Annotated in this window: 49 protein-coding genes and 1 tRNA gene (2 of these 50 only partly in view); 20 read left to right on the top strand and 30 right to left on the bottom strand. The window is 66.7% G+C overall.

Annotated features, from left to right (window positions below; all coding sequences use genetic code 11):
* The 3 genes from CFE50_RS10235 to treA all read left to right on the top strand — a co-directional run.
* Positions 1-2,840, top strand: partial view of an AAA family ATPase gene (locus CFE50_RS10235; RefSeq protein WP_286733226.1) — the 3' portion only. It extends 586 nt beyond the left edge of the window; the window shows 2,840 of its 3,426 coding nt (coding positions 587-3,426); its start codon lies beyond the left edge, outside the window; its stop codon occupies positions 2,838-2,840.
* Between the two features lie 125 nt (positions 2,841-2,965).
* A complete protein-coding gene (locus tag CFE50_RS10230) occupies positions 2,966-4,879 on the top strand; it encodes a PAS domain-containing hybrid sensor histidine kinase/response regulator family protein (RefSeq protein WP_241809663.1) in 1,914 nt (637 codons plus the stop codon).
* Positions 4,880-4,978: 99 nt separating this feature from the next.
* Complete coding sequence (treA, locus tag CFE50_RS10225; RefSeq protein ID WP_283818384.1) at positions 4,979-6,622, top strand: alpha,alpha-trehalase TreA; 1,644 nt, start codon at positions 4,979-4,981, stop codon at positions 6,620-6,622.
* Positions 6,623-6,958: 336 nt separating this feature from the next.
* Here treA and CFE50_RS10220 read toward each other — a convergent pair whose 3' ends face one another.
* From CFE50_RS10220 to CFE50_RS10180, 9 genes are all read right to left on the bottom strand, one after another.
* Complete coding sequence (locus CFE50_RS10220) at positions 6,959-7,111, bottom strand: hypothetical protein (RefSeq protein ID WP_007162537.1); 153 nt, start codon at positions 7,109-7,111, stop codon at positions 6,959-6,961.
* A 65-nt stretch (positions 7,112-7,176) separates the two neighbouring features.
* On the bottom strand, positions 7,177-8,988 hold the full coding sequence (locus CFE50_RS10215; RefSeq protein WP_286733220.1) for an ABC transporter ATP-binding protein: 1,812 nt from the start codon (positions 8,986-8,988) through the stop codon (positions 7,177-7,179).
* A gap of 483 nt (positions 8,989-9,471) precedes the next feature.
* The gene (locus CFE50_RS10210) at positions 9,472-10,887 is read right to left on the bottom strand and encodes a GGDEF domain-containing protein (RefSeq protein ID WP_286733218.1); all 1,416 of its coding nucleotides are present in this window, start codon (positions 10,885-10,887) and stop codon (positions 9,472-9,474) included.
* Between the two features lie 120 nt (positions 10,888-11,007).
* Positions 11,008-13,647, bottom strand: a complete 2,640-nt coding sequence (locus tag CFE50_RS10205) for an MGH1-like glycoside hydrolase domain-containing protein (RefSeq protein ID WP_286733217.1) — start codon at positions 13,645-13,647, stop codon at positions 11,008-11,010.
* Between the two features lie 269 nt (positions 13,648-13,916).
* Positions 13,917-15,554 (bottom strand): malate dehydrogenase (quinone), encoded by a 1,638-nt coding sequence (gene mqo, locus CFE50_RS10200; protein ID WP_286733214.1) that lies wholly within the window; start codon positions 15,552-15,554, stop codon positions 13,917-13,919.
* A gap of 480 nt (positions 15,555-16,034) precedes the next feature.
* Positions 16,035-16,946 (bottom strand): 23S rRNA (adenine(1618)-N(6))-methyltransferase RlmF, encoded by a 912-nt coding sequence (rlmF, locus tag CFE50_RS10195; RefSeq protein ID WP_286733213.1) that lies wholly within the window; start codon positions 16,944-16,946, stop codon positions 16,035-16,037.
* 68 nt (positions 16,947-17,014) lie between these two features.
* The gene (locus CFE50_RS10190) at positions 17,015-17,986 is read right to left on the bottom strand and encodes an aldo/keto reductase (protein ID WP_027597250.1); all 972 of its coding nucleotides are present in this window, start codon (positions 17,984-17,986) and stop codon (positions 17,015-17,017) included.
* A 59-nt stretch (positions 17,987-18,045) separates the two neighbouring features.
* A complete protein-coding gene (locus CFE50_RS10185; RefSeq protein ID WP_044342936.1) occupies positions 18,046-18,750 on the bottom strand; it encodes a pseudouridine synthase in 705 nt (234 codons plus the stop codon).
* Positions 18,750-18,965, bottom strand: coding sequence for a cysteine-rich CWC family protein (locus CFE50_RS10180; protein WP_286733211.1), 216 nt, complete (start codon positions 18,963-18,965; stop codon positions 18,750-18,752). The genes CFE50_RS10185 and CFE50_RS10180 overlap by 1 nt, the downstream gene beginning before the upstream one ends.
* Before the next feature lie 143 nt (positions 18,966-19,108).
* Here CFE50_RS10180 and CFE50_RS10175 point away from each other — a divergent pair, with 143 nt between their 5' ends.
* The 4 genes from CFE50_RS10175 (at position 19,109) to ung (ending at position 21,879) form a co-directional block, all read left to right on the top strand.
* Positions 19,109-20,230, top strand: coding sequence for a glycerophosphodiester phosphodiesterase (locus CFE50_RS10175; protein ID WP_278439220.1), 1,122 nt, complete (start codon positions 19,109-19,111; stop codon positions 20,228-20,230).
* Between the two features lie 52 nt (positions 20,231-20,282).
* Positions 20,283-20,735, top strand: a complete 453-nt coding sequence (locus tag CFE50_RS10170) for an NUDIX hydrolase (RefSeq protein WP_286733207.1) — start codon at positions 20,283-20,285, stop codon at positions 20,733-20,735.
* A gap of 84 nt (positions 20,736-20,819) precedes the next feature.
* Positions 20,820-21,119, top strand: a complete 300-nt coding sequence (locus CFE50_RS10165; protein WP_007163043.1) for a hypothetical protein — start codon at positions 20,820-20,822, stop codon at positions 21,117-21,119.
* Between the two features lie 64 nt (positions 21,120-21,183).
* Complete coding sequence (gene ung / locus CFE50_RS10160) at positions 21,184-21,879, top strand: uracil-DNA glycosylase (RefSeq protein ID WP_153011147.1); 696 nt, start codon at positions 21,184-21,186, stop codon at positions 21,877-21,879.
* 30 nt (positions 21,880-21,909) lie between these two features.
* Here the strand turns inward: ung and CFE50_RS10155 are convergent, their stop codons facing one another.
* The 4 genes from CFE50_RS10155 to plsB form a co-directional block, all read right to left on the bottom strand.
* Positions 21,910-22,854, bottom strand: a complete 945-nt coding sequence (locus tag CFE50_RS10155) for a DMT family transporter (protein ID WP_286733203.1) — start codon at positions 22,852-22,854, stop codon at positions 21,910-21,912.
* A gap of 103 nt (positions 22,855-22,957) precedes the next feature.
* Positions 22,958-23,683 carry a helix-turn-helix transcriptional regulator gene (locus CFE50_RS10150; protein ID WP_286733201.1) on the bottom strand — a complete coding sequence of 242 codons (726 nt, stop codon included), beginning with the start codon at positions 23,681-23,683 and terminating at the stop codon, positions 22,958-22,960.
* A gap of 70 nt (positions 23,684-23,753) precedes the next feature.
* Positions 23,754-24,236 (bottom strand): YbaY family lipoprotein, encoded by a 483-nt coding sequence (locus tag CFE50_RS10145; RefSeq protein ID WP_286733199.1) that lies wholly within the window; start codon positions 24,234-24,236, stop codon positions 23,754-23,756.
* Positions 24,237-24,284: 48 nt separating this feature from the next.
* Positions 24,285-26,795 (bottom strand): glycerol-3-phosphate 1-O-acyltransferase PlsB, encoded by a 2,511-nt coding sequence (plsB, locus tag CFE50_RS10140; RefSeq protein WP_286733197.1) that lies wholly within the window; start codon positions 26,793-26,795, stop codon positions 24,285-24,287.
* Between the two features lie 371 nt (positions 26,796-27,166).
* On the opposite strand from plsB, the gene CFE50_RS10135 reads away from it, so the two are divergent.
* Entirely contained in the window at positions 27,167-27,379 is a 213-nt protein-coding gene (locus CFE50_RS10135; protein WP_007163037.1) for a cold-shock protein, read from the top strand.
* Positions 27,380-27,561: 182 nt separating this feature from the next.
* Here CFE50_RS10135 and CFE50_RS10130 read toward each other — a convergent pair whose 3' ends face one another.
* The 3 genes from CFE50_RS10130 to dapE are packed head-to-tail and all read right to left on the bottom strand — an operon-like array spanning position 27,562 to position 29,902.
* Complete coding sequence (locus tag CFE50_RS10130) at positions 27,562-27,945, bottom strand: hypothetical protein (RefSeq protein WP_007163036.1); 384 nt, start codon at positions 27,943-27,945, stop codon at positions 27,562-27,564.
* A gap of 5 nt (positions 27,946-27,950) precedes the next feature.
* A complete protein-coding gene (locus CFE50_RS10125) occupies positions 27,951-28,763 on the bottom strand; it encodes a putative RNA methyltransferase (RefSeq protein WP_286733191.1) in 813 nt (270 codons plus the stop codon).
* The gene (gene dapE, locus CFE50_RS10120; RefSeq protein WP_286733188.1) at positions 28,760-29,902 is read right to left on the bottom strand and encodes a succinyl-diaminopimelate desuccinylase; all 1,143 of its coding nucleotides are present in this window, start codon (positions 29,900-29,902) and stop codon (positions 28,760-28,762) included. Before dapE ends, CFE50_RS10125 begins: the two co-directional genes overlap by 4 nt.
* An 84-nt stretch (positions 29,903-29,986) precedes the next feature.
* Between dapE and tcdA the strand changes: the two genes are divergently transcribed.
* The gene (gene tcdA / locus CFE50_RS10115) at positions 29,987-30,772 is read left to right on the top strand and encodes a tRNA cyclic N6-threonylcarbamoyladenosine(37) synthase TcdA (protein WP_007163033.1); all 786 of its coding nucleotides are present in this window, start codon (positions 29,987-29,989) and stop codon (positions 30,770-30,772) included.
* A gap of 266 nt (positions 30,773-31,038) precedes the next feature.
* Here tcdA and mltF read toward each other — a convergent pair whose 3' ends face one another.
* Entirely contained in the window at positions 31,039-32,523 is a 1,485-nt protein-coding gene (gene mltF / locus CFE50_RS10110; protein WP_027597238.1) for a membrane-bound lytic murein transglycosylase MltF, read from the bottom strand.
* A gap of 316 nt (positions 32,524-32,839) precedes the next feature.
* On the opposite strand from mltF, the gene purL reads away from it, so the two are divergent.
* On the top strand, positions 32,840-36,739 hold the full coding sequence (gene purL / locus CFE50_RS10105; RefSeq protein ID WP_145249699.1) for a phosphoribosylformylglycinamidine synthase: 3,900 nt from the start codon (positions 32,840-32,842) through the stop codon (positions 36,737-36,739).
* 105 nt (positions 36,740-36,844) lie between these two features.
* Positions 36,845-37,159: a YqfO family protein gene (locus CFE50_RS10100; RefSeq protein ID WP_286733182.1), complete on the top strand. Its 315-nt coding sequence runs from the start codon at positions 36,845-36,847 to the stop codon at positions 37,157-37,159.
* Positions 37,160-37,162: 3 nt separating this feature from the next.
* On the opposite strand, the gene CFE50_RS10095 is transcribed toward CFE50_RS10100, so the two are convergent.
* The 5 genes from CFE50_RS10095 to CFE50_RS10075 form a co-directional block, all read right to left on the bottom strand.
* Positions 37,163-37,459, bottom strand: coding sequence for a winged helix-turn-helix domain-containing protein (locus CFE50_RS10095; protein WP_286733181.1), 297 nt, complete (start codon positions 37,457-37,459; stop codon positions 37,163-37,165).
* 52 nt (positions 37,460-37,511) lie between these two features.
* Positions 37,512-40,343 carry a valine--tRNA ligase gene (locus CFE50_RS10090; RefSeq protein WP_286733180.1) on the bottom strand — a complete coding sequence of 944 codons (2,832 nt, stop codon included), beginning with the start codon at positions 40,341-40,343 and terminating at the stop codon, positions 37,512-37,514.
* Positions 40,344-40,430: 87 nt separating this feature from the next.
* Positions 40,431-40,793: a hypothetical protein gene (locus CFE50_RS10085; protein WP_042136331.1), complete on the bottom strand. Its 363-nt coding sequence runs from the start codon at positions 40,791-40,793 to the stop codon at positions 40,431-40,433.
* A 4-nt stretch (positions 40,794-40,797) separates the two neighbouring features.
* Positions 40,798-41,226: a DNA polymerase III subunit chi gene (locus CFE50_RS10080; RefSeq protein ID WP_027597232.1), complete on the bottom strand. Its 429-nt coding sequence runs from the start codon at positions 41,224-41,226 to the stop codon at positions 40,798-40,800.
* A gap of 244 nt (positions 41,227-41,470) precedes the next feature.
* Positions 41,471-42,970: a leucyl aminopeptidase gene (locus CFE50_RS10075; protein ID WP_286733173.1), complete on the bottom strand. Its 1,500-nt coding sequence runs from the start codon at positions 42,968-42,970 to the stop codon at positions 41,471-41,473.
* Positions 42,971-43,141: 171 nt separating this feature from the next.
* On the opposite strand from CFE50_RS10075, the gene lptF reads away from it, so the two are divergent.
* Together lptF and lptG are read left to right on the top strand one after the other, a co-directional pair.
* On the top strand, positions 43,142-44,254 hold the full coding sequence (gene lptF / locus CFE50_RS10070; RefSeq protein WP_286733171.1) for an LPS export ABC transporter permease LptF: 1,113 nt from the start codon (positions 43,142-43,144) through the stop codon (positions 44,252-44,254).
* Positions 44,251-45,312, top strand: a complete 1,062-nt coding sequence (gene lptG / locus CFE50_RS10065; protein WP_286733170.1) for an LPS export ABC transporter permease LptG — start codon at positions 44,251-44,253, stop codon at positions 45,310-45,312. Before lptF ends, lptG begins: the two co-directional genes overlap by 4 nt.
* A gap of 19 nt (positions 45,313-45,331) precedes the next feature.
* Here the strand turns inward: lptG and CFE50_RS10060 are convergent, their stop codons facing one another.
* From CFE50_RS10060 to CFE50_RS10050, 3 genes are read right to left on the bottom strand one after another with little or no spacing between them, the layout of a single operon-like run.
* A complete protein-coding gene (locus CFE50_RS10060; RefSeq protein WP_286733168.1) occupies positions 45,332-45,652 on the bottom strand; it encodes a hypothetical protein in 321 nt (106 codons plus the stop codon).
* 57 nt (positions 45,653-45,709) lie between these two features.
* Entirely contained in the window at positions 45,710-46,219 is a 510-nt protein-coding gene (locus tag CFE50_RS10055; protein ID WP_286733165.1) for a hypothetical protein, read from the bottom strand.
* Positions 46,220-46,254: 35 nt separating this feature from the next.
* The gene (locus CFE50_RS10050; protein ID WP_186375268.1) at positions 46,255-46,425 is read right to left on the bottom strand and encodes a hypothetical protein; all 171 of its coding nucleotides are present in this window, start codon (positions 46,423-46,425) and stop codon (positions 46,255-46,257) included.
* A gap of 285 nt (positions 46,426-46,710) precedes the next feature.
* On the opposite strand from CFE50_RS10050, the gene CFE50_RS10045 reads away from it, so the two are divergent.
* Entirely contained in the window at positions 46,711-47,214 is a 504-nt protein-coding gene (locus CFE50_RS10045) for a hypothetical protein (RefSeq protein ID WP_286733163.1), read from the top strand.
* Positions 47,215-47,388: 174 nt separating this feature from the next.
* Here the strand turns inward: CFE50_RS10045 and CFE50_RS10040 are convergent.
* A tRNA-Leu gene (locus CFE50_RS10040) sits at positions 47,389-47,473 on the bottom strand.
* 106 nt (positions 47,474-47,579) lie between these two features.
* Here CFE50_RS10040 and queA point away from each other — a divergent pair.
* The 6 genes from queA (at position 47,580) to CFE50_RS10010 (ending at position 53,680) form a co-directional block, all read left to right on the top strand.
* A complete protein-coding gene (gene queA, locus CFE50_RS10035) occupies positions 47,580-48,623 on the top strand; it encodes a tRNA preQ1(34) S-adenosylmethionine ribosyltransferase-isomerase QueA (RefSeq protein ID WP_241809302.1) in 1,044 nt (347 codons plus the stop codon).
* Between the two features lie 10 nt (positions 48,624-48,633).
* Positions 48,634-49,752 (top strand): tRNA guanosine(34) transglycosylase Tgt, encoded by a 1,119-nt coding sequence (gene tgt / locus CFE50_RS10030; RefSeq protein ID WP_286733362.1) that lies wholly within the window; start codon positions 48,634-48,636, stop codon positions 49,750-49,752.
* Between the two features lie 147 nt (positions 49,753-49,899).
* Entirely contained in the window at positions 49,900-50,244 is a 345-nt protein-coding gene (gene yajC, locus CFE50_RS10025; protein WP_007162951.1) for a preprotein translocase subunit YajC, read from the top strand.
* A gap of 64 nt (positions 50,245-50,308) precedes the next feature.
* Positions 50,309-52,177: a protein translocase subunit SecD gene (gene secD / locus CFE50_RS10020; RefSeq protein ID WP_286733159.1), complete on the top strand. Its 1,869-nt coding sequence runs from the start codon at positions 50,309-50,311 to the stop codon at positions 52,175-52,177.
* Between the two features lie 10 nt (positions 52,178-52,187).
* The gene (secF, locus tag CFE50_RS10015; protein ID WP_027597224.1) at positions 52,188-53,093 is read left to right on the top strand and encodes a protein translocase subunit SecF; all 906 of its coding nucleotides are present in this window, start codon (positions 52,188-52,190) and stop codon (positions 53,091-53,093) included.
* Positions 53,094-53,152: 59 nt separating this feature from the next.
* The gene (locus tag CFE50_RS10010; protein ID WP_007162948.1) at positions 53,153-53,680 is read left to right on the top strand and encodes a glycine zipper 2TM domain-containing protein; all 528 of its coding nucleotides are present in this window, start codon (positions 53,153-53,155) and stop codon (positions 53,678-53,680) included.
* A 153-nt stretch (positions 53,681-53,833) separates the two neighbouring features.
* Here CFE50_RS10010 and CFE50_RS10005 read toward each other — a convergent pair whose 3' ends face one another.
* The 4 genes from CFE50_RS10005 to CFE50_RS09990 form a co-directional block, all read right to left on the bottom strand.
* Positions 53,834-54,874: an acyltransferase family protein gene (locus tag CFE50_RS10005; RefSeq protein WP_286733153.1), complete on the bottom strand. Its 1,041-nt coding sequence runs from the start codon at positions 54,872-54,874 to the stop codon at positions 53,834-53,836.
* Between the two features lie 286 nt (positions 54,875-55,160).
* The gene (locus CFE50_RS10000) at positions 55,161-55,706 is read right to left on the bottom strand and encodes an HI_1492 family protein (protein WP_286733151.1); all 546 of its coding nucleotides are present in this window, start codon (positions 55,704-55,706) and stop codon (positions 55,161-55,163) included.
* Positions 55,707-55,826: 120 nt separating this feature from the next.
* Positions 55,827-55,964: a hypothetical protein gene (locus CFE50_RS09995; protein WP_286733149.1), complete on the bottom strand. Its 138-nt coding sequence runs from the start codon at positions 55,962-55,964 to the stop codon at positions 55,827-55,829.
* 64 nt (positions 55,965-56,028) lie between these two features.
* On the bottom strand, positions 56,029-56,723 hold the 3' portion of the coding sequence (locus tag CFE50_RS09990; protein ID WP_286733147.1) for an MATE family efflux transporter. The gene runs 658 nt beyond the window's last position; the window shows 695 of its 1,353 coding nt (coding positions 659-1,353); the start codon falls outside the window, past its right edge; its stop codon occupies positions 56,029-56,031.

The following is a 56,723-nucleotide window of genomic DNA, read 5'->3' as shown; positions in this document are numbered from 1 at the left end:
AGGGCGTGCTGGAGGGCCTGCGCCAACGCGTCGCCGGGGTCGAGGTGCTGGATGACGAACGCCGCCAGGCGCTGGCTGCTGAAGGCACCAGTCTGGCGCAGCGCGAAGAACGCCTGGGCGCGGACCTCAAGACCTGGCAGACCCAGCGCCAGTGGCTGAGCGCCCTGGAGCAGGCGGCGGCGGACGAGCAGCAGGCCGCCACCCGGCTGGCCGCGGCGCAGCAGGCCTGGGACGCCGCCGAGCCGCAGCGCCAACGGCTGGCCGCGGCCGAGCCGGCGGCGCGGCTGCTGCCCATCGAACAGGCCTGGCGTGAGGCCGCGGCGCGTGAACAGCGCAGCCGGGACGAACTGGCCCAGCTCGACCAGCGGATCCAGACCTTGGCCAGCCGCCGCGACGCCGCCCTGGCCCAGGCCCTGGGCGCCAGTGGCGAACAGCTGCGCCAGGCCGAGGCGGAGCAGGCGCAGGCGCAGGCTGAACAACAGCGCCTGGAGCAGAGCCTGGCCGAGCGCACCCGCCATGCCGAACTTGGCGAACGCCTGGGCGACTGGCGCAGCCAGCTGGCCCTGCGCGACGAAAGGGCCGAGGCCCTGGCGCGTCTGACGCGTCGCCAGGAAGAACAGACTCGCCAGCTGCAGCTGCTGGCCGAGGAGCGCGAGGCCCAGCAGGAGGCGCTGACCCGCGCGCAGGCGCTGGCCGCCCAGGCTCAGACGGCGGAGCAGGCCCAGAACGAACGCTGGCAGGCGGCGCTGGACGGCCGCGACGAAAAGGCCTGGCGCGCCCTCTGGCAGGCGGCGCTGGGACGGGTCAACGAGGTGGACCAGCTGGACCAACTGGTCGAGCGGCGGCGCCAGCTGCAGACCCAGCTGGAGCGCCTGGCGCGCAGCCAGGGTGAACGCCAGCGCCAGCATGGCGAGCATCAGGTGCGCCTGGAGGCCCTGCGTGGACGCTATCGCGAAGTCGCCCAGCAGGTGCGCGAGCGCGAGAAGCTGCTCGAACAGGAAAGGGTCATCCGCAGTCTGGAAGCCCAGCGCGCCGAGTTGCAGCCCGACGAACCCTGTCCGCTGTGCGGCTCCCGCGAACACCCCGCGGTGGCCGACTATGCCGCCCTGGATGTCTCCGCCACCCAGACCGCCCTGCAGGACGCCAAGGCCGAACTGGAGCGCCTGACCCAGGAAGGCAAGGATCTCAGCGAAGCCCTGGCCGCACTCAAGGCGCAACTCGATCAGGCCAACGAGCAGCAAGCCGAGGCCGGTCAGCAACTGGACCAGCTGGGCGAACTTTGGCGCCAGCGCTGCACGGCCCTGGGCGCCGATCCCGAGGCCCCCGGCGCCATTGCCGAATTGCGCCGCCGCCAGGATCAGGAACTGGCGCGCATCCAGCAGGTGCTCGCCACCCTCGATAGCCTGCGTCAGCAGGGCGAGGAGGGGCGCAACGAAGCCCAGCGCCTGGCGCGCCAGCAGGCCGATGCCGAACAGCGCTTGGCGCTGGCCGAGGCCGCCTTGGAGCGGGCGCGTCAGGCGCTGGCCGAAGGTGCCGAAGAACTGCGTCAGGCCCAGGCACAACAGGCCAGGGCCGAGCGGCAGCTAGGCGAGGAGCTGGCCGACTGGGGCCACGAGGTCCCCGGTCGTGCCGATGAATGGCTGGCCCAGCGCGACCAGGAGTGGCGGCTCTGGCAGGCCGACAGCCAGCGCGCGCAGGCGTTACAGCAGCTGCACAAGGACATCGCCCAGCGCCTGGCCACCCTGGCCCCGCTGGTCGCGAGCTGGCGCCAGCGCGCCGGCGAGGTCGCTCCCGCCCCGGTAGCACCGGAGGCCGCCACGACCATGCTGGCCGAGGCGACCGCGACCTGGGAAGACTGCCGCGAGCAGGGTGCGGCGCTGCAGGGCAGCCACCAGGCGCTGCACGAGCGGCTGGCGGGGGAGGTGCAGCTGGCCCGTGAAGCCGCCGAGCGCTGGCAGACGGCTCTAGCCGCCAGTGCCTTCGCCGACGCTGACGCCTGGCGCGCCGCACAGCTGGACGACGACGAGCAGGGCGCCCTGACCGCGGAGCGCACCCGCCTCGAGACTGCCCTGACCGAAGCCCGCGCCCTGGCAGGGGCCGCGCGGGAGCGGCACGCCGCCCTGGCTGCCGAGCCGCTCACCGAGCGCAGCGCCGCCGAGCTGGATGCCGAACTGGCCGCCGCCGGCGCCGAATTGCGCGCCCTGGGTCAGCGCCAGGGCGAGGTCAATGCCGCCCTGCGCGAAGACGAACGGCGGCGGGACGGCCTGCAGGCGCTGCTCGGCGAGATCGCCGCCCAGGAGCGCGATCACGATCTCTGGCAGCATCTCAACGGCCTGATCGGCTCGGCGGATGGCGCCAAGTTCCGCAAGTTCGCCCAGGGCCTGACCCTGGACCACCTGGTGCACCTGGCCAATGGTCAGCTGATGCGCCTGCACGGTCGCTATCGACTCTTCCGGCGCCAGGCCGCCGAACTGGAATTGCAGATCCTCGACACCTGGCAGGCCGATGCCCTGCGCGACATCCGCACCCTCTCCGGCGGCGAGAGCTTCCTGGTGAGTCTGGCCCTGGCGCTGGCCCTGTCGGATCTGGTCAGCCAGCGCACCGGCATCGATTCGCTGTTTCTCGACGAAGGCTTCGGCACCCTGGATGGCGAGACCCTGGAGGTCGCCCTGGATGCCCTCGACCAGCTCAATGCCAGTGGCAAGACCATCGGCATCATCAGCCACGTGGAGGCGCTCAAGGAGCGCATCCCGGTGCAGCTCAAGGTGCGCAAGGGCGTCGGCCTGGGCCACAGCGGCCTGGAGCGGCGCTATGCGGTGGAGAAAAACACGACCGAGTGAGTAATTTTTCCGGTGCAGTGGTCGAAGGCCAGCGCGAAGCGAAACGTCGAAACTGTTAAGGTAGACGGGTTCGCTGTGCCTGCTGGCGTTATGACATCTCCTTTTCCTATCGGCCACTACCTACCATGTCCCAGTTCCTTGCCGTCGGCCTGTTCGAATACGATCCTAGCCGCGTCAGATGGCGCGCGGATGCCGCCTGTGCGGCCATGCTGGAACGGGACGCCGAGGCACTGGCCCGGGGGCTCGCGCCCGCCGAGTTGCTGAGCGATCTGCAGAGTCGCAGCACGCCACCCGAGGGCTTGCTGCCCGCCCCAGGACAGGTCTGGGAGGCCTGGCGCCAGGGCGCCGATGGCCAGCTGCGCTGCCTGCAGTTCCAGCGGCGCGAGGCCGGCGGCGTACTGCTGGACGTCACCGCGCAGCGTCGCCACGAAGCAGAACTCTGGCAGGGCGAGGCCTTCAAGCGCAGCGTCATGGTCTGCAGCGTCGACTGCATCAAGCTGATCGATCTGGAAGGCCGCCTGGAGTACATGAATCCGGGCGGCCTCATGGTCATGGAGATCGACGACTTCATTCCCTTCCAGGGCCGCCTCTGGGCCGAGCTCTGGCCCGAGGAGCAGCGCCACGAGGTGACCGCCGCCATCGAGGCGGCGCGGCAGGGCGGCATCGGCCGCTTCACCGGCCTGGCGCCTACCGCCAAGGGCACCCGGCGCTGGTGGGACGTGGTGGTCACGCCGATCCTCGGCGATGACGGTAGCCCGCTGAAATTCCTCTCCATTTCCCGCGACGTCAGCGAAACCGTGCGCGCCCGCGAGGCGCTGGACGAACTCAATCGCAACCTCGAAGAGCGCATCGAAGCGCGCAGCCAGGAGCTGGTGGCCCTGGAAGAAGAGTTGCGCCAGGCGCAGAAGATGGAAGCCATCGGCCAACTCACCGGCGGCATCGCCCACGACTTCAACAACCTGCTGACCGGTATCGTCGGCTCCCTCGACCTGATGCGCCGCCGGGTGCAACAGGGGCGTATCCAGGAGCTGGAACGCTACCTGGACACCGCCACCCGTTCGGCGGAGAACGCCGCGGCCCTGACCCAGCGCCTGCTGGCCTTCGCCCGCCGCCAGGTGCTCGAACCCCGCCCGGTGGATGCCGGCCAGCTGGTGCAGGGCATGCACGAATTGCTGCGCCACAGCCTGGGCAAGAAGATCCGCAAGGACGTCCAGCTCGACAGCGACCTCTGGCTGCTGCACTGCGATCCGCACCAGCTGGAGAACGCCATCCTTAATCTGGCCATCAACGCCCGTGACGCCATGCCCGAGGGCGGCAACCTGAGCATCCGGGTGGACAATGTCAGTGGCCCCTTGAGCATCGGTCTGCCGAGCGAGACGGTGGAGGGCGATTTCGTCCGCATCCAGGTCTGCGATACCGGCACCGGCATGGACGCCGATACCCTCAAGCGCGCCTGCGAACCCTTCTTCACCACCAAGCCCAGCGGGCGCGGCACCGGACTCGGGCTGTCGATGATCTACGGTTTCGTCCGCCAGTCCGGTGGCCAGGTGGAGATCCACTCGGTAGTGGGCGAGGGCACCTGCATCAGCCTCTATCTGCCGCGGCTGCTAGCCCAGCCGGAGCCGGAAAATGCGCCCAACGACGCCGAAGGCCCGGTGCTGCCGGAGGTCTCCGGCGACTGTGCGCTGATCGTCGAAGAAGAGCGCGAAGTCCGCGTCATCATCGGCGAGGTGCTGGCGGAACTGGGCTACACGCCGCTGGCGGTAGCCGACAGCGCCACTGCCGTGGCGCTCATCGCCTCCGGCACCCTGCGCATCGATCTGCTGGTGACCAGTCTCGGTCTCTCCGGGCTGGACGGCCGGCAACTGGCCGAGCAGGCGCGGTCCACCACCCCTGGCCTGCCGGTGCTCTATCTGTCCGGTCAGGCGGATCCGGCATCCCTGCCGGAGCTGGCGGAAGAGGGCGTCGAGCTCATCGGCAAACCCTTCGGCCTGGAAGAGCTGGCGCGCTGCGTGAGGCGTCTGCGTCCGGGCGGCTGAGCCGGTCGCGGCGAACTGTCGCGGCGCGCCAGGGTCGATCCTTTCGAGTCGCAACCTCCGTTGCGGCTGCTGTCGTGTCGACAAGAAAAGGAGCGCTTCATGAAACGCCTGCCACCTGCGCCACCCGCGCGGATGCTCGTCCTGTCCCTGTCCATCGCCTTTCTCGCCGCCTGCGCCCATGAGGGCAGCAAGCCGGCAACCCCGACCTGGAGTTGGCGCGACGCCAGCAGCGCCCGTGCCGTGCCGCCGGACCAGGCCTATCCCGAGCTGTTCACCGCGGTGCAGCAGGGCAAGCTGTTCAGCGACCAGAAGCACTTCGTCGATGCCCTGCCCAAGCGCAATCCGGCCGACATCCGCCAGGACTACCTGGCCCAGCGCGACAAGCCGGGCTTCGACCTCAAGGCCTTCGTCAGCGCCAACTTCGAAGAATCCGATCCGATCAAGGCCGCCCCGCCCAAGGCCGGGGCCGACCTGCCCACCCACGTCAAGGACCTCTGGCCGGTGCTGACCCGCCACTACGAAGAGGTGCCGGCCTACAGCAGCCTGCTGCCGCTGCCTAAGCCCTATGTGGTGCCGGGTGGCCGCTTCCGCGAGGTCTACTACTGGGATTCCTACTTCACCATGCTGGGGCTGGCCAAGGACGGGCGCACCGACCTGGTCCGCGACATGGTGGACAACTTCGCCCATGAGATCGACGTCTACGGCCACATCCCCAACGGCAACCGCAGCTACTACCTGAGTCGCTCCCAGCCGCCGTTCTTCGCCTACATGGTCGACCTGCAGGCCAGCCTGGAAGGCGACTCCGCCTATCGTCGCTACCTGCCGCAGCTGCAGAAGGAATACGCCTACTGGATGGCCGGCGCCGAAGGCCTGCAACCGGGCCAGGCCAATGCCCATGTGGTCAGGCTGGCCGATGGCACCCTGCTCAATCGCTACTGGGATGCCCGCGACACCCCGCGCCAGGAGTCCTACATGGAAGACCTGGCCACCGCCGCCCAGGCCAAGGGCCGACCGGCCGGCGAGGTCTATCGCGACCTGCGCGCCGGCGCCGAGAGCGGCTGGGACTTCTCCTCGCGCTGGCTGGGCGACGGCAAGACCCTGGCGACCATTCGCACCACCGCCATCGCGCCGGTTGACCTCAACAGCCTGCTCTATCACCTGGAGCAGACCATCGCCAAGGCCTGCGAGAAGACCGGCGAGGCCAGTTGCGTCCAGGCCTACAGCCAGAAGGCCAAGACCCGTCAGCAGGCCATCGACCGCTACCTGTGGAATCCGGCCGGTTACTACACCGACTTCGACTGGCAGGCCAAGCGCCGCACCGACAAGCTCTCCGCCGCCACCCTGTTCCCGCTGTTCGTGGGCGCCGCCAGTCAGAGCAGCGCCGACCAGACCGCGGCGACCGTGGCCAACCAGCTGCTGCGTCCGGGTGGCATCGCCACCACCACGGTCAAGACCGGCCAGCAGTGGGACGAACCCAATGGCTGGGCACCGCTGCAGTGGGTCGCCGTGGACGGCCTGCGCCGCTACCAGCAGGACAAGCTGGCCGCCGACATCGGCACCCGCTTCCTGACCCAGGTGCAGAATCTCTACGCCCGCGAGCAGAAGCTGGTGGAGAAATACGACCTCACTGGCGGCCAGGGCGGTGGCGGCGGCGAGTACGAGTTGCAGGACGGCTTCGGCTGGACCAATGGCGTCACGCTCAAGCTGCTCGAACTCTACAAACCCCAACCCGGCGCGAAATAAGGCCCAAGAAAAGGTCCGCTACGGCGGACCTTTTTTCATGGCGTGAAATCCGTAGGTTGGGTTGAGACCGCCCCATCGTCGAAGCCCAACAATCTGGACGTGACGACTCACCCGTTGGGCTTCACTGCGCTCAATCCAACCTACGGGCCGCTCTTTCCCCCTCTCCCTGCGGGAGAGGGCTGGGGTGAGGGCAAATCCTGCGCCAGATCCATCCGGATACTGACGCTAGATTTCACAGCGGATCCACCGGCGGCGCATCGTCCTCGTCGGCCGGCAACTCCGCCGGATGTAGCCCTTCCGGGTCTTCATCCTCGGGCAACGGCAGGATGGCATTCATCAGCTGTACTCCGGATTGCGCGGATTCTTCTGCGGCAGGCGCTCCTCGACCGGCTTGTCATCCGGATCTTCGCCCACGGGCTCCTCGGGATCGGGCGCGATGTCCGGATCGATGTCCAGGTCGTCGGGGTTTTCCTTGATCTGATCGTTCATGCGGCCTCCGCGAGTGGTTGTCAAACGTTGGGCAGACCCCCTGGCGCGAAGTTCGCCACCGGCGATCAGCGATAGCCTCTGGCCTGCAGATCGAACAGCTGGGCATAGCGACCACCGCTGGCCAGCAACCCCTCGTGATCGCCCCGCTCGCGGATCTCCCCATCTTCCAGCACCAGGATCTGGTCGGCGTTGCGCACGCTGGAGAAGCGATGGGAGATCAGCAGGGTCATGCGTTGCTGCGCCTGGGCGCGAAAGCGCGCGAAGATCACCGCCTCGGCCGCGGCGTCCAGCGCGGCGGTGGGTTCGTCCAGCACCAGGATGTCGGCGTCCTCGCGCATGTAGGCGCGCGACAGGGCGATCTTCTGCCACTGCCCGCCGGACAGTTCCTGGCCGCCCATGAACCAGCGTCCGAGCTGAGTCTCGTAGCCCTCGCGCAGACCGGCGATGACCTCGTCGGCCAGCCCCTGCTCGGCCGCCTTGCGCCAGCGCGCCTCGTCATTGAAGGCCTGGGTGTCGCCGACGCCCAGGTTTTCACCGGCGGTGAGCTGGTAGCGGATGAAGTCCTGGAAGATGACGCCGATGCGCCTGTGCAGGGCCGCCGGCTGCCACTCCTGCAGATCGCTGCCATCGAGCAGGATACGGCCTTGCGTCGGGCTGTGCAGGCGGGTCAGCAACTTGATCAGGGTGGTCTTGCCCGAACCGTTGGCCCCCACCAGCGCCAGGCTCTGGCCCGGCGCCAGGTGAAAGCCGATGTCCTTGAGTGTCGGCGCGGCCGCACCCGGATAGGTGAAGCCGACCCCTTCGAATCTCAGGCCGTCGCCGGGCTGGCTTCCGGCGGTGAGGCTGCCGCCTTCGGCGCTGGTCGGCTGGCCCAGGTAGTCATAGAGATTGCTCAGGTAGAGGCTGTCCTCGTAGAGGCCGCCCAGGGCGGTCAGGCTGGCGCTGACCGCGGCCTGGCCCTTGCGGAACAGGGTGAGGTAGAGGGTCATCTGGCCCAGGCTCAGGCGGCCACGCACGGTATCGAGCACCACCCAGGCATAGGCGGCATAGAAGGCGAGGGTGCCCAGCAGGCCAAAGACGAAACCCCAGCCGTCACGTCTCAGGGTCAGGCGGCGGTCCTCGGCGTAGAGCTTGGCGAAGGTGGTGCGATAGCGCTCCAGCAGCAGCGGCGCCAGGCCGAACAGCTTGACCTCCTTGATGTAGGCCTCGTGGGAAAGCAGCGTCTCCAGATAGGTCTGGCGGCGGGTCTCGGGCGCACGACGGCTGAACAGGCGAAAGGCATCGCCGGAAAAGCGCGCCTCGGCCAGGAACACCGGTAGGGCGCCCACCACCAGCAACAGCAGCGCCCAGGGCGAGAAATGCACCAGCAACACGGCGAAGCTGATCAGGGAAATGAGGTTCTGCAACAGGGTCAGGGACTTGGTCACCAGCGCCAGGGGCCGGATGGAGGCCTCGCGCCGGGCCCGCACCAGCTTGTCGTAGAAGTCGGCGTCCTCGAATTGTGCCAGCGACAGGGTTTGGGCCTTTTCCAGGATCAGCAGATTCACGGTCTGCCCAAGGCGTACCCGCAGCAGCGATTGCTGCACCGACAGCAGCCGCTGGGCGCCTGCCAGGGCCGCCAGTACCCCGGCTTCGGCCAGCACGAACTTCAGTACCGGCCACAGCGGTGCCTGGCCCTGGTCGGCATGCAGCCGCATGGCCGCCACCACGGCATCGACGATGCGCTGCCCCAGCCAGGCGGCCAGTGCCGGCAGCAGGCCGGCGACGAGGGTCGCCAGGATCAGGCCGATCATCAGCGCGGGAGAGGTACTCCAGACCAGGCCGGCAGCGCGGCGCATCTGCTGTTGCACGATAGCGAAGGAGGTCGAGAGGGCCATGGCGGATCTTCGGCGGGGGTCAGCATTAGTCGAGGCGGCGGTCGCCATGTTCCCCAGGCTATGGCAAAAGGCTTACACCGACTGGTGTCACCTGGCCATGTTGCCACCTGCGGGGGCTGCGTAATCTACACCCATCAGCCGCGCAGGATGCGCAGCTCTGAGGTCAAGGATGATGACCAGGCCAGGATGGCGCCTGACAGGACGTTGGGATGGTCGCAACAAAGAACCCGCTTCGGCGGGTTTTTTGTTGGGCGCGATTTGAGGTCGGCAGGTGGATCGGGTGGGGTATGGCAAAAGGCTTACACCGACTGGTGTCACCTGGCCATGTTGCCATTCGCGATGGCTGCGTAATCTACACCCATCAGCCGCGCAGGATGCGTAGCTCTGAGGTCAAGGATGATGACCAGGCCAGGATGGCGCCTGACAGGACGTTGGGATGGTCGCAACAAAGAACCCGCTTCGGCGGGTTTTTTGTTTTGGGCGTCATTCCGGACTGGCAGGGGCTTCGGGCCCGGGCTCCGCGGCGATGCGGTTGCGGCCGGCGCCCTTGGCTGCATAGAGCGCCCGGTCGGCGCCTTCGGTGAGGCTGTAGGCATCCATCCCGGCCCTGTGGGTGGCCAGGCCGACGCTCAGGGTGATGGGGCGCCGTGACCAGGCGTGGTTGGCGACGGCGGCGCGGCAGCGCTCGGCCACCAGATGGGCCGCGGTGAGATCGGCCCCCGGCAGCAGGATGGCGAATTCCTCGCCGCCGTAGCGGAAGCAGGCGTCGTTGTCGCGGCAACTCTGCAGCAGCAACTGGCCGACGGCCTGCAGGGCGGTGTCGCCAGCCTGATGCCCATAGGCGTCGTTGTAGGCCTTGAAGTGATCCACGTCGATCAACAGCATGGACAGCGGCGTGCGCTGCTCCTCGGCGCGCAGCAGGTGCTCCGCCAGACGCAGGTCGAAGGCGCGTCGATTGAACAGGCCGGTCAGGGCATCGGTGACGCTGCGCTGCTCGGCGGCCTGCATCATGCCCAGCAACTGGCGCTGCGAGGCCTCCAGCAGGTGCTGTTGCTCGATGTGCTCGGTGACGTCCACCGACAGTCCGGCCAGGGCGATGCCCTGCCGGGTGACCAGGGGAAACTTGTAGGACTGCCAGAACAGCCGTCGACCATCGGGGGCCGCCATGCGCTCGACGAGGCGGCTCGGCTTGAGTTCGTTCATCACCTGCTCGTCGACCTGGCGAAAACGGGGCGCCGCCTCTGGCCAGATGGTGAAGTCGTCCTGGCCGATGACCTCGTCGCGGGTCAATTCCAGCTGCTGCAGAAACGGCTCGTTGACATAGCGGTAGCGCCAGTCGCGGTCCTTGATGTAGGCGATGAAGGGCCCGTTGTTCATGAAGGCGGAAAAGTTGATGTCCAGCTCTTCCAGCTGGCGCAGGGTCTCGCGCTGTTGCAGCAGGATGATGACCTGTCGGGCCAGCCGTTGCAGGTTGTCGACCTGAGCCGTCTCGAAACGCCGAACCCGGTCGTCCATCACGCAGAGGGTGCCCAGGGCGACCCCGTGCCGGTCGAGCAGGGGGATGCCCAGGTAGGCACGCATCCCTTCCAGCCCGGGAGCGGACCGGAGATGGGCGACGCGTGGGTCGCCTTGCAGGTCTTCCACCAGGAAGGGCTCACGCGGGGTACGGATCGCCAGGTGGCAGAGGGAGGCGTCGACCGGCACCTCGGCTAGCGTCAGGCCCTGACAGGCCTTGAACCAGAGACGGTGTCGATCGGCGAGGGTGATGAAGGCCACCGGCGCCCGGGTCAGCTGGCAGGCCAGGACGACGATGTCCTGGTAGGCGGCTTCGACGCCGCTGTCGAGAATCTGCAACTCGCTCAGGGCGTGGAGACGCTGGGCGTCATCGGGGGCAGTCATGCGGGCTCGCGAAGGCGGGATGTCTAGCTAGAGCATAGTACCCGGGGTGGCCGAGGAAAACTGCAGCCTTGCCACAGTCCGCCGGGGTGCCGGTCGGGACCGGCACCCCGGCGTGCTCGGCTAGCGCCGGGGTTGCAGCAGCAGCGCCACCAGGGCGCTCCAGCCGGTCTGGTGGGAAGCCCCGAGTCCGCGGCCGTTTTCGCCGTGGAAATACTCGTGGAACAGCACCAGGTCGCGACTGCGCGGATCGTTCTGCAATTGCGGATAGTCGACCATGCTCGGGCGCTTGCCATCGGCGTCCTTGAGGAACAGCCGGGTCAGGCGCTGGCTGAGGCCGTCGGCGACCTCTTCCAGATTGGCCAGGTAGCCCGAACCACTGGGGTATTCCACCGAGAAGCTGTCGGCGTAGTAGCGGTGGAATTCGTGCAGCGACTCGATGAGCATGTAGTTGATCGGCATCCACAGCGGTCCACGCCAGTTGGAATTGCCGCCGTACAGGCGCGAATCCGATTCCGCCGGCTGGTAGCGGGCGCTGAGCAGGTTGCCGTCGGCCTGGCGCATCTCGAAGGGTTGCTGTTCGTGGGCCTTGGACAGCGAGCGGATGCCGTATTCGGAAAGGAATTCTTTGTCATCCAGCATGCGCTTGAGCAGCAGCTTGGTGCGATGGCCGCGCAGCAGCGAGAGCAGGAATCGGTTGCCCTGGCCGGGCTCGGTCCAGCGCGAGACCAGCCGGGCGAGATCCGGACGCTGGCGCAGGAAGCCGCGCAGTCGTCCGCCGAGGCCGGGGAGGCCCTCGTGCTCGCGCTGTTCCAGGACCTGCACCGCGAACAGCGGGATGAGGCCGACGATGGACCTCAGGCGCAGCGGCTCGGCGCTGCCATCCGCCTTGTGCAGGACGTCATAGAAGAATTCATCCTGTTCGTCCCAGAGGCCGTCTTCGCGATCATCGCTGTGGTTGATGGCGCCGGCGATGTGCAGGAAGTGCTCGAAGAACTTGACCCCCAGATCGACGTACACCGGATTTTCCTTGGCCAGCTCCAGGGCGATGCGCATCAGGTCCAGGGCATAGGCGGCCATCCAGGCGGTGCCGTCGGCCTGGTCCAGGTGATAGCCCTCCGGCAGCGGTGCCGAGCGATCGAAGAGGGCGATGTTGTCCAGGCCGAGGAAGCCGCCCTGGAAGATGTTGCGACCCTCGGTGTCCTTGCGGTTGATCCACCAGGAGAAATTCAGCAGGAGCTTGTGGAAGACACGCTCGAGAAAGACACGGTCGCCCACCCCGGTCAGGGACTTTTCCTGCAGGTAGACGTGCCAGGTGGCCCAGGCATGCACCGGCGGATTGGCGTCCTCGAAATTCCACTCGTAGGCCGGCAGCTGGCCATTGGGGTGCATGAATCTGTCCTTCACCAGCAGCAGCAACTGCTGCTTGGCGAAGCCGGGATCGATCAGGGCATAGGCCACCGCCTGGAAGGCCAGGTCCCAGGAGGCGTACCAGGGGTACTCCCACTTGTCCGGCATGGAGACGATGTCGAAATTCAGCAGGTGCCGCCAGTGGCCGTTGCGGATGCGCTGGCGCTGCGCCGGCGGCGTCGGCTGGGCCGGATCGCCATCGAGCCAGCGATTGACCTCGAAATAGTAGAGCTGCTTGGACCAGAGCAGGCCGGCCAGGGCCTGGCGCTGCACCAGGCGGGCATCGGGATCGGCGATCTTTTCCTGCAGGGCGGCATAGAAGGCATCGGCTTCGGCGATGCGCTCGGCAAAGATCGCATCGGCATCCACCGACAGCGCATTGGTGGGCGCCAGGCGCAGGTAGACCACGGTCTTGGCGCCACCCTCCAGCTCCACGGCGAAATGGGCGGCCGCCTTGCTGCCGAAGTCGCGGCGGATCGCCTCGCGGGCGCCGCGCACCACGTAGTCGTTGATGCCGTCCTTGAAGGGGCCCTCGGCAGCTTCACCGGTGAGGCGGGGCAGGTTCGTTTCGTTGTTGCAGAACAGCCACTCGGCCTCGCGTGGGCCCCAGGCGCTGACCACCAGGTCGGGCCGGTCGAAATAGCTCGCGCGGACCTGATCGCCTTCCAGGCTGAGCATGGAGCGCGGCGGGGTGCCGGTCCAGGCCCAGGTGTTGCGTGACCAGATCTGCGGCAGCACCCGCAGGCTGGCGCGCTCGGTCCCGCGGTTTTCCACGGTGACCCGCATGAGGATGTCATCGGGGGTGTGCTTGGCGTATTCGATGGTGACGTCGAAATAGCGGTCCTCGGCGAAGACGCCGGTGTCGAGGATCTCGAATTCGCGATCGTTCAGCCCGCGCCGGGCGTTTTCCTCGGCGAGCTGGGCATAGGGAAAGGCGGCGTGGGGATACTTGTAGAGCATCTTCTGGTAGGCGTGGCTCGGCACCCCGTCCAGGTAGAAGTACAGCTCCTTGACGTCCTCGCCATGGTTGCCCTCGGCGTTGGTCAGGCCGAACAGCCGCTCCTTGAGGAAGGGGTCGCGCTCGTTCCAGAGGGCGATGCCCAGGCACCATTGCTGGGCCTTGTCGCAGAAACCGGCCAGGCCGTCTTCGCCCCAGCGATAGGCGCGGCTGCGCGCATGGTCATGGGGAAAGTAGCGCCAGGCGTCGCCGTCGGCGCTGTAGTCTTCACGGACCGTGGCCCACTGGCGCTCGCTCAGGTAGGGTCCCCACTGTCGCCAGGCGGCGGCGTCGGTATCAGCCAGGCGCTGGCCTTCTCGGGTATGCAGGATGCCCGGGGCGGGATGTGCCGTCATCGTGTCTCCAGATTCAGGTAACGGTTAAGGCTCGAGGATAGATCACCATTGTGGCGTGCAAAGAGCGGCCTCGGCGTATCGCTGCAGTTTTAGTGCCTGTCTGGCGGGAAAAAATTCACGCCGTTGCGGTTTTCGTCACAGGGCCCGGGCCGCGGCAGGGGCTCTGGCCCGGGCGGGACGCAGGCGAAAAAAAGCCCCACGCCGGATCCGGGTGGGGCCTTGGGGCATCGCGGTGAGCCCGCTGCGCATGCAGCGGGCCGGGCGGCGATTTACAGTGCCATGTCGTTGGCGGCCTTTTCCACACGCGGAGCGCTGGCGGTGGCCTTGGCGTTCTCGGTGCCGGTGGCGACCGGCGGGGTGGCCAGCTGCAGGACTTCGGCGGTGTAGTTCCACTCCTGCTGCACGCGCGCAGGATCGCCGTTCAGCTTGGTGCCGTAGCTGGGCACGATCTGGTGCAGCTTGGCTTGCCACTCCGGGGTCGCGACCTTGTCCTTGAACACCTTCTCCAGCACGCTCAGCATGATGGGCGCGGCGGTCGAGGCACCCGGGGAGGCGCCCAGCAGGCCGGCGATGCTGCCGTCCTTGGCGGCGACGATCTCGGTGCCCAGCTTCAGTACGCCACCCTTGTCGGCGTCGCGCTTGATGATCTGCACGCGCTGACCGGCCTGCCACAGGCGCCAGTCTTCCTTCTTGGCGTTGGGGAAGTACTCGCGCAGGGCGGCCATGCGGTCGTCATCCGACAGCATCAGCTGACCGGCGAGGTATTCCACCAGCGGGTACTCGGCCACGCCCACGCGGACCATCGGCCAGGCGTTGTGGGTGTTGGTGCTGGTCAGCAGATCCAGGTAGGAACCCTGCTTGAGGAACTTGGTGGAGAAGGTGGCGAAGGGCCCGAACAGGATCACGCGCTTGCCATCGAGCATGCGGGTGTCCAGGTGCGGAACCGACATCGGCGGTGCGCCCACCGAAGCCTTGCCGTAGGCCTTGGCCAGGTGCTGCTGGGCGATCTCGGGATTGTCGGTGACCAGGAAGGAGCCGCCCACCGGGAAGCCGGCGTAGTCGTTGGCTTCGGGGATGCCCGACTTCTGCAGCAGGTGCAGGGCACCGCCGCCGGCACCGATGAAGACGAATTTGGCGTCGGTCTCGGTCTTCTTGCCGTCCTTGAGGTTCTTGTACTCCACGCGCCAGCTGCCATCGGCATTGCGGGTGATGTTCTCGACTTCGCTGGACAGGTTCAGCTTGAAATTCGGCTTGGACTGCAGGTTGGCGGCGAACTGGCGGGTGATCTCGCCGAAATTGACGTCGGTGCCCAGCGGACTCCAGGTGGCGGCGATCTTCTGCTTGGGATCGCGACCTTCCATCATCAGCGGAACCCACTGCTTGATCTGCGCGGGATCCTCGGAGTACTGCATGCCGGAGAACAGCGGGCTGGCCTTGAGCGCCTCGTAGCGCTTCTTCAGGAAGGCGATGTTCTCGTCGCCCCAGACGAAGCTCATGTGCGGGGTGCTGTTGATGAAGCTCTTCGGATCCTTGAGGACGCCGTTCTTGACCTGCCAGGACCAGAATTGACGGGAGATCTGGAAGGCTTCGTTGATCTCGATGGCCTTGGAAATGGTGACCTTGCCGTCCTTGTCTTCCGGGGTGTAGTTCAGCTCGGCCAGGGCGGAGTGGCCGGTACCGGCGTTGTTCCAGCCGTTGGAGCTCTCGTCGGCGACCTTGTCCAGGCGCTCGACCATTTCCATGGTCCAGTTCGGCTCCAGCTCGTTCAGCCAGATGCCCAGGGTGGAGCTCATGATGCCGCCGCCGATCAGCAGGACGTCGACCTTCTTGGTGTCTTCGGCCTGTGCGGTGCCCAGGGCGGAGGCGATGGCGACGCCGAGCAGCGCGCCAGTCATTTTCTTCAGCATGTGGTCTCTCGTTCGATAGAAGCTGGGTCTGCTTATCGAGTTTCGGTGCGGTGCGGCACCATGGCACATGGGTGGATGTGCAGTGGGCGAGGCAGAATGCAGCCGGAAACACGCAAGGGCAGGTTCTTTTCCCTCCACCGCCCCTCTCTCATGAGTCACCGGAGGAGTCGGAGCAAAAACGCGATGCACGGCTTTCGCAGCGGCTGGCCGGAGACAGAGGTCTCGGGCGCGGCTGCATGCGCGTGGCGTTTTTGTTGCCGAACATTTTAATGAGAAGGGATAGGACTGCATAGCCTGCAATTCATTGGCTTTGCCTATTAGCCTTTAGTCTAATCCCTTGTGACCTCGGTCAAAGTCCCGCCAGAAGGGTCTTCTGGCGATACGGACCGGTGCTGGCCATCTCTTCGCAGGTAACCGGCGGCACCGACGAAACCGGCCAGAAAGCCGCCAAAGGGTCGTCCTTCAAGTGGGGGCGGTCAGTCAGGCGAAGCGCCAGGCCAGGAAGCGACTCTGCTTCTGGCCCTGGGCCATGGCAACGACGCGGACCTCGCCGGCCTGCTCGCGGCGCAGCGCCGCCTGCAACAGCGGCAGGTTGCTGGCCTTGGACACCAGGCAGGTGAACCAGCCGACCTGACCGGCGAAGGCGCGACTCTCACGGATCATCCGGTCGATGAAGGCGACCTCGCCGCCGGGGCACCAGAGTTCGGCCGCCTGGCCGCCGAAGTTGAGCAGGGGTGCCTGCTTGCCGGTGGTCTTGCCCAGATTCTTCCACTTGCGCTGGCTGCCGCGCACAGCCTCGTTGGGGCTGGCATGGAAGGGCGGATTGCACAGGGTGGCGGCATAGCGCTCGCCGGGTTGCAGGATGCCGGCAAAGATCGCCTGGGGCTCCGGCTGCAGACGCAGCTCGATGGCGGCGGCGCAATCCGGATTGGCCGCCAGGGTGCGTTTGAAGGCATCCAGCGCCGCCGGGGCGATGTCGCTACCAACGAAGTGCCAGCCATACTCCTTGAAGCCGATCAGCGGATAGACGCCGTTGGCACCCGTACCCACGTCCAGCAAGCGCGTCGTCGCGCCCCGGGGAATCCGGCCGCCATTGCCCTCGGCCAGCAGGTCGGCCAGGTGGTGCAGGTAATCCGCCCGACCGGGAATCGGTGGGCAGAGAAAATCGGCGGGAATGTCCCAGTCGCGCACGCCGTGGTGCAGCGCCAGCAAGGCCCGGTTGAGCGCCCGGACCGCCTGGGGATCGGTGAAATCGATGGACAGATTGCCCCGCGGCGTCGGTGCCACGAAAGGCCTGAGCGCCGGGCTCGTGCGCATCAGGGCGGGAAAGTCGTAGCTGCCCTGGTGGCGATTGCGGGGATGCAGGGGCGCGGGGCGGCCAGGCGAGGTCATGAGGGCAGGCAGGGTGGAAAAGGGGCGGGGAGCCTAGCACAGCCGCCCTTTTCACTCACGCCGGTCACTCACGCGGGCGTCGGGGCGTCTTCAGGCAGTACGCCGATCTCGCGCAGATTGCGCCAGAAGGCGGCGGGGATGGGCGCCCGCAGCAGTTCGGCGTTCTGCCGGGCCCGCTCCGGGGTGCTGCTGCCGGGAATGGTAGCGGCCACCGTGGGATGGGCCAGGCAGAACTGCAGGGCCGCGGCGCGGATGTCCACCCCGTGATCCTGGCAGACGCCCTCGATCAGCTCGACCTTGCGGCGCAGCGCCGGCTCGGCTTCGGCATAGTTGTAGTGCTTGCCGCCCGCCAGCAGACCGGAGTTGTAGGGCCCACCCACCACGATGCCCACGCCGCGGCGTTCGCATTCGGGGAAGAGGGTATCCAGGGCTTCGCGGTGGTCCAGCAGGGAATAGCGACCGGCCAGCAGGAAGGCGTCGGGATCGCTCTGCTCCAGCGCCAGGCGGCAGGGCTCCACCAGGTTGACGCCCAGGCCCCAGCCCATGATCAGGCCCTCTTCGCGCATCTCGGTAAGGGCCTTGGCCGCACCCTGCATGGCCTGGGCGAAGTAGTCGCGCCAGGCCGGGCCGTGCTGGTCCTCGGACAGGTCGTGGATCCAGACCAGGTCGAGGCGGTCGGTCTTGAGACGTTCCAGGCTGGCCTCGATGGAGCGGCGGGCGCCGTCGGCGGAATAGTCGAGCACCCGCTTGAAGGGCAGCTCGTTGACGAACGGCGGCGCGTTTTCCGGCTGATCGGCCGGTTCCAGCAGGCGGCCGACCTTGCTGCAGAGGACGAAATCGTCGCGCGGCTTGTCGGCCAGCACCTCGGCGAAACGTCGCTCCGACAGCCCGGCGCCATAGTGGGGCGAGGTGTCATAGAGGCGGATGCCCGCGTCCCAGGCGGCTTCGAGGGTCGCCCGGGCCTCGGCGTCGCCTACCTCGCGGAACATGTTGCCCAACGGGGCACCGCCGAATCCGAGGGAGGGGATATCGATACGCATGAGAGGTCTCCAGGGGTACGTGTCTGCATCCCGACCGGTGCCCCGCCGCTCCTGTTCCCCTAATCCGCCGGACGTAGCAGCGCCACCTCTGCGGGCGTGAGTGGACGACAGGCGCCCTCGGCCAGCGCCGGATCCAGTTCCAGGTTGCCGATGCGATCGCGGTGCAGGGCGATGACCTCGATGCCGAAGCGGCCGAACATGCGCTTGACCTGGTGATAGCGACCTTCGACCAGGGTCAGGTAGGCGGTGTGCTCGTCCAGCAGCTCCAGCCGCGCCGGTTGGGTGGTGAGGTCTTCGTAGGCGAAGTAGAGGCCCTCGGCAAAGGCCGCGACCAGGTGCTGGGGGATGACCTCGGCGGTGGTGACCCGGTAGCGCTTGGTCTGCTTGTGGCGCGGATGACTCAGGCCGCGCGACCACTGGCCGTCGTTGGTGAGCAGCAGCAGGCCGGTGGTGTTGAAGTCCAGCCGTCCGGCCAGGTGCAGATCGGCACGCTGGTCCGGGGCGAGACAGTCCAGCACCGTGGCATGGCGGGCGTCGACGGTGGCGCTCACGCAGCCGCGCGGCTTGTGCAGCATCAGGTAGCGGCCGCCGGGACCGTCCTGCAGCAGGCGCTCGTCGGCCTCGATGCGATCGAAGGCGAACACCTCCTGCGCGGCCTGCAGGGTGGTGGCGCCGTTGACCCTTACCCGACCTTCCGCGAGCAGGCGCCGGGCGAGCTGCCGTCCCAGGTCGGGTCGGTTGCCCAGCCAGCGGTCCAGGCGCATCAGCGAGACTCGCCGGCGACGCCGGCCGCGCAGGCTGGGCAGAGGCAGCGTCGATCGCGCTCTTCCGCGGGCAGGCGTTCCAGGGCGGCGGGATCCATCGGCGTCTGCAGGCACCAGCAGTCGCGGAGCTCGCCACCGGCCGCCAGGACGCAGCTGTTGGCCTTGCCGCACAGCGGGCAGAGGGTGGGGTCGAAGGGCGTGGGCGATGCGGCCATGGTGATCTCGTCGGGCGAAGCGGGCGGCAGAGTACCGGAAATTGCGACCTGGATAACGTCCGCTACGCTGGGGGTCTGCGTACTGTCGCATCCGGGGTGCAAGCTGCATCCTAGCTCCGATCGTCGGACCACCCGAGGAACCCATGACAATAACTGCTCTGCGCACCCTGATCCGCACCCTCATTCCCGGCACCCTGCTGGTCAGCCAGCTGGCCCTGGCCACCGAGGCCGATGTCGGCCAGACCCTGGCCCGGCAGGCCGGCATTCCCTGGCCGGCGGTGATCGCCCATCGCGGCGCCTCCTTCGACGCCCCCGAATCCACCGCGCCGGCCTATCTGGTGGCGCGGGAGCTGGGCGCCGACTACCTGGAGCTCGACCTGCAGCGCACCAAGGACGGCCAGCTCATCGCCCTGCACGACGACACCTTGGAGCGCACCACCGACGTCGCCAAGCGTTTCCCCGAGCGCGCCAAGGCGCCGGTCAGCCAGTTCACCCTGGCCGAACTCAAGTCGCTGGACGCCGGCAGCTGGTTCAACCAGGCCCATCCCGACCGTGCCCGACCAACGTTCGCCGGACTCAGGATCCTCACCCTCGACGAGGTCATCGACATCGCCGAAGGCGGTCGCAACAAGCCCGGCCTCTACATCGAGACCAAGCAGCCCAAGCTGTTTCCCGGCATCGAGCGCGACCTCAAGGCCAAGCTGACCCAGCGCGGTTGGCTCGGTAAGCCCAAGCCGGGTGCCACCGGCGTCGCCGCCATGCCCGGGCGGGTGATCCTGCAGACCTTCGAGAAAGGCAGCCTGGAGCTCTTGCAGAAGGAGATGCCCAATACGCCGAAGATCCTACTGCTGTGGCTGGGTGACGACTACATCCCGGCCAAGCCCGGGCCCACCTACGCCGAATCGGGCGAGGCCAGCAAGGCGGCCTACTACGCCAAGCAGCAGGTGCGCTCCGAGGGCGATTTTACCGCCTGGATCGAGTGGGCCAAGGCCCATGGCGCCATCGGCATCGGCCCCTCGGCGGCCCTGGAGGAGGGTGGCGACCAGAGCTATGCGGACTTGGTGAAGCCCTGGATGAACGACGTCGCCCACGAGCGGGGTCTGCTGGTGCATGCCTATACGGTGGACTCGGCGGTGGACTACGCCCGCCTGGCGCCGCGCGGGGTGGATGGCTTCTTCAGCAATCGCGCCGCCGAATTGCTGAAATTCTATGAGCGTCCGGCCAAGCAGGCGCCCGCGGCCCTGCTCAAGCAGCTGGGTTACTGAGTCCAGACGGGGAGGCCTGGTGGTCTCCCCCGTCGCCACCGGAGGCTTCCGCATGTCCCGCCATGCCTTCAACGGCGCCAAGCTGGCGCTGCTCTGCGCCGAGCAGATCCTGGTCTATCAGCGCGACGACAAACCCGACATCCCCTGGCCCGCGCTATGGGACCTGCCGGGCGGCGGGCGCGAAGATGACGAAACGCCCGAGCGCTGCGTCCTGCGCGAGCTGGAAGAGGAATTCGGCCTGGTGCTGGACGAGGCGCGGCTGACCTGGGGACGTTGCTATCCACCGCGTCAGCCCGGCTATCTACCCAGCTGGCTGTTCGCCGGGCAGTTGCATCCCGCCGAGATCGCCGCCATCTACTTCGGTGACGAAGGCCAGCACTGGCAGCTGATGAGCATCGTCGACTTTCTCGCCCATCCCCAGGCCGTGCCCCATCTGCAGGCGCGGCTGCGGGACTACCTGGGCGAGCGGGAGGAGAGCGGACCGGCGTCTCTTAATCCCGGCTGAATGAACGTTCGATAACTGGGCGCGACACCTGGCCAAGGCTTAAGCTTTCTCCAGGCCCATCCGGGCCGTTCTGGAGATCCCCCCATGCGCCATTTCCTCTTGGCGTCGCTCTGTGCCCTGACCTTCACCGGCTGCACCGTCTACGACACGTCCCCGCGCTATTACAGCCGTCCGGCACCCCCCGCGGCGGTCTTCTACGGCACGCCGGCCTATCCGCCGCCCGCGGTCATCGTGCGGCCCTATGGCTACGGCTACTACTATCGACCGGCACCGCCGCCACCGCCCCACTGGGGGCCGGGTCCCGGTTGGGGGCCGCCGGGCTGGGGGCCGCGTCCGGGCTATGGTCCGCCCGGCTGGGGCCCGCGCTACGGTCCGCGCTGGTAGCGGGTTTGACAGGGGCAGCCGGCTTTTCTAGGGTGCTGCCCTTGTCTTGACCAGGAAGCCTCGAATCGTGGACGACGATCGCATCAAGCTCGACCCCCAATGGAAAGCCGCGCTGCGCGACGAATTCGAGCAGCCCTACATGCGCCAGCTGAGCGAATTCCTCAGGCGCGAGAAGGCGGCGGGCAAGGTCATCTTTCCGCCCGGTCCGCTGATCTTCAATGCCCTCAATACCACCCCTTTGGATCAGGTCAGGGTGGTCATCCTCGGCCAGGATCCCTACCACGGTCCGGGTCAGGCCCATGGCCTGAGCTTCTCGGTGCAACCGGGGGTGCCGGCGCCGCCGTCGCTGCAGAACATCTTCAAGGAACTCAAGCGCGACCTGAACCTGCCCATTCCCAACCACGGCTATCTGCAGCACTGGGCGGAGCAGGGCGTGCTGCTGCTCAACACCTCGCTGACCGTGGAGCAGGCCAACGCCGGCTCCCACGCCAAGGCCGGCTGGCAGCGCTTCACCGATCGCATCATCGAGGTGGTCAGCGCCGAGCGCGAGAATCTGGTGTTCCTGCTCTGGGGCAGCCATGCCCAGAGCAAGCAGACGCTCATCGATCCCCAGAAGCACCTGATCCTCAAGTCGGCGCATCCCTCGCCGCTGTCGGCCCATCGCGGCTTCATCGGCAACGGCCACTTCGGTCGCACCAACGAATTCCTGCGCAACGCCGGCCTCACCCCCATCGACTGGGCGCTGCCGCCGCTGGCGTAGGACCGGCGCAGCCGACCAGCACCCTCACGGTCAGGTCGCCCCCGTCGCTACCGTCCGGGCCGGGCGGCGATGGCACTGCAGGCACCAGCTCGTCCCGAGCAGGAGCAGGAGGATCGCCAGGGCTTCCAGCCGAGTGGGCCAGCGCCCGTTCCAGAGAAAGCCGTAGGTCAGCGAGGCCAGGGTCTCGATGACGATGGCCTGGCCACTCAGGGTCAGGGGTAGTCGTCGGCTGGCCTGGTTCCAGCAGGCGCCGCCGATGACCGAGGCGAGCAGCGCCACGCCGGCAGCCACCAGCAGCGGCTGCAGCCACTCCGCCGGTGCTCGCAACGCCAGCTCCTCGCCGAGCAACCAGGGCGCGGCCAGCAGGGCCTGGGCGCCGGTCATGCCGCCCAGCAGCAGGCCCCAATCGTGGGCGCCGATCGGCGTCCTGGCCAGGAAGCGCGTGTTGACCACCGCGAACCAGCTCCAGGCCAGCAGGGCGCCACAGGCGCACAGCAGACCCAGGGCGGGCTGCTCGCCGACGGCGGTGGTGGTCAGCGTCTCGTAGCTGATCAGGGTCACGCCGAGCAGCGCGCAGCAGAGCGACGGCCAGAGGCGACCGAAACTCACGGCGCCCACGTCGCGCTGCCCGGCCAGGGCCACCAGCAGCGGGATCAGGCCGACGATCAGGGTGGTCGCCGCGATACCGGCCTGCTTCACGCCCACGCCGACCAGGGTGTAGTAGCCCAGGTTGCCGATCAGGCTGAGCCAGAACAGGCGTCTGCCATCGGCCCAGCTCAGTTGCCTGCGCAGTCGGCGCCAGCAGGGCAGCAGCAGCCCGAGAGACACCAGGCCGTAGCAGAGAAAGCGCAGCACGGCGAACTGGGCGCCGCTCAGGTCGGGGACCAGCGCCGGTGCCAGAAAGATCACGCCCCAGCACAGGCCTGCCGCCAGCCCGTAGCCGATACCCACTGCCGATAGTTCACGTTCCTGCATCGCACCGTCTCCACCCATTCGCCACCAGTGTGGTGACGGCGAGCGGGACCGGTCTTGCGCGAGACTGCGGGGCTTTTTACCTGGACTGGTTACCTGGACTGCGTTACCCGGGCAGGCGCTGGCCGCGCCGCCAGGCGGCCGGGCTGATGCCCTGGCGGCGGGTCATGGCGCGGGTCAGGGCGGCCTGATCGGAAAAGCCGACGCGCAGGGCGATGTCGGCGATGGGCAGGCGGCTGTCGCCCAGCCAGCGCTGGGCCTGGCGCAGCCGCAGATCGGTCAGCCAGGCCTGGGGTGTCTGGCCGAAGCGCTGGTGGAACAGCAGGTGCAAGCGGGTCAGCCCCAGACCCGCCAGACGGGCCATGGCCGCATTGTTCCAGTCACCCGAGGGCTGGGCCTCCACCTGGGCCAGCAAGTGGTCGAAGGCCGAGCCGGCGGCAGTGGCGTCGAGCGAGGCGAGCAGCAGGCGGGTGAGTTCGGGCGCGTGTTGATCGAGGGCGTCAGGCGAGGTCAGCTCGGCGAAGGCGATCAGCTGCCGCGTCGCGGGCGGGATCGCCAGACCCGGCTGCCGTAGCGCGCGATCCAGAATGGGGGCAGGCAACCAGTCGGCGGCGCAATCGATCACCAGAAAGCGGCTGCCTGGCTCCGATTGCTGGGCATGACCGCAGTCGGGCGCCACCAGGGCCGCGAGCCCGGTATGCAGCCGCGTCCCGCTACGCCCGGCGAGTTCCAGCTCCATGCCGCCTTGGATGGGCAGCACCAGCTGGGCGAAGGCATGGGCATGGGGCTGGTGGTCGCCCTGATAGCGCTTGATGGCGAGGCGGGGAGTCAAGGCGCACCTCGTTGGGGAGCGGGAGGCCGAAAGCCTAGAGCCTAGCACGCCACCCCTAATCTTTCGGCCCTCAGCGTACCGGCTGCAGCGGCAATTCCACCTCGCCACCGCTGTTCAGATCCACGGTCACCGGCTGCTGGGTCAGGTACAGCGGACGACCGCCGAGCAGGATGCGGCCGCTGAGCAGATAGCGCTCGCCGTTCTTGACCTTGGCCGGGGCGTAGTCGAGGCGGAAGGGCACCTGGCCGGGTTGCTTGACGAACAGGGTGCGCTGGGCCAGGCGACCGGCCGGGGTATCGCCGGCGCTGGCGCTGTAGAGGCTGACGGTGAGCTTGGCGGTGGGCGGTACCGGCTCGTTGGCGGTAAAGGTGGCCTGGCCGCTGAGGCTGGTCATGCTCGGCTGGGCCGGCACGCCAGGGGTGGTGGTCTGCGGCTGCTCGGTGGGCGGCAGCGGCTGGCCGGCCGGCGGCGGTGGCGTCGCGGGACCGGGGCGCAGCCCGCTACAGGCGCTGAGCAGCAGCGAGGTGGCGAGCAGGGTGGCGATTCTTTTCATGGGTAGATCCTGGACTGAAATCGACTGCTGTGACCCATGGATGCCGGCTTAGTTGCCGGCGGGCAAAGGGGATTCGGCTTCCGGCAGGTCCGGGGCATCGGGCCGATCCAGGGCCACCTGGCGGATCGACAGGCGAATCTCCGCCGGCAGCACCCGCTTGCCCGCACCCTCGGCCAGTTCACCGAGCAGTTCATGGTGACCCAGGGTGCCGTCGTCGGCCTTGCGCAGCACCCCTTCGGCCAGCAGCGTCTGGATGAAGTGGCGGAACAGCGACTTGTCGAAGAATTCCGGCGCGTTGAGGCCATGCAGCACCGACAGCCGCTGGGCCATCACCGTGCAGAGTTCTTCCAGCTGCGGCGCGGTCAGGCTGTTCTGACCGTGGTTGAGGATCAGCGCGGTGGTCATGTAGTAGCGCTGCAGGGTCTGCAGGATGGCCCGCGCCAGCAGGGTGAGGCGGACGAATTGCCGCGAGCTGGGCGCCGCGCGCACGAAGACGTCGTCCTCGATACGCAGCAGGCCGCGCTCCACCATGGCCTCCAGCCAGCCGTCCAGCACCAGCGGCAGCTCCTCGCGCTCCCAGTGGATGAACAGCTCGGCCTGCAGATAGGGATAGAGCGCCAGGGCGAATCTATGGATCAGCTCGCGGGTCATGCGCCCGGTGTTCTGGAAGAAGCTGGCGATCAGCGCCGGGATGGCGAAGAGGTGCAGGACGTTGTTGCGGTAGTAGGTCATCAAAACCGCGTTCTGCTCGTCCAGGTAGAGGATGCGCCCCAGGGCGTCCTGCTGCTCGGAGAGGAAGCCGAGGGCGCGCACCTCTTCGATGATCGCCTGGCCGTCGCCCTCGGGCAGGGTGACGCTGGTGGAGTAGGGGACTCGTTTCAGCAGATCCAGATAGAGGTCGATGGCGCGCACCAGGGCGCCTTCGTCGAGGGCCTGGCGATGGGTCGAGAGCAGTGCCAGGGCCACCAGGTTGACCGGGGTGACGGCCGCGGCGGCATTGATGCGGCGCACCACCCGCTCGCCCAGTTCGTGGGTGACCGAATTGAACCAGGCGGGCTTCAGGTCTTCGCCCAGGGGGTCATCGCGCCAGCCCGGACGGCGGGCATCGAGAAAGCTCTGCAGCGGGATGGGCTCGCCGAAGTTGACCCAGACTCGGCCGAAGCGCTGGCGCAGGGCGCCAAAGACTTTGACCAGGTCGAAGATGGATTCCTTCTTCTTGGCCGCGCCGCGCAGTTCACCGAGGTAGGTACGACCCTCGAAGACCTTCTCGTAGCCGATGTACACGGGCACGAAGACGATGGGCCGCCGGGAATCGCGCAGGAAGCTGCGCAGGGTCATGGCCAGCATGCCGGTGCGCGGCTGCAGGGTACGACCGGTCCGCGAGCGACCGCCCTCGACGAAGTACTCGGTGGAGAAGCCGCGGCTGAACAGGCTGTGCAGGTATTCGTTGAACACCGCCGCATAGAGGGCGTTGCCCTTGAAGCTGCGCCTCATGAAGAAGGCGCCGCCGCGTCTCAGGATGTTGCCCACCACCGGCATGTCCAGGTTGATGCCGGCGGCGATGTGCGGCGGGGTCAGGCCGTTCTGGAACAAGAGGTAGGAGAGCAGCAGGTAGTCGATGTGGCTGCGGTGGCAGGGCACGTAGACCACGGTATGACCGGGCGCCATCTCCTGGATCCGCTCGATGTGGCTGACCGTGACGCCGTCGTAGATGCTGTTCCAGAACCAGCGCAGACCGACGTCCAGGCAGCGCACCACCGGATAGGAGAAGTCCGAGGCGATCTCCCGCGCATAGTGCGCCGCCTCGTCTTCGATGCGCCCGGGAGTGGCCTTGCGCTGGGCGATCTCGTGGGCGATGGTCGCCCGCACCTGGGGTGCCCGCAGCAGACCGCGCAGCAGGGTGCGCCGGTGCGACAGGTCCGGACCGATCACCGCCTGGCGCACGTTGCGGAAGTGGATGCGCAGCCGGCGCATCACCAGACGCTCCAGGCGTTGCGGATCGGGGCGCTGGCTGGCCAGTTCGTCCAGGGACAGCGGCTTGGAGAATTGCACCCGGGTCAGCCGGCCCAGCACCAGGATGCGTGCCAGCTTGCGCAGCCGGCCGGTGACCACCCAGTCGTCCGCCCAGAGCAGTTTCCAGGGACTGGTCTCGCGATCCGGCGACTGGCCCCAGAAGACGCTGACCGGCACCAGCTGGACGTCCGCCAGCCCCTGCTCGGTCACCGCGGTGACCACCCGGCGCAGGGTGGGAGGCACCGAGCGCCGCGCCGGGCGCCCACGCCAGTTGGCCTTGCCGGTGGCGTTGAAGTAGGCCAGCGGCTCGGTCTTGCTGCCCAGCACCAGCGGGCGTAGCGGTCGCGGCAGCCCGGCCTTGCGGCACTCCCGGTCGAGCACCGCCAGATCGCTCAGCGAGGCTTCGGGGAGGACATAGAGCACCGGCTTGGCGGGATCGATGCGGCTGAGCAGACTGGCCGCCTGGGTGGTCTCGGAGCGAACCCAGAGATAGAGCAGGCGCTTGAGCAGCGAGAAGGCCAGCAGGCGCAGCGGCGAACGGGTCATGGAGGGCTACCGGAATGACGGGGCGGCAGTGTGCCGGATGGCCTGGCGGACGTAAAACCGCCCGTATTGTTCTGACTTCGACCCGGCAGTCGGCGCCTTGTCCCCGCTGTCGAAAAAATGCCGCTTAAATCGTCGAAAACCCGGCGCTGGCGCGGCTTCCAGCCGTGATGGCACTTTGCGTAAAGAACGTTGCTTTTGCCGGGAAAGCCATGCTTCATAAGGTGTCGGCAAGTTGTTGCCAGTGGTCGGACCCGGGCTGCCAGCCTGGCGACCGATCCGATGCGCGATCCGTACCGATACCAAAAGGCAACCCGGTCGCCCAGACTGTGGCGAGCGGGGATAGGAAATCCAGAAAGCTTCGGAGAGATGTGATGGGTGAGCAACGCGAAACCGGGACCGTCAAGTGGTTCAATGACGCCAAGGGATATGGATTCATTCAACGCGAGGGCGGTGCCGACGTGTTCGTTCACTACCGCGCCATCCGTGGTGAAGGCCACCGCTCCCTGACCGAAGGCCAGCAGGTGGAGTTCTCGGTGATCGAGGGCCAGAAGGGCCTGCAAGCCGAAGACGTGGCCCGGGTCTAGGCCCGCTGTGCGAGGAGCGCAAGGCTCCTCGCAAGTTTAGAGTCTGTTCAAAGTCTCGCGAGCTAGAGCCAAACAAGGCGAAAAGACCTGAGGAAGCGGAGTTTACGAGTGGTAAATGAGCATTCCGAAGGGCTTTTCAACGCCGTTTGGCCGACGCGCAGCAGACTTTGAATAGGCTCTGGTCACTCGGTGCGCCAGACGATCTCTTCGACGCCCGCCTCCGTCACCTTTAGCCAGCGATCGGCGGCTTCTTCCTCTTCTTCCTCGCTCCAGCCACTCGGCGCGCAGCGCACCTGCACCTGCAGGGCGGCATGGGCATCGCGGGCGCAGGCCAGGTCGTCCACCCAGGGCGATACATCGCTTTCCAGCAGCAGGCTGTGCCATTTGCCCACCGCCTTCGGCAGCCAGGTGACCGGAATGGACTCGCCGCCATAGCGCAGGGTGCACTTGAAGGTCTGCCCGCGCGCCTGCCAGGCGCAGGGCATGGCGAACACCTGTTCGAGCCAGGCCGAGACGGCGTCCTGGTCGACGTCCTTGAGATAGATTTCGATATCGGGCTGGCGCATGGGGCTTAGGCTCCGGATTTGACGATCCAATCGTAACGTACTGCCACCCGCACCTCGAAGGGCTTGGCGAGGACCCGCTCGCGGCGTTCGGCGTTGACGCGCCAACCATGGGGCGTCATGGCCAGCAGGTCTTCGCGGGTCTGGCGTTCGGCCAGCGGCAGCACGAATTCGAGCCCCTCGCTGTGGGCCAGTTCCAGGCCCTCCGGCAGATCCTGCAGGTGCTTGTCTTCGGCATAGTCGCGCACCTCGTCATAGAGCCGCTGGCGCAGCTCCAGCAGGTGGGCGCTGGCCGGCCCCAGGCGCAGGATGCCGCCGCCGGGTGCCAGCACGCGCTGGGCTTCGCTCCAGTCGATGGGGCTGAAGACGCTGGCCAGCAGGTGGCAACTGGCGTCCGGCAGCGGCAGGCGCGCCATGCTCGCCACCAGCCAGGTCAGCGCCGGGGTGCGCCGGCAGGCGCGGCGCACCGCCTCGCGGGAGATGTCCAGGGCATAGCCGTCGGCCGCGGGTAGGGCCTGGGCCAGGCGCGCGGTATAGAAGCCTTCGCCGCAGCCCACGTCGATCCAGCGCTGGGGCGCGCGTTCGGCGGCCAGCTGCGCCAGGCGTTCGGCCAGCGGCGCATAGTGACCGGCATCGAGAAAGCGCCGGCGGGCCTCGACCATGGCGGCGTTGTCGCCCGGGTCCAGACTCTTCTTGTGCTGCACCGGCAGGAGGTTCAGATAGCCCTGGCGGGCGCGGTCGAATCTATGGCCGGCGGGGCAGCCGACGCCACCCTCGAGGTCGGCCAGGGGGGCCTGGCAGAGCGGACAGATCAGCTTCATGCCAGCAACCGCACCAGGGTGCCGTAGTACACCTCGGTCAGGAGATCCAGGTCGCTGGCCAGCACGTGCTCGTCCACCTGATGGATGGTGGCGTTGACCGGACCCAGTTCAACCACCTGGGCGCCCAGGGTGGCGATGAAGCGACCGTCCGAGGTGCCGCCGCTGGTGGAGGCTTCGGGGCGGTAGCCGGTGACGGCTTCCACGCTGGCCGAGACGGCGTCGAGCAGGTCGCCCGGCTCGGTGAGGAAGGGCAGGCCGGACAGCGACCAGTCGATCTGCCAGTCCAGGCCGTGACGATCGAGGATGGCCTCGACCCGGGCCTGCAGGCCCTCCACAGTGGATTCGGTGGAGAAGCGGAAGTTGAACAGCGCCTGCAGCTCGCCCGGCACCACGTTGCCGGCGCCGGTGCCGGAATTGACATTGGAGATCTGGAAGCTGGTGGGCGGGAAGAAGGCGTTGCCCGCGTCCCACTGTTCGGCGGCCAGATCGGCCAGCGCCTGGGCCGCCAGGTGAATGGGGTTGCGCGCCAGGTGTGGATAGGCCACGTGGCCCTGCTTGCCGCGCACGGTCAGACGACCGTTGAGCGAGCCACGACGCCCGTTCTTGACCACGTCGCCCAGCAGTCGGGTGCTGGAGGGTTCGCCGACGATGCACCAGTCCAGTCGTTCGCCGCGCTCGCGCAGGCGCTCGACCACGGCACGGGTGCCGTGCAGCGCGGGGCCTTCCTCGTCGCTGGTGATGAGGAAGGCGATGGCGCCGCGATGGTCCGGGTGGTCGGCGACGAAGCGCTCCACGGCGATGATCATGCTCGCCAGGCTGCCCTTCATGTCGGCGGCGCCGCGGCCGCGCAGCATGCCGTCGGCATCCACGTGGGCATTGAAGGGGGCCTGCTGCCAGGCTTCCAGCGGGCCGGTGGGCACCACGTCGGTATGCCCGGCGAAGCACAGCACCGGACCCGCGCCGCCACGCCGTGCCCAGAAGTTGTCCACCTCTTCGATGCGCAGGGGTTCGAGGGCGAAACCCAGGCGCTCCAGGCGCTGCATCATCAGGGCCTGGCAGCCTTCGTCCAGCGGCGTGACCGAGGCCCGGCCAATGAGGTCGCAGGCGAGTTCCAGGGTGGGGGTGAGGGCGGTGGTCATGGCGGGTCCCGGGAGGCGGCTAGGGTTCAGGGGGAGCGGTATGGTAAAGGAAAACCTATACTGTGGCTTTTGTGGAAAGCCTTCATGACGTTCGATGAACAACGCTTCGGCGGGATCGCCCGGCTCTATGGGCAGGAGGCCGTCGAGCGCCTCGCCGCCAGTCATGTCGCCGTGGTCGGCATCGGCGGGGTGGGTTCCTGGGCCGCCGAGGCCCTGGCCCGCAGCGGCGTCGGCCGGATCAGCCTGTTCGATCTGGACGACGTCTGCGTCAGCAACACCAATCGCCAGGTGCATGCGCTGGAAGGGCAGGTGGGGCGGCCCAAGGTCACGGTGATGGCTGAACGCATCCAGGCCATCAATCCGGCCTGCCAGGTCAAGGCGGTGGCGGATTTCGTCACCCGCGAGACCATGGCCGACTACATCACCGAAGAGCTCGACCTGGTGCTGGACTGCATCGACAGCGTGGCCTCCAAGGCGGCGCTGATCGCCTGGTGCAAGAGGCGCAAGATTGCCATCGTCACCACCGGCGGCGCCGGCGGCCAGATCGACCCCACCCAGATCCAGGTGGTCGACCTCAATCGCACCTACAACGACCCCCTGGCCTCGCGGGTGCGCTCGCTGCTGCGCCGCGACTACGGCTTCTCGCGCAATCCCAGTCGCCACTACAGCGTGCCCTGCGTCTTTTCCACCGAGCAACTGCGCTATCCCAAGCCGGACGGCAGCGTCTGCCAGCAGAAAAGTTTCGTTGGCGAAGGCGTCCGCCTGGACTGCGCCGGCGGCTTTGGTGCGGTGATGATGGTGACCGCCACCTTCGGCATGGTCGCCGCCGCCCGCGCCGTGGACAAGCTGATCCAGAAGCCGAAGAAGTAGCGCTTCTCGTCGGTTGGGTTGAGCGCAGCGGTGCCCCGATCGAGCCGGCCCTGTTGGGCGTGACTGCACCCGCGGGCGCGTAGGGTGGACAACGGCGCAGCCTTGTCCACGCGGGAAGGGTGTCAGGGTGCCCGTGGAAAACGCTGCGCGGTTTTCCACGCTACGAGGTTTCGAGCGAGTCGGTCCTTACCCCAGGCGGATGCCGAGGTGCCAGTGGAAAACGCTGGCGCGGTTTTCCACGCTACGAGGGTTCGAGCGCGGCTGCCTCACATATCCTGCGGCGTTTCCCGGGCGGGGCGGTCGTCGGCGATGGCGGGGACGTGAAGGCCGGTCTTGGCCAGTTGCTGGCCTTCCATCTGCGGCTGGGTGGTCCAGGTGAGGATGTCGTAATAACGGCGCACGTTCTGCACGAATTCCACCGTTTCGCCGCCGCGGGCGTAGCCGTAGCGGGTCTTGCTGTACCACTGCTTCTGCGCCAGGCGCGGCAGCATCTTCTTCACGTCCAGCCAGCGATCCGGGTCCAGGCCCTGGGATTCGGCCAGCCGGCGGGCGTCGAGGATGTGGGCGATGCCGATGTTGTAGGTGGCCAGGGCGAACCAGGTGCGATCCGGTTCGTTGATGCTGTCGGGCAACTCGTCGCGGATCTGGTCGAAATACTTGGCACCGCCGGTGATGCTCTGCTCGGGATCCAGGCGATTGGACACGCCCATGGCCTGGGCAGTGTTGTTGGTTAGCATCATCAGGCCGCGCACCCCGGTCTTGGAGGTGGCGTCCGGCGTCCACAGCGATTCCTGGTAGCCCATGGCGGCGAGCAGGCGCCAGTCCAGCTGATGCTTCTGCGCCACCTTGCGAAAGTGCTTCTCGTACTTGGGCAGGCGTTCCTGCAGGTGCTGGGCGAAGGTGTAGGCGCCCACGTAGCCGAGTACGTCGACGTGGCCGTAGTAGCGCTCCTTGAGCTGCTGCAGGGTGCCGTCGCGGCGGACCTTGTCGAGGTAGGCGTTGACCGCGTCGAGCAGGCTGTTGTCTTCGCCGGGTTGCAGCGCCCAGGCCTGGCCCTGGTTGTCGCCGAGGTCGAAGGCCACCCGCACGTTGGGGAAATAGACCTGGTTCATGGCCAGTTCGTTGGAGTCCACCAGGGTCAGGTCGATCTGGCCTTCGTCGACCATGCGCAAGAGGTCGCTGACCTCCACCTGATCGGACTCGTCGAAGGTGAGTTCCGGCACCTGGGCCTGTAGCGCCCTGAGTTGCTGGGCCTGGCTGCTGCCCTTGAGCACCAGGATGCGCTTGCCGACCATGTCCTTGGGCGTGCTGGGGCGGACGGTGCCGTTGCGGTAGATGACCTGGGGCACCACATCCAGATAGCTGCGGGAGAACTTCAGATTCTGGCGATTGACCGAGGGTGTGAGGCCGGCGGCGGCGATCACCGGGCCGTCCGGCGCGGTCAGGCGATTGAAGAGGTCGTCGAGGTTGTCGGCGGTGCTGATTTCCAGGCGCACCTTGAGCGATTCGGCGAAGCCCTTGACCAGTTCGTATTCGAAGCCGGTCTCGCCGTTACGGTCCTGGAAATAGGTCGCCGGACTGTTGCGCGTCACCACGCGCAGGACGCCGGCCTGCTGCACCTGCTCCAGCGCGGTCGGCTTGGGCGGCGCAGGCACGTCCGCTTCCCCGCAGCTCATGAGCAAGGCGAGAAAGGGCAGGGTAAGCCAGGCGAATCGCTTGAAGGCTTTATTCAAATGGGCTAGCTCGGCCATACGGCATCAAAACGGCACTGGCGCCTTGCTGACGCGCCTCATCGGTCGGCCCCTCCGGGCACTCGTTATAGTCGGGACGCTCCGCGCCACCGGTCCGGCCAAAGGCTCTATCCTGAGCCCAATGTGGAGCCGCGTCCATGGGGCGCGGCAGGCCGTATCGGCGGACAGTATACGCGAGAAGTGGCAAAGCGCCCATTTTATACATACAGGGATGGTGGTAAGGCTGGATGAACCCTCGTCGCCGGAAGGTGTCCCCGGCGCGCCTTTAGGCTAGAATGCACGGCCCCAAAGTGACTTGGCCCCGAGGCTGTCCCCGATGCTGATCCTGCGCGGCGCTCCCGCTCTTTCTTCGTTCCGTCACGGCAAACTTCTCGACCAGCTGACTCGCCTGGTTCCCGGTGTTTCCGGGCTCTATGCCGAGTTCGTTCATTTCGCCGAAGTCGCCGGCACCCTGAGCGCGGAGGAAGAGGGCATCCTCGGCCGACTGCTGCAATACGGCCCCAGCGTCCCCCAGCAGGAACCCAGCGGCGCGCTGTTCCTCATCGTGCCCCGCCTGGGCACCATCTCGCCCTGGTCGAGCAAGGCCACCGACATCGCCCACAACTGCGGCCTGGCGCAGATCGAGCGCCTGGAGCGCGGCGTGGCCTACTATGTCGCCGGCGAACTGGACGCCGCCGCCCACGCGCAACTGGCCGCGGCGCTGCATGACCGCATGACCCAGCGCGTGCTGCCGACCCTGGACGCTGCCGCCGACATCTTCAGCCATGCCACGCCCAAGCCGCTCACCGCGGTGGACGTGCTCGGCGGCGGTCGCGCGGCCCTGGAACAGGCCAACCTGGAGCTGGGCCTGGCCCTGGCCGAAGACGAGATCGACTACCTGGTCAAGAGCTTCACCGCCCTGGGGCGCAATCCCCACGACGTCGAACTCATGATGTTCGCCCAGGCCAACTCCGAGCACTGCCGGCACAAGATCTTCAACGCCAGCTGGGACATCGACGGCGAGAGCCAGGAGAAGTCCCTGTTCGGCATGATCAAGAACACCTACGAGATGAACCGCACCGGCGTGCTGTCCGCCTACAAGGACAATGCCGCGGTCATGGAAGGCTTCACCGCCGGGCGCTTCTATCCCGACGCCGAGTCCCGCGAATACGGGGCGCACAGCCAGCCCGTGCACATCCTGATGAAGGTGGAGACCCACAACCACCCGACCGCCATCGCTCCCTTCCCCGGCGCCTCCACCGGCTCCGGCGGCGAGATCCGCGACGAAGGCGCCACCGGTCGCGGCTCCAAGCCCAAGGCGGGCCTGACCGGCTTCACCGTCTCCAACCTGAACATCCCCGGTTTCGAGCAGCCCTGGGAACAGCCCTACGGCAAGCCCGAGCGCATCGTCACCCCGCTGGACATCATGATCGAAGGCCCGCTGGGCGGCGCCGCCTTCAACAACGAATTCGGCCGTCCGGCCCTGGCCGGCTACTTCCGCACCTTCGAACAGCAGGTCGAGACCCCCCGCGGTCCCGAGGTGCGTGGCTATCACAAGCCGATCATGCTCGCCGGCGGCCTGGGCAACATCCGCGCCGACCACGTGCAGAAGGGCGACATCTCGGTGGGCGGCAAGCTCATCGTGCTGGGCGGCCCGGCCATGCTGATCGGCCTGGGCGGTGGCGCGGCCTCGTCCATGTCCACCGGCGCCAGCTCCGCCGACCTGGATTTCGCCTCGGTGCAGCGCGAGAACCCGGAAATGGAGCGCCGCTGCCAGGAGGTCATCGACCGCTGCTGGCAGCTGGGTGAAAACAACCCCATCACCTTTATCCACGACGTGGGTGCGGGCGGCCTGTCCAACGCCTTCCCCGAACTGGTCAACGATGCCGGTCGCGGCGGTCGCTTCGAGCTGCGCAACGTGCCCAACGACGAGCCGGGCATGAGTCCGCTGGAGATCTGGTGCAACGAGTCCCAGGAGCGCTACGTGCTCTCCGTGGACGCCGAGAACTTCGAGACCTTCAAGGCCATCTGCGAACGCGAGCGTTGCCCCTTCGCCGTGGTCGGCGAGGCCACCGAGGAGCGCCAGCTGACCGTGGCCGACAGCCACTTCGGCAACAACGCCGTGGACATGCCGCTGGACGTCCTGCTCGGCAAGCCGCCGCGCATGCACCGCAGCGCGACCCGTGAAGCCGAGCTGGGCGACGCCTTCGACGGCGCCGGCCTGGACCTGACCGAGTCGGTGGAGCGCGTCCTGCGTCACCCGGCCGTGGCCAGCAAGAGCTTCCTGATCACCATCGGCGACCGCACCATCACCGGCCTGGTCGCCCGCGACCAGATGGTCGGCCCCTGGCAGGTGCCGGTGGCCGACTGCGCCGTGACCGCCACCAGCTTCGACGTCCACACCGGCGAAGCCATGGCCATGGGCGAGCGCACCCCGCTGGCGCTGCTCGACGCGCCCGCTTCCGGCCGCATGGCCATCGGCGAGACCATCACCAACCTGGCCGCCGCGCGTATCGAGAAGCTCGGCGACATCAAGCTCTCCGCCAACTGGATGGCCGCTGCCGGCCACCCGGGCGAAGACGCGCGCCTCTATGAAACCGTCAAGGCGGTGGGCATGGAGCTGTGCCCGCAGCTGGGCATCACCATCCCGGTCGGCAAGGACTCCATGTCCATGAAGACCCGCTGGCAGGACGGTGGCGAAGACAAGAGCGTCACCGCGCCGCTGTCGCTGGTGATCACCGGCTTCGCCCCGGTGCAGGACATCCGCCGCACCCTGACCCCTCAGCTGCGCCTGGACAAGGGCCAGACCGACCTGATCCTGATCGACCTGGGTCGCGGCCAGAACCGCCTGGGCGGATCCATCCTCGCCCAGACCCACGGCAAGCTCGGCCAGCAGGCTCCCGATGTCGACGAAGCCGAAGACCTCAAGGCCTTCTTCGCCGTGATCCAGGGCCTCAACCAGGACGGCCTGCTGCTGGCCTACCACGATCGTTCCGACGGCGGCCTCATCACCACCCTGGTGGAGATGGCCTTCGCCGGTCACTGCGGCCTGGCCCTGCGCCTGGACGCCCTGGCCGCCGACCGTGACGAGCTGACCCGGGCGCTGTTCGCCGAAGAGCTGGGCGCCGTCATCCAGGTGCCCCAGGACTTCACCCACGAGGTGCTGGCCCAGTTCAGCGCGGCTGGTCTGGAAGACTGCGTGGCGGTGATCGGCAACCCGGTCAACGGCTACGAGATCAACATCCACTACCACGACGAGCACCTTTACCGGGCCGAGCGGCGCATGCTGCAGCGCGTCTGGAGCGAGACCAGCTTCCAGATCCAGCGCCTGCGCGACAACGCCGAATGCGCCCAGCAGGAATTCGACGCCCTGCTGGAAGAGGATCATCCGGGGCTGTCGGCCAAGCTGGCCTATGACCCCAACGAAGACATCTGCGCGCCCTACATCAAGAAGGGCGTACGGCCGCAGGTCGCCATCCTGCGCGAGCAGGGCGTCAACGGTCAGGTGGAGATGGGTGCGGCCTTCGATCGCGCCGGCTTCGCCGCCATCGACGTGCACATGAGCGACATCCTCTCCGGCCGCATCGACCTGGCGGACTTCAAGGGTGTGGTGGCCTGTGGCGGCTTCTCCTACGGCGACGTCCTCGGCGCCGGCGGTGGCTGGGCCAAGTCCATCCTGTTCAACGCCCGCGCCCGTGACGGCTTCCAGCAGTTCTTCGAGCGCACCGACACCTTCACCCTGGGCGTGTGCAATGGCTGCCAGATGGTCGCCAACCTGCGCGAGCTGGTGCCCGGCAGCGAATTCTGGCCGCGCTTCGTGCGCAACCGCTCCGAGCAGTTCGAGGCGCGGGTGGCCATGGTCCAGGTGCAGGATTCGCCGTCGCTGTTCCTGGCCGGCATGGCCGGGTCGCGGCTGCCCATCGCCATCGCCCACGGCGAAGGCTTCGCCGAGTACCCGAATCAGCAGGCGCTGGTCGCCGCTGACGTCTCCGGTACCGTGGCGCTGCGCTATGTCGACGGTCACAGCAAGGTCACCGAGACCTATCCGGCCAACCCCAACGGCTCGCCGCTGGGCATCACCGGTCTGTCCAGCCAGGACGGTCGCGTGCTGCTGATGATGCCGCACCCCGAGCGCTGCTTCCGCGCCGTGCAGAACTCCTGGATCCCGGCCGACTGGCAGGGCGAGGACGGCGGCTGGATGCGCCTGTTCCGCAATGCGCGGGTCTGGGTGGACTAGGTCCTCCGGCTTGTCCCTTTGACGAAACCCGCGCCCTGGCGCGGGTTTCGTCTTTCTGGGAAGGGCTTAAGCTGAAGGGGGCGTCCCCTGTCCCCGGAGTCATCGATGTTCAAGCTGTGTTTCTATGTACCCGACTCGCACCTCGAGGCCGTCAAGCAGGCGATCTTCGCCGTGGGCGCTGGCCGCATCGGTCTCTACGACAGCTGCTGCTGGCAGGTCCGGGGCCTGGGCCAGTTCCGCCCGCTGGCGGGCAGCCAGCCGCACCTGGGCGAGCAGGGCAGTCTCGAACGGGTGGAGGAATGGCGGGTGGAGCTGGTGCTGGCCAACGAGCCGATCGCCCGCCAGGCCGTGGCAGCGCTCAAGGCGGCGCATCCCTATGAGACGCCGGCCTATGACGTGGTGCAGGTGCTGGATTTCTAGGGGTCAGGGATAGCCGAGGACCGCCTTGAGCCGCGCCAGCTCGCGCTCCACCCAGCGCGGGTCCACCGCGCCCCAGTCACGAATCTCGTAGCCCCCGGCATTGTTGCGGGCGCCTTCGCCCTGCACGAACTGGCAGTCGATATCCAGATCGGCCAGCGCCAGCAGGGTGTCCTGGGCGGTACGCCGCGGCATGCCGGTGGCCGCCATCAGCGCCGGCACGCTGGTAGCGGTGCCACTGGCCACCAGCCAGGCCACATAGAGACGGCGATAGAAGCTGGTCTTGGTCTTGCTCACGTCCATGAGAATCGTCCTGGCAATAAAAAGCCCACCGCGAGGGTGGGCTTCAGGGGTATCAGAGGGTGGCGATGCGCTGCCGCTGGTCCACCAGCTTGGCCAGGGCCTGCTCGGCCTCGGCCAGTTTGGCGCGTTCCTTCTCCAGCACCTCGGCCGGGGCCTTGGCGACGAAGCCTTCGTTGCCCAGCTTGCCGCCGACGCGCTTGACCTCGCCTTCCAGGCGGCCGATCTCCTTGTCCAGGCGCGCCAGTTCCGCGTCCTTGTCGATCAGGCCGGCCATGGGCACCAGCACTTCCATCTCGCCGACCAGGGTGGTGGCGGACATCGGCGCTTCTTCACCGGCGGCCAGCACGCGGACCGATTCCAGCTTGGCCAGCTTGTTCAGCAGCGGCTCGAAGTCGCTTAGGCGGCGCTGATCCTCGGCACTGGCGTTGGCGACGATGATGTCGATGCGCTTGGCCATGGAGATCTTCATCTCGCCACGGATCTGCCGCACGCCCAGCATCAGCGCCTTGACCCACTCGATGTCGCCTTCGGCGGCGGCGTCGATGCGCGCCTCGTTGGCCACCGGCCAGGGTTGCAGCATCAGGGTCTCGCCCTGGACGCCGGCCGGCGCCTTGAGGCGTTGCCAGATTTCCTCGGTGATGAAGGGCATGAAGGGGTGCGCCAGGCGCAGCACCACTTCCAGCACCCGCGCCAGGGTGCGGCGGGTACCGCGCTGACGCTCGAGGGAGGCGTTCTCGTCCCACAGCACCGGCTTGACCAGCTCCAGGTACCAGGCGCAGTACTCGTCCCAGACGAATTCGTAGAGTGCCTGGGTGGCCAGGTCGAAGCGGAAGGCGTCGAGCTGACGGGTCACCTCGGCCTCGGTGCGCTGCAGCTGGGAGATGATCCAGCGATCCACCGAGGACAGTTCGACGGGTTCGTCGTTGACGCCGGTGTCCTGGCCCTCGACGTTCTCCATGACGAAGTTCGCCGCGTTCCACAGCTTGTTGCAGAAGTTGCGATAGCCCTCGACGCGACCCATGTCGAACTTGATGTCGCGGCCGGTGGTGGCCAGGGAGCAGAAGGTGAATCTCAGGGCGTCGGTGCCGTAGCTGGCGATGCCGTCCGGGAATTCGGCGCGGGTCTGCTTGGCGATCTTTTCGGCCAGCTTGGGCTGCATCAGGCCGCTGGTACGCTTCTGCAGCAGGGTGTCCAGGTCGATGCCGTCGACGATGTCCAGCGGATCGAGCACGTTGCCCTTGGACTTGGACATCTTCTGGCCCTGGCCGTCGCGCACCAGGCCGTGGACGTAGACAGTCTTGAACGGGATCTGCCCGGTCAGGTGGGTGGACAGCATGATCATCCGGGCGACCCAGAAGAAGATGATGTCGAAGCCGGTGACCAGCACGTCGGTGGGGTGGAAAGTCTTCAATGCCTCGGTCTGCTCGGGCCAGCCGAGGGTGGAGAAGGTCCACAGGCCGGAGCTGAACCAGGTGTCCAGCACGTCGTCGTCCTGGCGCAGGGCGATGTCACCCAGGTCGTGCTTGGCGCGCACCTCGGCCTCGTCGCGACCGACGTAGACGTTGCCGGCCTGGTCGTACCAGGCGGGAATCCGGTGGCCCCACCAGAGCTGGCGGCTGATGCACCAGTCCTGGATGTCGCGCATCCAGCTGAAGTACATGTTCTCGTACTGCTTGGGCACGAATTGCACCTCGCCGCTCTCGACCACGGCGATGGCCTTGTCGGCCAGGGGCTTGGTGGAGACGTACCACTGGTCGGTCAGCCAAGGCTCGATCACGGTGCCGGAGCGGTCGCCCTTGGGCACCTTGAGGGCGTGGTCCTCGATCTTTTCCAGGCGACCGGCGGCGTCCAGGTCGGCGACGATGCGCTTGCGCGCCTCGAAGCGGTCCAGACCGGCGTAGGCGGCGGGGAGGGTGGCATCGAGCAGGCCGTTGACGCTGCCGTCCAGATTGAACGCCTGGGCGCCGGGCAGCACCGCGGCGTCGGCGTCGAAGACGTTGATCAGCGGCAGGTTGTGTCTCTTGCCGACTTCATAGTCGTTGAAGTCGTGGGCCGGGGTGATCTTGACGCAGCCGGTGCCGAATTCGGGGTCGCAGTAGTCGTCGCCGACGATGGGGATGCGCCGGCCCACCAGGGGCAGCTCGACGTACTGGCCGATCAGATCCTTGTAGCGCGGATCTTCCGGGTGCACGGCCACGGCGGCGTCGCCCAGCAGGGTCTCGGGACGGGTGGTGGCGACCACCAGATGGTCCATGCCCTCGGCGGTACGGGCGCCATCGGCCAGCGGATAGCGCAGGTGCCAGAGGTGGCCCTTTTCGTCATGGCTTTCCACTTCCAGGTCGGAAATGGCGGTGTGCAGCTTGGTGTCCCAGTTAACCAGGCGCTTGCCGCGATAGATCAGGCCGTCCTCGTGCAGGCGCACGAAGGCTTCCTTGACCGCCTCGGAGAGGCCGTCGTCCATGGTGAAGCGCTCGCGCGACCAGTCCACCGAGGAGCCCAGGCGGCGGATCTGCCGGCTGATGTTGCCACCGGATTCGTTCTTCCATTCCCAGACCTTCTCCAGGAATTTCTCCCGGCCCAGGTCATGGCGCGACAGGCCCTCGGCGCCGATGCGGCGCTCCACCAGCATCTGGGTGGCGATGCCGGCATGGTCGGTGCCCGGCTGCCAGAGGGTGTTGCGGCCCTGCATGCGGCGGAAACGGATCAGGGCGTCCATGATGGCGTTGTTGAAGCCATGGCCCATGTGCAGGCTGCCGGTCACGTTCGGCGGCGGGATCATGATGGTGTAGGGCTCGCCCGACCCCTGGGGCGCGAAATAGCCCTGGCGTTCCCAGGTCTGGTACCAGGAGGTTTCGATGGCGTGCGGCTGGTAGGTCTTGTCCATGGAGGGGGCTTTTGTCGCTGGAAGAGGAAAGCCTCCGAGTATAGCGACTCCGGCCCGCCGAAGGCAGGGCGCCTTGGCGCCCCGGGCTCAGGGACGCTGCAGCAATTCTTCCAGGCGCTGCTGCAGGCGGCGCTGCAGTTCGGCTTCCAGGCGCGGCAACTGCTCGTCGAGCAGTTCCTGGAGGATGGCCGGCGCTTCCTGGCGCAGACGCACCTGGGCCAGGTCTTCGTGGGGCGCGCTGGGCGTCGCGTCCTCGATGACGTCCGGCACGATCTGGTCGAGCAGCGGCGGGATGGCCTTGAGCCGCTCGGCGCTGGGGGCGATGACGTCGGAGAGGATGGGGATGCCATCGACGCTGCTCGGATGGACCGCGCTGCGGCTCTTGTCGAGCACCTGGCGGATGGCTTCGAGGTCTTGCAGGACGTGCGCGGGAGGCTTGGTGCTGGTCATGAAATCAGACACGTGACAGCTGATGGTCCTGTAGAGCATAGCCAAGCTTGCGGTAGAAGCGAAAACCTTCGCGCATCGCCTGGCGCACTTCGGGGGCTTCGACGACCACTTCGGCGATCCGGGCGAAACCCGCATGGCAGGGCGGCGGGGCCAGGCTGAGGTTGATCAGCAGCTCGCCTTGCTGCTCGGCGGGCGTGGTCAGACCCAGCACCACGGGGCTGTCGCTGGCGTTCTCCGCCAGATCGTGGGGAACGAAGCTGTCGGGACGGAACGCCCACAGCTGCTCGTCCAGGCGCTGGCGCTGCTCGGCGTCGGCGCAGTGCACATAGACCGGCATGCCCTGCTTCCAGGCCTTGTCCACCAGCCGGCAGGCGAAGGCCAGCCGCGCGGCGGGATCGGTGGAAGGCAGAACATAGAAGTCGACACGGGTCATGGCGGATCACGAAGAAGGGGAGGGAAGCGGCAAGGCCGCGACGCAGGGGCGTCGCGGCCTCTATAGGCGTTAGCGCGTGTTCAAAGTCTCGCGAGCTAGAGCCAAACAAGGCGAAAAGACCTGAGGAAGCGGATCGGACTCGCGCTCGAGTTTACAAAACGTAAATGAGCATTCCGACCGGGCTGGCGACCCAGGGTCTTTTCAACGCCGTTTGGCCGACGCGCAGCAGACTTTGAACAGGTGCTTAGGCCTCGGCGGTGCGGTCGAGCAGATACTGCACCAGCAGCGGGACCGGACGACCGGTGGCGGCCTTGTCCTTGCCACCGCTGATCCAGGCGGTGCCGGCCACGTCCAGGTGGACCCAGGGATAGGCCTTGGCATAGCGCGCCAGGAAGCAGCCCGCGGTGATGGTGCCGGCCTTGGGGCCGCCGATGTTGGCCATGTCGGCGAAGGGGCTGTCCAGCTGCTCCTGATACTCGTCGTGCAGCGGCAGTTGCCAGACGCGGTCGTCGGCGCGATCGCCGGCCTGCTTGACCTGGTCGATCAGGGCGTCGTCGTTGCCCATCAGGCCCGAGACCAGCGAACCCAGGGCGGTGATGCAGGCCCCGGTGAGGGTGGCGATGTCGATCACCGCCTTGGGCTGGAAGCGCTCGGCGTAGGTGAGGGTGTCGCACAGCACCAGGCGGCCTTCGGCGTCGGTGTTGAGGATCTCGATGGTCTGGCCGCTCATGCTGGTGACGATGTCACCCGGACGGGTGGCGGTGCCGCTGGGCATGTTCTCGGCCAGGGCCAGGAGGCCTACCACGTTGATCGCCGGCTTGAGTTCCATGAGGGCGCGGAAGGTGCCCAGGACGCTGGCGGCGCCGCACATGTCGTACTTCATCTCGTCCATGCCGGCGCTGGGCTTGATGCTGATGCCGCCGGTGTCGAAGGTGATGCCCTTGCCGACCAGGGTGTAGGGCTGGGCGTTCTTGGCGCCGCCCTTGTACTGCAGCACCACCAGGCGCGGCGGCTGGGCGCTGCCCTGGGCCACGGCGAGGAAGGAGCCCATGCCCAGTTCGCGCATCTTCTTCTCGTCGAGCACCTCGACGGAGAGCCCGGCGTCCTTGAACTGCTTGCCCAGGGTCTTGGCCTGATCGGCCACATAGACCGGGTTGCAGACGTTTGGCGGCAGGTTGCCGAAGTCCTTGGCGTAGGCGGTGCCGTGGGTGATCGCCAAGGCATGGGCCAGAGCGCGTTCGGCTTCCGGCTGGGAGGCCTTGGTGGTGACCAGGGTCAGCTTCTTCAGTGGCCGCGGCTCGGCCTTCTTGCTCTTGAAGCGATCGAAGACGTAGTCGCCATCGGCCAGGGTCTCGGCCAGCAGGCGCAGACGGGCGTAGCCGTCGCGATTCTTGACCGGCACATCGCCGAGGGCGATGGCGGCGTCGCTGCCGCCCAGGCTCTTGAGCACGCCCAAGGCGCCGCTGGCCAGCTTGCGGTACTGGCGGTCGGACAGCCCTTCACTGGCGCCGCTACCCACCAGCAGCACGCGCTCGGCCTTGAGGCCGGGCAGATTGGTCAGCAGCAGGGTCTGGCCGGCCTTGCCGGCGATGTCGCCGCGCTTGACCGCCGCACTCAGAGCGCCGGAGGTGGCGGCGTCCACGGCGCTGGCCGCTGCGTCGAGCGCACCGCCTTCACCGACGGCCACGACCAACGTGGCGGTTTTCAGGGTTTCCGGACGAGCGTTTTTGACGACGAATTCCATTAGGAGAAGCTCCCCAAGACAAACACATGAGTTCGCAGGATATAATGCGGGGCTTTCGCCAGGGCCTTTCCCGGCGATCGGCCTTCAACGGGTGGGCCTTGCAACGCAAGCCATGCAGCCGAGCTAGTGTGAGCGTTCGCGCCAGAGCCTGACAACCCTGGAGAATCCTGTTTGATCGTCTTCCGCTATCTGTCTCGAGAAGTTCTCACCACCCTCGGTGCGGTCAGTGCCGTGCTGCTGGTGATCATCATGAGCGGCCGCTTCATCAAGTACCTGGCCCAGGCGGCCCAGGGCCTGCTGGATCCGGGCGTGCTCCTGCTCATCATGGCCTATCGCATCCCCGGCTTCCTGCAGCTGATCCTGCCGCTGGGCCTGTTTCTCGGCTTCCTGCTGGCCTATGGTCGGCTGTACCTGGACAGCGAGATGACCGTGCTCACCGCCACCGGCATGAGTCCGCGCCGCCTGCTGGCCTACAGCATGGCCCCGGCCGCGGTGGTCGCCCTGATCGTCGCCTGGCTGAGCCTGTCGCTGGCGCCGCTGGGCGTGCAGAAGGTCACCACCATCCTCAACCAGCAGGATGCCATGACCGAGTTCGATACCCTCGAACCGGGTCGCTTCCAGTCCCTGAGGGACAACTCGCGGGTCACCTACACCGAGCGCCTGTCGGCGGATCGCAGCCAGCTGGGCGGGGTCTTCATCTCCGAGCGCAACACCTCCACCGCCGGCGGCAAGGACCGTGGCGTGGGCGTGCTGGTGGCCGACACCGGCCGGCAGGAAATCCACCCGGACGGCAGTCGCTACCTGATCCTGCAGAACGGCTTCCGCTACGACGGCGTGCCGGGCCAGGCCGACTACCGCGCGGTGCAGTACGACACCTACGGTGTGCTCCTGCCCAAGCCCGCGGTCAGCGAAGACATCAGCGAGCGTGACGCCGTCTCCACCGGCGAACTGATGCGCAGCAGCGAGCTGCAGTATCGCGGCGAGCTGCAGTGGCGGCTGTCGCTGCCGATCCTGGTATTCGTGGTGACCCTCATCGCCGTGCCCCTGGCCAAGGTCAATCCGCGCCAGGGTCGCTTCCTCAAGCTGCTGCCAGCGATCCTGCTGTACATGGCCTATCTGTCGCTGCTAATCGCCGCCCGTGGCGCCCTGGACAAGGGCCGCCTGCCGCCGGCCATCGGGCTGTGGGGCGTGCACCTGCTGTTCCTGGTGCTCGGCCTGCTGCTGGCCTTCTGGGAACCGCTCAAGGCGCGTCTGCGCGGTCACAAGCCGGAGGTAGCGGCATGAACAAGCTCGACTGGTACATAGGTCGCACCGTCTTCGTCAGCATCCTCGCGGTACTGGGGGTGATCGTCGGTCTGGCCCTGCTGTTCGCCTTCATCGACCAGCTCGGCGATTTCGACGACAACTACGGCGTCATCGAGGCGCTCAAGTTCGTCCTGCTCACCACGCCGCGCCGGGCCTACGAGATGCTGCCCATGGCCGCGCTGATCGGCTGCCTGATCGGCCTGGGCACCCTGGCCAGCAGCAGCGAGCTGATCGTGATGCGTGCCGCCGGCGTCTCCCTGGGGCGTATCGTCTGGGCGGTGATGAAGCCGATGTTCGTGCTGCTCATCGCCGGCATCCTGATCGGCGAGTACGTGGCGCCCTGGTCGGAGAACCTGGCGCAGAGTGGGCGGGCCCTGGCCCAGAGCGCCGGCAAGGCACAGAGTTCGCGCCACGGTCTCTGGCATCGTCAGGGGCACGAATACACCCACGTCAACGCGGTGCAGCCCAATGGCCTGCTCCTGGGCGTGACCCGCTACGAATTCGACGACAATCGCCACCTGCTGCAATCCAGCTTCGCCCAGCGCGGCATCTATCGCGGCGATCACTGGGAACTGGAAAACGTCAGCATCACCGACTTCGGCAATCGCCAGACCAGCGTGCGCCAGGAGCCCAAGGTCATCTGGAACGTCGAGCTGACCCCGCAGGTGCTCGACACCGTGATCATGGAGCCGGATGCGCTGTCGATCTCCGGGCTGTGGTGGTACATCCACTACCTGGCCGATCAGGGGCTGAGCAATAAGAGCTACTGGCTGGCGTTCTGGTCGAAGATCTTCCAGCCGCTGGTGACCGCCGCCCTGGTGCTGATGGCGATCTCCTTCATCTTCGGCCCGCTGCGCTCGGTGACCCTGGGGCAGCGGATCTTCACCGGGGTGATCATCGGCTTCGCCCTGCGGATCTTCCAGGATCTGCTGGGGCCTTCCAGCCTGGTGTTCGGCTTCTCGCCGCTGCTGGCCGTGCTGGCACCGGCGCTGCTCTGCGCCGTGGCCGGGGTGCTGTTGCTGCGCCGGGCCGGCTAGGGCCCGGCGGCGCCGTCCGCTAGGCGGCGCCCTTGCTCACGACCGGTTGCGGCTGCAGCCAGCCGGCGTGGGCTTCGCAGAAGCTCAGGATTCGCTGCACGCGGCGGATCTGATCCCGATGGCGGCACTCGCCCACCACGGTACGCACCAGCAGATCGACGTTCTGCATGTGGATCAGGCGCAGATCCGCGCTCATGTCGGGGCAGGCTTCCATCTCGTCCATGCGCGTCTCGCAACGCGAGAGCAGGCGCTCGATGAAGGCGGTGGAGAAGCGGGCAGGGGCCTGGGCCGTTTCCAGGTCCTTGACCGCCACCTGGGAGAGGGGGGAGAGCGTTTCCATGCGCAAGATCTCGCGTCCGTATCGATGTCTTACTATTGCATGCTTTGCCCTCGGGTTTCAGCTGCCGGTTGTCAGCTGGCTATCCGATCGTTTGCCGGGCTCAGTGCGGATGTCCGGGCGTTTTGACGCCACCTCGAGCAGCGCTGATCGCGCCTTAAGATAAGACTGCTTCTGCTGCAGATCGGCCGGATGATCGATGGTGAGTTCGGCCAGATAGCGCTGCCAGGCGGCCAGGTAGGCCTTTTGCGCATTGCGCAGCAGGCGATCCTGGCCGGTGGGTAACTGGCCCATGGCCTGCTTTTCTTCGGCGGTGGCCTGGGTCTGGCAACTGCTCAGCTGCTGGCGAAAGTCCGCCAGCCGCCCCTGCTCGCCCGCCAGGCGGGCATTGTTGCCGTGCAGCACCAGCAATTCGCAGCCATAGAGCGCACTGTGCAACCGGGCTTGCAGGGTCCAGCTGGGCGAGCGATCCAGGTCGATAGCTGCACCGGCTGGCTGGGCCGGTTGCTGCACGGCGCAGCCACTCAGGGTTAGCAGCAGGGCGAGGAGCAGGGGAAGGCACGGGCGCATCTTCTGGTCTCGGCAGGTCTCGGGCAGACGCCAGCCTACTGGTAACGCTGCCATTCCCGATATTTATCCATCAGGTAGTTGCCGACCGGTTGCGACTTCTTGCAGTCCTCGCCGCTCAGCGGACTGGGTTCGCAGACGGAGCCGGCCGGGCTGTAGTGGTTGCAGCCGGTCAGTAGCAGGGCGAGGCCCCAAAGTAGAATTTTCAAGAGGCATACTTCCGCGAGTTCAAGAGGCGGGCGCTAAGTTTTCAGAGCCCTGACCTGATAGCACTCCGGCCTATACGTCTTCAAGGGGAGTGAGGAAGATCCCAGGCTGTTTCTGAAGGACGTCTGGGGGGTCGATCAAGGCTGCTGTGATCACCTGTTAAGACGACAGGAGGTCATCTGAATATAGTAAGAGGATTGTGATGCGTTTCTCATTAGGTAGAATGCCGCCCGCTGCGCAATGCAGTTTGCCAATGAAGGCACTGGAAGTCTGCCAAGGGAGTCAGCATGAAAGCCTGTCGTACCACTATCTCCGTTTTGTCTGTTGCCTGTCTGCTCACCCTGAGTGGCTGTGCGAGCATTGTCGGCAACAGTCAGTATCCGGTCGCTGTGAAGAGCACGCCCGTCGGTGCCAGCTTCACCATCAAGAATCGTTCGGGTGAGGTCGTCCACACCGGCACCACGCCTGGAACCGTGACACTCAAGTCAGGCAGCGGCTACTTCAAGGGAGAAGCCTATACCGTTACCTTCCACAAGGACGGCTACGCCGACACCACGACCCGGCTCAGCAGCAGCATGAGCGGCTGGTACTGGGGCAACATCCTGTTCGGCGGTCTGATCGGTATGTTGATCGTAGATCCCCTGACCGGTGCCATGTTCAAACTGCCGGACTCTTCGAGCGGTGATCTGGGCGCGCCCGTGATGGCCAAGAACACCGGACAGGACCTGACGATGCTGACCATCGATCAGGTGCCGGCGGACCAGCGATTGAAGCTGATTCGAGTGAACTGAAAAGAAGGCCCGTCATGAACGGGCCTTTTCGTGAGTCCGCCCTCCAGTCAGGGCTGAAGGCGGTCGAAAGTCTGATTGAAATCCGGAAGCGGAATCAGCAGGCACAAAAAAACCGCCTCAGGGGCGGTTTCTTCAGCTTCCAGGTAGCGCAGCGGATGCCTGGAAGGTACAGCTTGGTGCCCCGGGGGAGACTCGAACTCCCACTCCTTTCGGAAACGGATTTTGAATCCGCCGCGTCTACCGGTTCCGCCACCGGGGCAATGGCGGCGGAGTATAGGGACGCGGGCAGGCCCGGTCAATCCAAAGTGCGTTGGTGAAAAAGGCCGCTTCCGGTAAGCTGTGCGGCCTTTCGAGATCTACCTGCCATGCACGTCGCCGACTTCCATTTCGACCTCCCCGAATCCCTCATCGCCCGTCATCCGCTGGCCGAGCGCCGCGGCAGTCGATTGCTGGTGCTCGACGGCCCCAGCGGTGAACTGAGCCATCGCCACTTCGCCGATCTGCTGGGTTATCTGCGGCCCGGCGACCTGATGGTGTTCAACGACACCCGGGTGATACCCGCGCGGCTGTTCGGCCAGAAGGCCAGTGGCGGCAAGCTGGAGATCCTGGTGGAGCGGGTGCTGGACGAGGAGCGGGTGCTGGCCCATGTGCGGTCCAGCAAGTCGCCCAAGCCGGGCAGCCGCCTCCTCATCGACGGCGGCGCCGAAGCCGAGATGGTGGCGCGCCACGAGGCCCTGTTCGAGCTGAAGTTCGCCGAGCCGGTGCTGCCGTTGCTGGAGCGGGTCGGCCACATGCCGCTGCCGCCCTATATCGACCGGCCCGACGAAGCCGAGGATCGCGAGCGCTACCAGACCGTCTATGCGCGCAATGCCGGCGCCGTGGCCGCGCCCACCGCCGGGTTGCACTTCGACGAGCCGCTGCTGGAGGCCATCCGCGTCAAGGGTGTGGCGACCGCCTTCGTCACCCTGCACGTCGGTGCCGGTACCTTCCAGCCGGTGCGGGTGGAAAAGATCGAAGACCACCACATGCACCGCGAGTGGCTGCAGGTCGACCAGGCCGTGGTGGACGCCGTGGCCGCCTGCCGCGCCCGTGGCGGCCGGGTGATCGCCGTCGGCACCACCAGCGTGCGTTCGCTGGAAAGCGCCGCCCGTGACGGCGAGCTCAAGGCCTTCGCCGGCGAGACGGACATCTTTCTCTATCCCGGTCGGCCCTTCCACGTGGTCGATGCGCTGGTGACCAACTTCCACCTGCCCGAGTCGACCCTGCTGATGCTGGTGTCGGCCTTTGCCGGTTACCGCGAGACCATGGCCGCCTATGCCACGGCCGTGGCCGAGGGCTATCGCTTCTTCAGTTATGGCGACGCCATGTTCATCACCCGCAATCCCGGGGCCCAGGGCCCGGAGAGCTGATATGAGTTTCATGAATTTCGAATTGCTGGCCACCGAGGGCAAGGCCCGTCGCGGTCGCCTGACCTTTCCCCGCGGCGTGGTCGAGACGCCGGCCTTCATGCCGGTCGGTACCTACGGCACGGTCAAGGGCATGCTGCCCGACAGCGTCGCCGACATCGGCGCCCAGATCATCCTCGGCAACACCTTCCACCTCTGGCTGCGCCCGGGGACCGAGGTGATCCAGCGCCATGGCGACCTGCACGACTTCATGCAGTGGCAGGGACCGATCCTCACCGATTCCGGCGGCTTCCAGGTATTCAGCCTGGGCGCGCTGCGCAAGATCAAGGAAGAGGGCGTCTACTTCGCCTCGCCGGTGGACGGCGCCAAGGTCTTCATGGGCCCCGAGGAATCCATGGCGGTGCAACGCGCCCTGGGCTCGGACATCGTGATGATCTTCGACGAGTGCACCCCTTATCCGGCGGACTTCGACACCGCGCGCCGCTCCATGGAGCTGTCGCTGCGCTGGGCCAAGCGCTCCCGCGAAGCCCATGGCGACAATCCCTCGGCGCTGTTCGGCATCGTCCAGGGCGGCATGCACGAAGAGCTGCGCCTGAGGTCACTGGAGGGCCTGGAAGGCATCGGCTTCGACGGCTACGCCATCGGTGGCCTGTCGGTGGGCGAGCCCAAGGAAGAGATGATCCGGGTACTGGACTTCCTGCCGCCGCACCTGCCGGCGGACAAGCCGCGCTACCTGATGGGCGTGGGCAAGCCGGAAGACCTGGTGGAAGGCGTGCGCCGTGGCGTCGACATGTTCGACTGCGTGATGCCCACCCGCAATGCCCGCAACGGCCACCTGTTCATCGACACCGGCGTCCTCAAGCTGCGCAATGCCGTGCACCGTCACGACGAGACGCCGCTGGATCCCAGCTGCGACTGTTACACCTGCAAACATTTCTCCCGGGCCTATCTGCACCATCTGGATAAATGCGGGGAAATGCTGGGGAGTATGCTGAATACGATCCACAACCTGCGGTATTACCAGCGTGTGATGGCCGGTTTGCGCCAGGCTATCCAAGAGGGTAAATTGGCCGACTTTGTGGACGCCTTCTATGCTCGGCGCGGCCTGCCTACGCCGCCGCTCGACAGCTGAAAGCCCCTGTCCGATCACCCTGGCGAAACGACGCTCGCGCGTCCTTCGTCGGGGGCGTGAGCAGGGTCTCAAGGCGGTCGGAACGGCGGCGAGCGACCCCCGGCATCTCTTCTTTTTCCGTCATCCAACTCTGCAAGGAGTAGTGCAATGAGTTTTCTGATTTCCACGGCCCAGGCCCAGGAAGCTGCCGCGCCGGCCGCCAACGCTGCACCGGGAGGTGAATACATTCAGTTCATCTTCCTGATCGGCTTCGTGGTGATCTTCTATTTCCTGATCTGGCGTCCCCAGGCCAAGCGCACCAAGGATCACAAGAACCTGATCGGCGGCCTGCAGAAGGGTGACGAAGTGGTGACCACCGGTGGCATCGCCGGTCGCATCAACAAGGTCACCGACGAGTTCGTGGTGCTGGAAGTGTCCGACAACGTCGAGCTCAAGTTCCAGAAGGGCGCCATTGCCGCGACCCTGCCGAAGGGCACCCTGAAGGCCCTCTGAGTCTTCCTCAATCTAGCTAATATCGGGGCGCGCAAGGCGCCCCGCCTTTATCTCGGGCGGTGTCATGCTCAACAAATATCCCCTCTGGAAGTACCTGCTGATCCTGGCCGTACTGGTCGTGGGCGCCATCTATTCGGTTCCTAATCTGTACCCCGACGATCCGGCCCTGCAGATCAGCGCTTCCAGCACCGAACGCACGGTGACCCCTGCCGATGTGCAGCGGGTGAACGCGGCTCTGGCGCAGGCGCAACTCGCCGTGAAATCCAGCGACGTCAACGAGAGCGGCAGCCGGGTGCTGATCCGCCTGATGCGCGCCGACGATCAGCTGCCGGCCCAGGAAGTGGTCCGCCGCACCCTTGGCGACGACTTCGTGGTCGCCCTGAACCTGGCGCCCACCACCCCGCAGTGGCTGCGCAAGCTCGGTGCCAGCCCCATGAAGCTGGGCCTGGACCTGTCCGGTGGTGTGCACTTCCTGCTGGCTGTGGACATGGACAAGGCCGTGGACGCGCGCCTGAAGGTCTATGACAACGAGGTCAAGACCCTGCTGCGTCGCGAGAAGGTGCGCTATCGCAGCATGCCCGACCAGAACGGCGCCCTGCAGCTGGGCTTCACCGATGCCGCCGATCTGCAGCAGGCGCAGAGCCTGATCCGCAAGAACTACACCGATTTCGAGCTGACCACCGACACCCGTGGTGACCTGCAGGTGCTGCGTCTGCAGCTGACCGAGGCCAAGCTGCGCGAGATCCGCAACTATGCCGTCACCCAGAACCTGACCACGGTGCGCAACCGGGTCAACGAACTGGGCGTGGCCGAGCCGCTGGTGCAGCGCCAGGGCGCCGACCGCATCGTGGTCGAGCTGCCGGGCGTGCAGGACACCGCCGAAGCCAAACGCATCCTCGGCAAGACCGCCAACCTGGAATTCCGCCTGGCCGCCACCGCGGACACCCCGCGCGCCTCCACCGAGAGCTTCGAATTCCGCGAGCCTGGTCGTCCGGCGGTACCGCTGGAGCGTAACGTCATCATCACCGGTGACCAGGTCACCGACGCCTCGGCCAGCTTCGACGAGAACGGCCGGCCCCAGGTCAACATCCGCCTGGATGGCCATGGCGGCGACCTGATCAACCGCGCCACCCGCAGCAACGTCGGCCGCAGCATGGCCGTGGTGTTCATCGAGCAGCGTCCGGTCACCCGCTACACCACCCAGACCGTCGACGGCGTACAGAAGGAAGTGGCGGTGCCCGGCTTCGAGGAGGAGCGGCGCATCATCAGCCTGGCGACCATTCAGTCGGCCCTGGGCAACAGCTTCCGCATCACCGGCCTGAACGGCTCGGGCGAGGCTTCGGAACTGGCGCTGCTGCTGCGTGCCGGTGGCCTGGCCGCACCCATGTACTTCGCCGAGGAGCGCACCCTCGGCCCAAGCCTGGGTGCCGACAACATCGAGAAGGGTATCGATGCCTCGCTGTGGGGCATGGTCTTCGTCTCGCTGTTCCTGATCGCCATCTACCGCTTCTTCGGCCTGCTGGCGACCATCGCCCTGGGCTTCAACATGGTGCTGCTGATGGCTCTGATGTCCATCCTGCATGCCACCCTGACCCTGCCGGGCATCGCCGGTATCGTCCTGACCATGGGTCAGGCGGTGGACGCCAACGTGCTGATCTTCTCGCGGATCCGCGAAGAGATCGCCAACGGCATGCCGATCCAGCGCGCCATCCATGAGGGCTTCAGTCGCGCCTTCACGGCGATCCTGGACTCCAACCTGACGACCCTGCTGGTGGGCGCCATCCTGTTCGCCATGGGCACCGGGCCGGTCAAGGGCTTCGCCGTGACCATGTCGCTGGGTATCTTCACCTCCCTGTTCACCGCCATCTTCGTGACCCGTGCCATGGTCAACCTGATTTATGGCGGCCGGAACGTCAAGAAGCTGTGGATTTGAGGACGCGGCGATGAAAAAGACCATCAACTTCATGGGCGTACGCAACATCGCGTTCGCCATCACCGCGCTCCTGACCGTTCTGGCGCTGTTCAGCTGGTTCTACAAGGGGCTGAACTTCGGCCTGGACTTCACCGGCGGTACCCTGATCGAGCTGCGCTACGAGCAACCCGCCGACCTCGGCAAGATCCGTCAGGAGCTGCAGGGCGCCGGCTTCGAGGAGGCGGTGGTGCAGAGCTTCGGCGCCACCACCGATGTCCTGGTCCGGATGCCGGGTGACAACCCGCAGCTGGGCCAGCAGGTGACCAGCGCGTTGCAGAAGGCGAGCACCGAGCGCTTCTCCCTGACCCGTACCGAGTTCGTCGGTCCGCAGGTGGGCGAGGAACTGCGTGACCAGGGCGGCCTGGGCATGCTGCTGGCCCTGGGTAGCGTGCTGGTCTACGTGGCCTTCCGCTTCCAGTGGAAGTTCGCCGTGGGCGCGATCATTTCGCTGGTGCACGACGTGGTGGTGACCCTGGGCCTGCTGTCGTTCTTCCAGATCACCTTCGACCTGACGGTGCTGGCGGCGGTCCTGGCCATCATCGGCTACTCGCTCAACGACACCATCGTGGTGTTCGACCGGGTGCGGGAGAACTTCCGGGTACTGCGCAAGGCCAGTCTGATCGAGAACATCAACGTCTCGACCACCCAGACCCTGCTGCGCACCCTGGCCACCTCGATCTCGACCCTGCTGGCCGTGGCGGCGCTGCTGTTCTTTGGCGGCGACAACCTGTTCGGCTTCTCCCTGGCGCTGTTCATCGGCGTGCTGGCCGGTACCTACTCGTCGATCTATATCGCCAACGTGGTGCTGATCTGGCTGGACCTGAAGAGCGAGGACCTGATTCCCCCGCAAGCCAAGGAACTCGACGACCGTCCCTGATGTCCCAGGCATGGCAAAGGGCCAGGTGCCCGCTATGACAGAGTAGTCAGGAGGTTGTAGTGAACAAGTCGATGCTCGTAGGTACGGTTCTGGGAGCCATCGTCGCCACCGCTGGTGGCGCCGTGGCGTACAGTTTCGTCGACCGCGGGCCTCAGTACGCCGAGGTCGTCGCCGTCCAGCCGGTCAAGGAAACGGTCAAGACCCCGCGCGAGGTCTGCAAGGAGGTCGCGGTGACGCATCGGCGGCCTGTTCAGGACCAACACCAGATCGCCGGGACCGCCGTAGGCGCGGTCGTCGGCGGTCTGCTGGGCAACCAGGTCGGCAACGGCAGCGGCAAGACCCTGGCGACTATCGCCGGTGCCGTGGGCGGTGGTTACGCCGGCAACAAGGGTCAGGAATACATGCAGAACCGCGACACCTACACCACCACCCAGACCCGCTGCAGCACGGTCAACGACAGCAGCGACAAGGTGGTCGGCTATGACGTCAAGTACCTGCTGGATGGCAAGATCGGCCAGGTCCGCATGGACCACGAGCCGGGCAAGCAACTGGAAGTCAAGAACGGCCAGGTGCTGGCCAGCCAGTGATCCGCGTAGCCGGCTGAAGCCACTGGGCTTCAGCCAACAAAAAACCCGCTGCCAGGTGACTGGCAGCGGGTTTTTTATTGGCTCTTGCGCGGTGATCCGAAAGCTCTGCCGCGCCGGCCAGGGCGCGCAGGGCGCCCTGGCCGGTGTCGTCATTTAGACGGCGGGGCGGGGGGTTTCTGCTTTGGGCCGAAGCCACCGCCGGGCGGAGATCCACGCCGGCGCCTCGAACAGACCGTTGATGCCGCGGGCTTCCAGCAGCTTGGCGATGGCCACCGGCACCAGGATGCCGAAGGCGCAACCGGCGACGATGTGCAGCAGGCCGTCGTTGATGTGCAGGCCCTTGCTCAGGACGATGCGAGCGCCACTACCGCTGAGCACGTGCATCACGTAGATGGGCATGGACAGCGCGCCCAGGGTGAGCACCCATTGCAGCGGCCGCTGCGCCAGCACCATGCAGAGGCTGCTGACGAAGACGATGCCGTTCAGCGCCAGCACCAGGGTGGCCAGACCACGATCGGTGTAGACCAGGCCCAGCAGGCCGTGGAACCAGTATTCGAGCACCACGAACAGCATACCCGAACCCAGCATCACGCGACCGGCCTGTTCCTCGATGGCCTGCTTGAAGTTGTTGAACCAGACGCCGAAGGCGAAGAACACGAAGTTCTGCGCGGTAAAGGTGAAGAAGAAGTCTTCCGGGCCGGCGTTCTGGAACAGATAGACCAGGGCGCCAAAGGCGAACACGGCGAAGAAGGCCAGCGGCTTGGCCCAACGATAGGCGAGCATGGCCAGGCAGAACACCAGGAACAGCGCATAGAGGAACCAGAACTGCTGGCGTGGCTCCCAGACCGTCAGGACTTCGCTGAAGCTGACGCCGCCATTGGTGTAGCGCGACATCAGCGCCTCCACCGAACCCTGCAGCAGCGACCAGACCAGGAAGGGATAGACGATGGTGTCGATCTTGTTCACCAACAGGCCGCCGGTGCCGCGCTTGATGAAGGAGCTGTAGAAGAACAGGCCGGAGAGGAAGAAGAACAGCGGCATGTGGAAGCTGTAGATGACGCTGTCCACCAGGCCGTGGAATTCGGCGTCCTGCAGGATGCCGGCGTTGAGCAGGCCGCGGACGACATGGCCGTAGACGACCAGCACGATGCCTATGGCCTTGGCATAGTCGACCCAGAGATTGCGAGTGTTCATTGAATGATCCTTTTCAAAAGAGAACCTGTGCAGCTGGAGCCAAAGCACTGGGGCAAACGAAAGCGGGAACGCTGCGGCGCCAAGGCGCGCGGTGCGACAGGTTCGGTCATGGTAGGACTCCCGAAGGAACGACGTCCGTAAGTAGCCGGTTACAGGAAGGGGCTCCTTGCCCGCGTTCTGACCGTGGCTATCTGCCATTGTTCATGGCTTGTTTCCGGCCGTACGTGAACGGGGCAACACTTTGATGGCCAAGGGCCCAATTGTCCGACGAGCTGTAACCGGATGTTTAGAGAGAGTCTTTGACGAACTGCAACTGCTTCTCCTTGAGCAGGGGTTCGTAACGCGGTGAGGTGTAGATCAGCAGGACTTGCTTCTTGCGCGCCGCCTGGGCGCTGAACTTGTAGACGACGGTGTCGTGATCGAAAGCCAGATAGGCCTGGGCGTCGTCGTCCTGGGTCAGGCGCTCGAAGGCGGCGGCCGACGACTGGGAAGAGGGCTTGCCGTACTTCTGGGTGAGGCCCTCGGCGATCAGGAAGGATTGCGCCAGGGGCGTGACGATGGACAGGCGCAGAAAGCGGCCATCGATGAAGAAGGCGCCGGCCTCGACCTTTTCACCGGCGAAGGTCAGGTCAGTGCACTCGAAATACTCGACGCCGACGACGTCGATCTTGCGCGGCTGGAAGGTGCAGAGCTTTTTCGCCAGAAAGGCCTTCTGCTCGGTGCCGAAGGCGATCCCGGCGTAGCCGTCGACGGCCTGGGCCAGCGCCGGGACGAGCGCCAGCAGCGCCAACAGGGGCGCGCGCATAGGCGACAGGTAGGACCTGACGGTCATGGTGATCCGGATTCCCTTCACGAAGGCCCTTGGGCCCACTCAACCCGACGGATGCTAAGAGCTCCGCCGGGGCTTTGCCACCGCTGTCGACGGCTTTTGTCGAGAGGTTCAGGGTTGGCGTCAGGCGATGCCGGGCGGAATCTGGTCCTTGCCGTAATCCTTGAGCTTTTCCAGATTTTCCGGCTTCTGGTGCTCGGGGACGTCGTCGCCTTCGGCGGGGGTGTCCAGGGGTTCCTGATCGCGGGTGTCTTCGCTCATGGCAGCGCTCTCGGCAGGGGATGTCCGACTTTGAGGCGAGCGCCGACCCGGCGGTTCCGCAGCGTCAGGCGTTGCCGTCGTCGCTGAGCCAGCCTTCGCGGCGGGCCAGGCGCCAGGCGAGCAGGGCGGAGATCAGGCCGCGCAGCGCCATGAAGGCGAGAAAGGCCAGCCACAGGCCGTGGTTGCCGAGGCCGCGCAGCAGCCAGCCGAGCGGCAGCGCCAGCGACAGGGCCAGCAGCATCGAGTTGCGCATCTCCCGGGCGCGGGTGGCGCCGATGAAGAGACCGTCCAGCAGGTAGCTGACCATGGCGATCAGCGGCAGCACGGCCAGATAGGGCAGGTAGGCGTGAGCCGCCTGGCGTACCGCGGCGATGTCGCTCTGTAGGGCGATGAAGAGATCGCCGCCGAGGGCGAAGGCCAGGGCGAAGCCGAGGCTGGCCAGCAGTGACCAGCCACCGGCGATCACCAGCACCCGGCGCAGGGTGGCGCCCTCGCGCGCGCCCAGGGCATGGCCGGCCAGGGCCTCCACCGCATGGGCGAGGCCGTCGAGGGCGAAGGCGGTCACCAGCAGGCCATTGAGCAGCAGGGCGTTGACCGCCACCGTGGTCTCGCCCAGCTGGGCGCCCTGGGCGGCGAATAGCAGGAACACCGCCTGCAGCGCCAGGGAGCGGATGAAGATGTCGCGGTTGACCGCCAGCAGCGGTCGCCAGCTGGCGAGGCGACGCAGCGCCGGGCGGTCGATCCGGCCGGGCCACAGCC

It is taken from the genome of Pseudomonas sp. PGPPP4 (assembly GCF_002256045.1).
Lineage (GTDB): Bacteria > Pseudomonadota > Gammaproteobacteria > Pseudomonadales > Pseudomonadaceae > Chryseomonas > Chryseomonas oryzihabitans.
Note: the sequence above shows the minus strand (reverse complement) of the source record. Positions and strands in the feature narration are given on the sequence as shown.

Coding starts and splice junctions, on each gene's coding strand:
- CFE50_RS10190 (WP_027597250.1), bottom strand. CDS start 17,986: ATGCGTATCGATATCCCCTCCCTCGGATTCGGCGGTGCCCCGTTGGGC.
- CFE50_RS10135 (WP_007163037.1), top strand. CDS start 27,167: ATGGGTGAGCAACGCGAAACCGGGACCGTCAAGTGGTTCAATGACGCC.
- mqo (WP_286733214.1), bottom strand. CDS start 15,554: ATGCTGAAGAAAATGACTGGCGCGCTGCTCGGCGTCGCCATCGCCTCC.
- CFE50_RS10215 (WP_286733220.1), bottom strand. CDS start 8,988: ATGGCCCTCTCGACCTCCTTCGCTATCGTGCAACAGCAGATGCGCCGC.
- CFE50_RS09995 (WP_286733149.1), bottom strand. CDS start 55,964: ATGAGCGAAGACACCCGCGATCAGGAACCCCTGGACACCCCCGCCGAA.
- secF (WP_027597224.1), top strand. CDS start 52,188: ATGAAAAAGACCATCAACTTCATGGGCGTACGCAACATCGCGTTCGCC.
- treA (WP_283818384.1), top strand. CDS start 4,979: ATGAAACGCCTGCCACCTGCGCCACCCGCGCGGATGCTCGTCCTGTCC.
- CFE50_RS10185 (WP_044342936.1), bottom strand. CDS start 18,750: ATGCGCCTGGACCGCTGGCTGGGCAACCGACCCGACCTGGGACGGCAG.
- tcdA (WP_007163033.1), top strand. CDS start 29,987: ATGACGTTCGATGAACAACGCTTCGGCGGGATCGCCCGGCTCTATGGG.
- CFE50_RS10000 (WP_286733151.1), bottom strand. CDS start 55,706: ATGACCGTCAGGTCCTACCTGTCGCCTATGCGCGCGCCCCTGTTGGCG.
- CFE50_RS10055 (WP_286733165.1), bottom strand. CDS start 46,219: ATGCGCCCGTGCCTTCCCCTGCTCCTCGCCCTGCTGCTAACCCTGAGT.
- queA (WP_241809302.1), top strand. CDS start 47,580: ATGCACGTCGCCGACTTCCATTTCGACCTCCCCGAATCCCTCATCGCC.
- tgt (WP_286733362.1), top strand. CDS start 48,634: ATGAATTTCGAATTGCTGGCCACCGAGGGCAAGGCCCGTCGCGGTCGC.
- lptG (WP_286733170.1), top strand. CDS start 44,251: ATGAACAAGCTCGACTGGTACATAGGTCGCACCGTCTTCGTCAGCATC.
- CFE50_RS10180 (WP_286733211.1), bottom strand. CDS start 18,965: ATGGCCGCATCGCCCACGCCCTTCGACCCCACCCTCTGCCCGCTGTGC.
- CFE50_RS10170 (WP_286733207.1), top strand. CDS start 20,283: ATGTCCCGCCATGCCTTCAACGGCGCCAAGCTGGCGCTGCTCTGCGCC.
- CFE50_RS10205 (WP_286733217.1), bottom strand. CDS start 13,647: ATGACGGCACATCCCGCCCCGGGCATCCTGCATACCCGAGAAGGCCAG.
- purL (WP_145249699.1), top strand. CDS start 32,840: ATGCTGATCCTGCGCGGCGCTCCCGCTCTTTCTTCGTTCCGTCACGGC.
- yajC (WP_007162951.1), top strand. CDS start 49,900: ATGAGTTTTCTGATTTCCACGGCCCAGGCCCAGGAAGCTGCCGCGCCG.
- CFE50_RS10100 (WP_286733182.1), top strand. CDS start 36,845: ATGTTCAAGCTGTGTTTCTATGTACCCGACTCGCACCTCGAGGCCGTC.
- secD (WP_286733159.1), top strand. CDS start 50,309: ATGCTCAACAAATATCCCCTCTGGAAGTACCTGCTGATCCTGGCCGTA.
- CFE50_RS10130 (WP_007163036.1), bottom strand. CDS start 27,945: ATGCGCCAGCCCGATATCGAAATCTATCTCAAGGACGTCGACCAGGAC.
- CFE50_RS10045 (WP_286733163.1), top strand. CDS start 46,711: ATGAAAGCCTGTCGTACCACTATCTCCGTTTTGTCTGTTGCCTGTCTG.
- CFE50_RS10075 (WP_286733173.1), bottom strand. CDS start 42,970: ATGGAATTCGTCGTCAAAAACGCTCGTCCGGAAACCCTGAAAACCGCC.
- CFE50_RS10005 (WP_286733153.1), bottom strand. CDS start 54,874: ATGAACACTCGCAATCTCTGGGTCGACTATGCCAAGGCCATAGGCATC.
- CFE50_RS10085 (WP_042136331.1), bottom strand. CDS start 40,793: ATGACCAGCACCAAGCCTCCCGCGCACGTCCTGCAAGACCTCGAAGCC.
- mltF (WP_027597238.1), bottom strand. CDS start 32,523: ATGGCCGAGCTAGCCCATTTGAATAAAGCCTTCAAGCGATTCGCCTGG.
- plsB (WP_286733197.1), bottom strand. CDS start 26,795: ATGACCCGTTCGCCGCTGCGCCTGCTGGCCTTCTCGCTGCTCAAGCGC.
- CFE50_RS10090 (WP_286733180.1), bottom strand. CDS start 40,343: ATGGACAAGACCTACCAGCCGCACGCCATCGAAACCTCCTGGTACCAG.
- CFE50_RS10230 (WP_241809663.1), top strand. CDS start 2,966: ATGTCCCAGTTCCTTGCCGTCGGCCTGTTCGAATACGATCCTAGCCGC.
- rlmF (WP_286733213.1), bottom strand. CDS start 16,946: ATGACCTCGCCTGGCCGCCCCGCGCCCCTGCATCCCCGCAATCGCCAC.
- CFE50_RS10165 (WP_007163043.1), top strand. CDS start 20,820: ATGCGCCATTTCCTCTTGGCGTCGCTCTGTGCCCTGACCTTCACCGGC.
- CFE50_RS10125 (WP_286733191.1), bottom strand. CDS start 28,763: ATGAAGCTGATCTGTCCGCTCTGCCAGGCCCCCCTGGCCGACCTCGAG.
- CFE50_RS10220 (WP_007162537.1), bottom strand. CDS start 7,111: ATGAACGATCAGATCAAGGAAAACCCCGACGACCTGGACATCGATCCG.
- CFE50_RS10080 (WP_027597232.1), bottom strand. CDS start 41,226: ATGACCCGTGTCGACTTCTATGTTCTGCCTTCCACCGATCCCGCCGCG.
- CFE50_RS10145 (WP_286733199.1), bottom strand. CDS start 24,236: ATGAAAAGAATCGCCACCCTGCTCGCCACCTCGCTGCTGCTCAGCGCC.
- CFE50_RS10095 (WP_286733181.1), bottom strand. CDS start 37,459: ATGGACGTGAGCAAGACCAAGACCAGCTTCTATCGCCGTCTCTATGTG.
- CFE50_RS10210 (WP_286733218.1), bottom strand. CDS start 10,887: ATGACTGCCCCCGATGACGCCCAGCGTCTCCACGCCCTGAGCGAGTTG.
- CFE50_RS10060 (WP_286733168.1), bottom strand. CDS start 45,652: ATGGAAACGCTCTCCCCCCTCTCCCAGGTGGCGGTCAAGGACCTGGAA.
- dapE (WP_286733188.1), bottom strand. CDS start 29,902: ATGACCACCGCCCTCACCCCCACCCTGGAACTCGCCTGCGACCTCATT.
- CFE50_RS10175 (WP_278439220.1), top strand. CDS start 19,109: ATGACAATAACTGCTCTGCGCACCCTGATCCGCACCCTCATTCCCGGC.
- CFE50_RS10155 (WP_286733203.1), bottom strand. CDS start 22,854: ATGCAGGAACGTGAACTATCGGCAGTGGGTATCGGCTACGGGCTGGCG.